The 55,494-nt window shown below is 73.0% G+C and carries 52 protein-coding genes (1 of these 52 only partly in view); 20 read left to right on the plus strand and 32 right to left on the minus strand.

What is annotated here, in order from left to right; genetic code table 11:
* Positions 1 to 378 precede the first annotated feature (378 nt).
* Positions 379 to 2,115 (plus strand): carbohydrate-binding module family 20 domain-containing protein, encoded by a 1,737-nt coding sequence (locus ABTY56_RS13390; protein ID WP_502893098.1) that lies wholly within the window; start codon positions 379 to 381, stop codon positions 2,113 to 2,115.
* A gap of 128 nt (positions 2,116 to 2,243) precedes the next feature.
* On the opposite strand, the gene ABTY56_RS13395 is transcribed toward ABTY56_RS13390, so the two are convergent.
* A complete protein-coding gene (locus ABTY56_RS13395; RefSeq protein ID WP_350628892.1) occupies positions 2,244 to 2,987 on the minus strand; it encodes an SDR family oxidoreductase in 744 nt (247 codons plus the stop codon).
* A gap of 428 nt (positions 2,988 to 3,415) precedes the next feature.
* On the opposite strand from ABTY56_RS13395, the gene ABTY56_RS13400 reads away from it, so the two are divergent.
* Positions 3,416 to 4,468 carry an alpha/beta hydrolase gene (locus ABTY56_RS13400; RefSeq protein WP_350628893.1) on the plus strand — a complete coding sequence of 351 codons (1,053 nt, stop codon included), beginning with the start codon at positions 3,416 to 3,418 and terminating at the stop codon, positions 4,466 to 4,468.
* A gap of 59 nt (positions 4,469 to 4,527) precedes the next feature.
* On the opposite strand, the gene ABTY56_RS13405 is transcribed toward ABTY56_RS13400, so the two are convergent.
* Together ABTY56_RS13405 and ABTY56_RS13410 are read right to left on the minus strand one after the other, a co-directional pair.
* Positions 4,528 to 5,547, minus strand: coding sequence for a hypothetical protein (locus ABTY56_RS13405; RefSeq protein WP_350628894.1), 1,020 nt, complete (start codon positions 5,545 to 5,547; stop codon positions 4,528 to 4,530).
* A 124-nt stretch (positions 5,548 to 5,671) separates the two neighbouring features.
* Positions 5,672 to 6,193: a SigE family RNA polymerase sigma factor gene (locus ABTY56_RS13410; RefSeq protein ID WP_350628895.1), complete on the minus strand. Its 522-nt coding sequence runs from the start codon at positions 6,191 to 6,193 to the stop codon at positions 5,672 to 5,674.
* A gap of 222 nt (positions 6,194 to 6,415) precedes the next feature.
* On the opposite strand from ABTY56_RS13410, the gene ABTY56_RS13415 reads away from it, so the two are divergent.
* From ABTY56_RS13415 to ABTY56_RS13425, 3 genes are all read left to right on the plus strand, one after another.
* Positions 6,416 to 7,207, plus strand: coding sequence for a hemerythrin domain-containing protein (locus tag ABTY56_RS13415; protein ID WP_350628896.1), 792 nt, complete (start codon positions 6,416 to 6,418; stop codon positions 7,205 to 7,207).
* 226 nt (positions 7,208 to 7,433) lie between these two features.
* Positions 7,434 to 7,835, plus strand: a complete 402-nt coding sequence (locus tag ABTY56_RS13420) for a hypothetical protein (protein ID WP_350628897.1) — start codon at positions 7,434 to 7,436, stop codon at positions 7,833 to 7,835.
* 133 nt (positions 7,836 to 7,968) lie between these two features.
* Complete coding sequence (locus ABTY56_RS13425) at positions 7,969 to 8,931, plus strand: DUF1152 domain-containing protein (RefSeq protein ID WP_350628898.1); 963 nt, start codon at positions 7,969 to 7,971, stop codon at positions 8,929 to 8,931.
* 30 nt (positions 8,932 to 8,961) lie between these two features.
* Here ABTY56_RS13425 and ABTY56_RS13430 read toward each other — a convergent pair whose 3' ends face one another.
* Positions 8,962 to 9,507 (minus strand): FHA domain-containing protein, encoded by a 546-nt coding sequence (locus ABTY56_RS13430; protein ID WP_350628899.1) that lies wholly within the window; start codon positions 9,505 to 9,507, stop codon positions 8,962 to 8,964.
* 136 nt (positions 9,508 to 9,643) lie between these two features.
* Positions 9,644 to 10,204, minus strand: a complete 561-nt coding sequence (locus ABTY56_RS13435; protein ID WP_350628900.1) for a DUF1697 domain-containing protein — start codon at positions 10,202 to 10,204, stop codon at positions 9,644 to 9,646.
* Positions 10,205 to 10,370: 166 nt separating this feature from the next.
* On the opposite strand from ABTY56_RS13435, the gene ABTY56_RS13440 reads away from it, so the two are divergent.
* A complete protein-coding gene (locus ABTY56_RS13440) occupies positions 10,371 to 10,841 on the plus strand; it encodes a pyridoxamine 5'-phosphate oxidase family protein (RefSeq protein ID WP_350628901.1) in 471 nt (156 codons plus the stop codon).
* 24 nt (positions 10,842 to 10,865) lie between these two features.
* Here ABTY56_RS13440 and ABTY56_RS13445 read toward each other — a convergent pair whose 3' ends face one another.
* Entirely contained in the window at positions 10,866 to 11,222 is a 357-nt protein-coding gene (locus ABTY56_RS13445; RefSeq protein WP_350628902.1) for an arsenate reductase family protein, read from the minus strand.
* A 150-nt stretch (positions 11,223 to 11,372) separates the two neighbouring features.
* Here ABTY56_RS13445 and ABTY56_RS13450 point away from each other — a divergent pair, with 150 nt between their 5' ends.
* Together ABTY56_RS13450 and ABTY56_RS13455 are read left to right on the plus strand one after the other, a co-directional pair.
* Entirely contained in the window at positions 11,373 to 12,287 is a 915-nt protein-coding gene (locus tag ABTY56_RS13450) for a cytochrome P450 (protein WP_350628903.1), read from the plus strand.
* Between the two features lie 233 nt (positions 12,288 to 12,520).
* The gene (locus ABTY56_RS13455) at positions 12,521 to 13,618 is read left to right on the plus strand and encodes a PP2C family protein-serine/threonine phosphatase (RefSeq protein WP_350628904.1); all 1,098 of its coding nucleotides are present in this window, start codon (positions 12,521 to 12,523) and stop codon (positions 13,616 to 13,618) included.
* A gap of 310 nt (positions 13,619 to 13,928) precedes the next feature.
* Here the strand turns inward: ABTY56_RS13455 and ABTY56_RS13460 are convergent, their stop codons facing one another.
* From ABTY56_RS13460 to glnA, 3 genes are all read right to left on the minus strand, one after another.
* Entirely contained in the window at positions 13,929 to 15,311 is a 1,383-nt protein-coding gene (locus tag ABTY56_RS13460) for a DUF11 domain-containing protein (protein WP_350628905.1), read from the minus strand.
* Between the two features lie 543 nt (positions 15,312 to 15,854).
* Positions 15,855 to 16,205, minus strand: coding sequence for a hypothetical protein (locus tag ABTY56_RS13465; RefSeq protein ID WP_350628906.1), 351 nt, complete (start codon positions 16,203 to 16,205; stop codon positions 15,855 to 15,857).
* 431 nt (positions 16,206 to 16,636) lie between these two features.
* Positions 16,637 to 18,049, minus strand: a complete 1,413-nt coding sequence (glnA, locus tag ABTY56_RS13470) for a type I glutamate--ammonia ligase (RefSeq protein ID WP_350628907.1) — start codon at positions 18,047 to 18,049, stop codon at positions 16,637 to 16,639.
* Between the two features lie 287 nt (positions 18,050 to 18,336).
* On the opposite strand from glnA, the gene ABTY56_RS13475 reads away from it, so the two are divergent.
* Positions 18,337 to 18,804, plus strand: a complete 468-nt coding sequence (locus tag ABTY56_RS13475) for an RDD family protein (protein WP_350628908.1) — start codon at positions 18,337 to 18,339, stop codon at positions 18,802 to 18,804.
* A 170-nt stretch (positions 18,805 to 18,974) separates the two neighbouring features.
* Here ABTY56_RS13475 and ABTY56_RS13480 read toward each other — a convergent pair whose 3' ends face one another.
* From ABTY56_RS13480 to ABTY56_RS13510, 7 genes are all read right to left on the minus strand, one after another.
* Positions 18,975 to 19,673: a DUF4191 domain-containing protein gene (locus tag ABTY56_RS13480; RefSeq protein WP_396547717.1), complete on the minus strand. Its 699-nt coding sequence runs from the start codon at positions 19,671 to 19,673 to the stop codon at positions 18,975 to 18,977.
* Positions 19,674 to 19,832: 159 nt separating this feature from the next.
* Positions 19,833 to 20,021, minus strand: coding sequence for a hypothetical protein (locus tag ABTY56_RS13485; protein WP_350628909.1), 189 nt, complete (start codon positions 20,019 to 20,021; stop codon positions 19,833 to 19,835).
* 166 nt (positions 20,022 to 20,187) lie between these two features.
* The gene (gene lipA, locus ABTY56_RS13490; protein WP_329928437.1) at positions 20,188 to 21,141 is read right to left on the minus strand and encodes a lipoyl synthase; all 954 of its coding nucleotides are present in this window, start codon (positions 21,139 to 21,141) and stop codon (positions 20,188 to 20,190) included.
* 198 nt (positions 21,142 to 21,339) lie between these two features.
* Positions 21,340 to 22,110, minus strand: a complete 771-nt coding sequence (lipB, locus tag ABTY56_RS13495; protein WP_502893107.1) for a lipoyl(octanoyl) transferase LipB — start codon at positions 22,108 to 22,110, stop codon at positions 21,340 to 21,342.
* A 253-nt stretch (positions 22,111 to 22,363) separates the two neighbouring features.
* Positions 22,364 to 24,274 carry a helix-turn-helix domain-containing protein gene (locus ABTY56_RS13500; RefSeq protein ID WP_350628911.1) on the minus strand — a complete coding sequence of 637 codons (1,911 nt, stop codon included), beginning with the start codon at positions 24,272 to 24,274 and terminating at the stop codon, positions 22,364 to 22,366.
* Positions 24,275 to 24,340: 66 nt separating this feature from the next.
* Complete coding sequence (locus tag ABTY56_RS13505) at positions 24,341 to 25,720, minus strand: MFS transporter (RefSeq protein ID WP_350628912.1); 1,380 nt, start codon at positions 25,718 to 25,720, stop codon at positions 24,341 to 24,343.
* A 244-nt stretch (positions 25,721 to 25,964) separates the two neighbouring features.
* Positions 25,965 to 26,726 carry a 3-hydroxybutyrate dehydrogenase gene (locus ABTY56_RS13510; protein WP_350628913.1) on the minus strand — a complete coding sequence of 254 codons (762 nt, stop codon included), beginning with the start codon at positions 26,724 to 26,726 and terminating at the stop codon, positions 25,965 to 25,967.
* 309 nt (positions 26,727 to 27,035) lie between these two features.
* Here ABTY56_RS13510 and ABTY56_RS13515 point away from each other — a divergent pair, with 309 nt between their 5' ends.
* Positions 27,036 to 28,907 carry an NsdA family TPR-like regulatory protein gene (locus tag ABTY56_RS13515; RefSeq protein ID WP_350628914.1) on the plus strand — a complete coding sequence of 624 codons (1,872 nt, stop codon included), beginning with the start codon at positions 27,036 to 27,038 and terminating at the stop codon, positions 28,905 to 28,907.
* Between the two features lie 233 nt (positions 28,908 to 29,140).
* On the opposite strand, the gene ABTY56_RS13520 is transcribed toward ABTY56_RS13515, so the two are convergent.
* Together ABTY56_RS13520 and ABTY56_RS13525 are read right to left on the minus strand one after the other, a co-directional pair.
* Positions 29,141 to 30,472, minus strand: a complete 1,332-nt coding sequence (locus ABTY56_RS13520) for an NAD(P)/FAD-dependent oxidoreductase (RefSeq protein ID WP_350628915.1) — start codon at positions 30,470 to 30,472, stop codon at positions 29,141 to 29,143.
* A gap of 356 nt (positions 30,473 to 30,828) precedes the next feature.
* Positions 30,829 to 31,734: a TIGR01777 family oxidoreductase gene (locus ABTY56_RS13525; RefSeq protein ID WP_350628916.1), complete on the minus strand. Its 906-nt coding sequence runs from the start codon at positions 31,732 to 31,734 to the stop codon at positions 30,829 to 30,831.
* 127 nt (positions 31,735 to 31,861) lie between these two features.
* Here ABTY56_RS13525 and ABTY56_RS13530 point away from each other — a divergent pair, with 127 nt between their 5' ends.
* Both ABTY56_RS13530 and ABTY56_RS13535 read left to right on the plus strand, forming a co-directional pair.
* On the plus strand, positions 31,862 to 32,359 hold the full coding sequence (locus ABTY56_RS13530; RefSeq protein WP_350628917.1) for a GNAT family N-acetyltransferase: 498 nt from the start codon (positions 31,862 to 31,864) through the stop codon (positions 32,357 to 32,359).
* A gap of 174 nt (positions 32,360 to 32,533) precedes the next feature.
* Entirely contained in the window at positions 32,534 to 33,637 is a 1,104-nt protein-coding gene (locus ABTY56_RS13535) for a DUF2510 domain-containing protein (protein ID WP_350628918.1), read from the plus strand.
* A 55-nt stretch (positions 33,638 to 33,692) separates the two neighbouring features.
* Here ABTY56_RS13535 and ABTY56_RS13540 read toward each other — a convergent pair whose 3' ends face one another.
* From ABTY56_RS13540 to cobU, 7 genes are all read right to left on the minus strand, one after another.
* Positions 33,693 to 34,208: a DUF4240 domain-containing protein gene (locus ABTY56_RS13540; RefSeq protein WP_350629005.1), complete on the minus strand. Its 516-nt coding sequence runs from the start codon at positions 34,206 to 34,208 to the stop codon at positions 33,693 to 33,695.
* Between the two features lie 175 nt (positions 34,209 to 34,383).
* Entirely contained in the window at positions 34,384 to 36,165 is a 1,782-nt protein-coding gene (sucB, locus tag ABTY56_RS13545; protein ID WP_350628919.1) for a 2-oxoglutarate dehydrogenase, E2 component, dihydrolipoamide succinyltransferase, read from the minus strand.
* Between the two features lie 78 nt (positions 36,166 to 36,243).
* On the minus strand, positions 36,244 to 37,632 hold the full coding sequence (gene lpdA, locus ABTY56_RS13550) for a dihydrolipoyl dehydrogenase (protein WP_502893099.1): 1,389 nt from the start codon (positions 37,630 to 37,632) through the stop codon (positions 36,244 to 36,246).
* A gap of 463 nt (positions 37,633 to 38,095) precedes the next feature.
* Positions 38,096 to 39,598 (minus strand): leucyl aminopeptidase, encoded by a 1,503-nt coding sequence (locus tag ABTY56_RS13555; RefSeq protein WP_350628921.1) that lies wholly within the window; start codon positions 39,596 to 39,598, stop codon positions 38,096 to 38,098.
* Positions 39,599 to 39,856: 258 nt separating this feature from the next.
* Positions 39,857 to 40,648, minus strand: a complete 792-nt coding sequence (locus ABTY56_RS13560; RefSeq protein WP_350628922.1) for an adenosylcobinamide-GDP ribazoletransferase — start codon at positions 40,646 to 40,648, stop codon at positions 39,857 to 39,859.
* A gap of 121 nt (positions 40,649 to 40,769) precedes the next feature.
* Entirely contained in the window at positions 40,770 to 41,894 is a 1,125-nt protein-coding gene (locus ABTY56_RS13565; protein WP_350628923.1) for a nicotinate-nucleotide--dimethylbenzimidazole phosphoribosyltransferase, read from the minus strand.
* Positions 41,895 to 41,922: 28 nt separating this feature from the next.
* Positions 41,923 to 42,495, minus strand: a complete 573-nt coding sequence (gene cobU / locus ABTY56_RS13570) for a bifunctional adenosylcobinamide kinase/adenosylcobinamide-phosphate guanylyltransferase (protein ID WP_350628924.1) — start codon at positions 42,493 to 42,495, stop codon at positions 41,923 to 41,925.
* Positions 42,496 to 42,604: 109 nt separating this feature from the next.
* Between cobU and ABTY56_RS13575 the strand changes: the two genes are divergently transcribed.
* Positions 42,605 to 42,805, plus strand: a complete 201-nt coding sequence (locus tag ABTY56_RS13575) for a hypothetical protein (RefSeq protein ID WP_350628925.1) — start codon at positions 42,605 to 42,607, stop codon at positions 42,803 to 42,805.
* 13 nt (positions 42,806 to 42,818) lie between these two features.
* On the opposite strand, the gene ABTY56_RS13580 is transcribed toward ABTY56_RS13575, so the two are convergent.
* Together ABTY56_RS13580 and ABTY56_RS13585 are read right to left on the minus strand one after the other, a co-directional pair.
* Positions 42,819 to 43,529, minus strand: coding sequence for a methyltransferase domain-containing protein (locus ABTY56_RS13580; RefSeq protein ID WP_350628926.1), 711 nt, complete (start codon positions 43,527 to 43,529; stop codon positions 42,819 to 42,821).
* Between the two features lie 188 nt (positions 43,530 to 43,717).
* Positions 43,718 to 44,317, minus strand: coding sequence for a DUF3043 domain-containing protein (locus ABTY56_RS13585; protein WP_350628927.1), 600 nt, complete (start codon positions 44,315 to 44,317; stop codon positions 43,718 to 43,720).
* Positions 44,318 to 44,618: 301 nt separating this feature from the next.
* On the opposite strand from ABTY56_RS13585, the gene ABTY56_RS13590 reads away from it, so the two are divergent.
* Both ABTY56_RS13590 and pspAA read left to right on the plus strand, forming a co-directional pair.
* A complete protein-coding gene (locus ABTY56_RS13590) occupies positions 44,619 to 45,419 on the plus strand; it encodes a PspA/IM30 family protein (RefSeq protein WP_350628928.1) in 801 nt (266 codons plus the stop codon).
* A 37-nt stretch (positions 45,420 to 45,456) separates the two neighbouring features.
* Positions 45,457 to 45,750, plus strand: coding sequence for a PspA-associated protein PspAA (gene pspAA, locus ABTY56_RS13595; protein ID WP_350628929.1), 294 nt, complete (start codon positions 45,457 to 45,459; stop codon positions 45,748 to 45,750).
* A gap of 106 nt (positions 45,751 to 45,856) precedes the next feature.
* On the opposite strand, the gene nadA is transcribed toward pspAA, so the two are convergent.
* Complete coding sequence (nadA, locus tag ABTY56_RS13600) at positions 45,857 to 47,041, minus strand: quinolinate synthase NadA (RefSeq protein WP_350628930.1); 1,185 nt, start codon at positions 47,039 to 47,041, stop codon at positions 45,857 to 45,859.
* 218 nt (positions 47,042 to 47,259) lie between these two features.
* On the opposite strand from nadA, the gene ABTY56_RS13605 reads away from it, so the two are divergent.
* The 3 genes from ABTY56_RS13605 (at position 47,260) to ABTY56_RS13615 (ending at position 50,350) form a co-directional block, all read left to right on the plus strand.
* Complete coding sequence (locus tag ABTY56_RS13605) at positions 47,260 to 48,183, plus strand: NADP-dependent oxidoreductase (RefSeq protein WP_350628931.1); 924 nt, start codon at positions 47,260 to 47,262, stop codon at positions 48,181 to 48,183.
* A gap of 138 nt (positions 48,184 to 48,321) precedes the next feature.
* Positions 48,322 to 48,786, plus strand: coding sequence for an Lrp/AsnC family transcriptional regulator (locus ABTY56_RS13610; protein ID WP_045692189.1), 465 nt, complete (start codon positions 48,322 to 48,324; stop codon positions 48,784 to 48,786).
* A gap of 196 nt (positions 48,787 to 48,982) precedes the next feature.
* Positions 48,983 to 50,350 (plus strand): pyridoxal phosphate-dependent decarboxylase family protein, encoded by a 1,368-nt coding sequence (locus ABTY56_RS13615; protein ID WP_350628932.1) that lies wholly within the window; start codon positions 48,983 to 48,985, stop codon positions 50,348 to 50,350.
* 70 nt (positions 50,351 to 50,420) lie between these two features.
* Here ABTY56_RS13615 and ABTY56_RS13620 read toward each other — a convergent pair whose 3' ends face one another.
* Positions 50,421 to 51,269: a GNAT family N-acetyltransferase gene (locus ABTY56_RS13620; protein ID WP_350628933.1), complete on the minus strand. Its 849-nt coding sequence runs from the start codon at positions 51,267 to 51,269 to the stop codon at positions 50,421 to 50,423.
* 245 nt (positions 51,270 to 51,514) lie between these two features.
* Between ABTY56_RS13620 and erpA the strand changes: the two genes are divergently transcribed.
* Positions 51,515 to 51,868, plus strand: a complete 354-nt coding sequence (gene erpA, locus ABTY56_RS13625) for an iron-sulfur cluster insertion protein ErpA (RefSeq protein WP_350515887.1) — start codon at positions 51,515 to 51,517, stop codon at positions 51,866 to 51,868.
* 159 nt (positions 51,869 to 52,027) lie between these two features.
* Here the strand turns inward: erpA and ABTY56_RS13630 are convergent, their stop codons facing one another.
* On the minus strand, positions 52,028 to 52,711 hold the full coding sequence (locus ABTY56_RS13630; RefSeq protein WP_350628934.1) for a hypothetical protein: 684 nt from the start codon (positions 52,709 to 52,711) through the stop codon (positions 52,028 to 52,030).
* Positions 52,712 to 52,814: 103 nt separating this feature from the next.
* Entirely contained in the window at positions 52,815 to 53,021 is a 207-nt protein-coding gene (locus tag ABTY56_RS13635; RefSeq protein ID WP_350628935.1) for a hypothetical protein, read from the minus strand.
* A gap of 280 nt (positions 53,022 to 53,301) precedes the next feature.
* Here ABTY56_RS13635 and ABTY56_RS13640 point away from each other — a divergent pair, with 280 nt between their 5' ends.
* Entirely contained in the window at positions 53,302 to 54,279 is a 978-nt protein-coding gene (locus ABTY56_RS13640; protein ID WP_350628936.1) for a carbohydrate kinase family protein, read from the plus strand.
* Here ABTY56_RS13640 and ABTY56_RS13645 read toward each other — a convergent pair.
* Positions 54,272 to 55,494, minus strand: partial view of a cysteine desulfurase/sulfurtransferase TusA family protein gene (locus ABTY56_RS13645; protein WP_350628937.1) — the 3' portion only. It continues 181 nt past the right edge of the window; 1,223 of the gene's 1,404 nt are visible here — the last part of the coding sequence; its start codon lies beyond the right edge, outside the window; it ends in the stop codon at positions 54,272 to 54,274. The genes ABTY56_RS13640 and ABTY56_RS13645 overlap by 8 nt on opposite strands.

Consider the following 55,494-nt stretch of genomic DNA (forward strand, 5'->3'; position numbering starts at 1 on the left):
CCTACGCGGGCCAGACGGTCACCGTGAAGTTCAACGGCGTCGAGGACTCCTCGCTGCAGACGAGCTTCGTGATCGACGACACCTCCGTCCAGACCGGCTGAACCCGGACCGGCTCCTGAGGGGTCGGTGAACCAGGACAGGTGAGGGGCCCGGCGGCTACGGCTGCCGGGCCCTTGTCGTCTGCCGGCGCCGGTCGGGGCCGGTCGGGGCCGGTCGTGACGGGTTCGGCTCCGGCGATGCAGAAACGTATCTTCCAGGGGCCTTGACGGTGTCTCCCGGTGACCCTAGGTTCAGCGCTGCAAGTTTCCGGCAAGTTACAGAAACTTCCTGCAGGCTTCACCTCCGGCTGCCCCACCCCAGCCACCCCCAGGAGACGACGTGGTCACCACCGCCCCCACCCGCAGACCCGCCCGCACGGCCGGCGCGCTCGCCGCCTCGGCGGCGCTCGCGCTCTCGCTGGGCACCGCGCTCGGCGCGCCCGCCGCCCAGGCCTCCCCGCCCGCGAACAACGGCAAGGACGTCACCGCCACCCTCTTCGAGTGGCGCTTCGACTCGGTCGCCCAGGCCTGCACCTCGACCCTCGGCCCGAAGGGCTACGGCTTCGTCGAGGTCTCCCCGCCGCAGGAGCACATCCAGGGCCCGCAGTGGTGGACCTCCTACCAGCCGGTCGGCTACCGGATCGCCGGCCGGCTCGGCGACCGCACCTCCTTCAAGAACATGGTCGACACCTGCCACGCGGCCGGGGTCAAGGTGATCGCCGACGCGGTGGTCAACCACATGTCGGCCGGCTCCGGCACCGGCACCGGCGGCACCGCGTACAGCAAGTACAACTACCCCGGCACCTACCAGGACCAGGACTTCCACTCCTGCCGCCAGGCGATCAGCAACTACCAGGACCGCTCGAACGTGCAGAACTGCGAGCTGGTCGACCTCGCCGACCTGGACACCGGCAGCCCGTACGTCCAGACCACCATCGCGCACTACCTGGACGACCTCGGCTCGCTCGGCGTCGACGGCTACCGGATCGACGCCGCCAAGCACATCGCCGCCGCCGACCTCGCCGCGATCAAGGCCAGGACGGCCAACCCCAAGGCCTACTGGGTGCAGGAGGTCATCTACGGCGCCGGCGAGCCGATCCAGCCCACCGAGTACACCGGCAACGGCGACGTGGACGAGTTCCGGGTCGGCACCGACCTCAAGCGGATGTTCACCGCCGACAAGCTCGCCAACCTCAGCGGCTGGGGCGCCTCCTGGGGCTACCTGCCGAGCGACCAGGCGCGCAGCTTCATCGACAACTGGGACACCGAGCGCAACGGCTCGACCCTCAACTACACCTACGGCAACACCTACACGCTGGCCAACGTCTTCCTGCTGGCCTCCACGTACGGCTCGCCGAACATCTACTCCGGCTACTCCTTCACCAACAAGGACGACGGCCCGCCGAACGGCGGCACCGTCAACGCCTGCTACCAGGACGGCTGGAACTGCACCCACGCCTGGCGCCAGGTCGCCAACATGGTCGGCTTCCGCAACGCCGTGGCGGGCACCGGGGTGACCGACTGGTGGTCCGACGGCAACAACGCGATCGCCTTCGGCCGCGGCAACAAGGGCTACGTCGCGATCAACCACGAGAGCGGCGCGATCACCCGGGCCTTCCAGACCGGGCTGCCGGCCGGCACCTACTGCGACGTCCAGCACGGCGACCCGCAGCCGGGCGGCGGCTGCACCGGCCCGACCTACCAGGTCGGCGCCAACGGGCAGTTCACCGCGACGGTCGGCGCGGGCGACGCGGTCGCGCTGTACGTCCAGCCGGGCGCGACCGTCTCCGGCGCCTCGTTCAACGTCAACGCGACCACCGCGTACGGGCAGAACGTCTACGTGGTCGGCGACGTCGCGGCGCTCGGCGGCTGGGACCCGGCGAAGGCGCTGCCGCTCTCGGCCGCCGGCTACCCGCTCTGGTCGCTCGCGCTCTCGCTGCCGGCCGGCACCTCCTTCCAGTACAAGTACGTCCGCAAGGACGCGAACGGTGCGGTGACCTGGGAGTCCGGCGCCAACCGGACGGCGACCGTGCCCGCGGGCGGGACCGTCACGCTGAACGACACCTGGCGGCCGTAGGCCCGCCCCGCCTCCTCGGGAACCCCGTCAGCGCCGCCTGACGGGGTTCCCGCCGTGTGGGGGCCGGGGCCGTGTGGGGCCGGGACCCGGGGTCGGGACCGGGGCGGCTCCGGGTTCGGGCTCCGGTTTCAGCCGCGCCCGATGTACGGCATCGCGGTCGCCATCACGGTGGCGAACTGCACATTGGCCTCCAGCGGCAGAGCGGCCATGTGCCGTACGGTCCGTGCGACGTCGGCCACGTCCATGGTCGGCTCGGGGGCGATCCGGCCGTCCGCCTGCCGCACACCCGCGCTCATCGCCGCCGTCATGTCGGTCGCCGCGTTGCCGATGTCGATCTGTCCGCAGGCGATCCGGTGGGGGCGGCCGTCCAGGGACAGCGACTTGGTCAGGCCGGTGACCGCGTGCTTGGTCGCGGTGTAGGCGATCGAGTGCGGGCGCGGGACGTGCGCCGAGATCGAGCCGTTGTTGATGATCCGGCCGCCCTGCGGGTCCTGGGCCTTCATCTGCCGGAACGCCGCCCGGGCGCAGAGGAAGGCGCCGGTCAGGTTCAGGTCGACGACCGCCCGCCAGGCCTCGACCTCGAGCTCCTCCACCGGGACGGCCGGGCCGAAGCTGCCGGCGTTGTTGAAGAGCAGGTCCACCCGGCCGTGGCGCTCGGCGGCCGCGGCGAACAGCGCGTCCACGGCGGCCGGGTCGGTGACGTCGGTCGGCACCACGTCGGCCGGGGCGCCGCAGAGCCGGGCGGTCTCCTGCAGCGGTTCGGCCCGTCGGCCGGCCAGCACCGGCAGCCAGCCGGCCGCGGCCAGCTCGACCGCCACGGCCCGGCCGACGCCGCTCCCGGCTCCGGTGACGACGGCGATCTGCTGGGGCATGGCGCCCTCCTCGGTGGTTGTGGTTGTGGTTGTGGTGGCGGTGGCAGGGCCGGGGGCGGTCCCGGTCGGCCCCCGGAGAGATCGTTCCGCCTGCCCCGGGCGGCTGTCACTGGTCGAAAGCACCCAAAAACCGGCGCCGGGTGTGACCTGCGATCGGTGAATCCCGTCGTCCGGCCCCCGCCGTCCGACGGGGGTGCCGAAGGCCTTTACCTGATCGCGAACAAACATTGGATTTCCGGTGGCCGACGCGCAACCGGCCCGCCACGGGCCACGTCATAAGATCGCAGGAAGGCGGGCCCCCGCGAGGGACGGCACGCCATCACCCGGGGGCCGTACCAGCGTGGTGTCCTCGGGTCTGTCCGGCCCCACCGGGGGGCCGCCGCCCGGTCAGACGGACCGGGCGCGACATCGGTCGGAGAGTCCTCACCGTGCTTAGGCAGTCGTCCCGTTCCCGTGCCGTCCTGTCCGGCGCCGCCGTGCTCGCCCTGGCCGCCTCGCTCGCGGCCTGCGGGAGTTCCGGCGGTGGGAAGGGCGACAGTGCCAAGTCGGACGGCACCCCGGCCGCGACCGGCAGCACCACGGGCACCCCGACCGGCGGCGGCACCGGCTCGGGCACCCCGACGCCCGGGGCCGGCAGCGGCAAGGTGCTGATGCCGACCGGCCCGAACGCCAACCTCGCCAAGGCCCGGGACACCGCCGCCGGGCCGATCTTCATGACCACCGTGACCGGCGCGAAGTCCGGTGTCGCCGGCAAGGTCTGGGTCTGGCTGCCGCCCGAGTACAACGACCCCAAGTTCGCCAAGACCGGCTTCCCGGTGCTCACCCTCTTCGCGGGCGGCCAGAGCAACGGCTACAACACCTGGACCGACAACCAGCTGCCGATCCAGGAGGAGAACGAGCGGCTGGTCAAGGCGGGCAAGTCCCACCCGTTCATCATGATCATGCCGGTGCAGAACTTCAACGGCGACGAGAAGAACGCGCTGGACTGCTCCGACATCCCGGGCCAGCCCAAGATGGGCACCTGGATGGCCCAGGACATCCCGGACTTCGTCCGTGCCAACTTCCGCACCGTGCAGGGTCGCGACGGCTGGGGCGTGATGGGCGCCTCCACCGGCGGCTTCTGCAGCGCCAAGCTCGCCCTGCAGTACCCGGACGTCTACAAGGCCGCGGTGCCGATCGACGGCTACTTCGTCCCGGACTCGCTCCTGTGGAAGGGCCACGACACCGAGCGCGCGGCCAACAACCCCGATGTGCTGGTCGCCGAGGGCAAGGCCGACGTGAAGATGCTGGTCACCGCGGGCGGGGCCAACCCGTACGAGACCAAGGTGGTCAAGTCCTGGGTGGCCAAGGCCGCCCCGCCGGTGGGCATCACGTACTACGAGCAGCCCGGGGGCAAGCACCTCACCTCGGACTTCAAGAAGATGATCCCGGACACCCTGGAGTGGCTGACCAAGAACCTGTCGGGGCCGGCGGCCGACTGACGCCGGTCCGTCGCCCACCACGGCGGCCGGTCCCCGTGGCCCCCGGCGACCGTGGGCGGTCAGGGGACCGCGGACGACCGGGAGGTCGTGGACGGCCGGACGGCCGCGGACGGCGACGGGTTCGTGGACGGCCCGGAGGGTTTGGACGGCACGGGGGGCTTGGAACCGAGGGCAGGGTCCGCCCAGCCGTCCCGGACCGCTTCCAGGAACCCCGGTTGCTCGGCCAGTTGCATCAGTCCCAGCAGCGGCACGGTCACGTCGTCGGGCTGCGCCCGCGCCTCGGCCCGGGCGAACAGCAGGATGTACACCAGGCCGTTCGGGGTCACGACCCGGATCTCGGCCTCCTGTCCGCGCGGGACGACCGTCAGCGGGTGCAGCATCCAGACCACCGAGCCGTCCGCCAGCTTCGTGCCGACGCAGTCCCGGCCGTCCGGGCTCATCGGACCCCAGGCGGTGGTGCGGGACTCGCACGGCGAGGTGGTGCCGCCGCGCGGTTCGGAGGGCCCGTCCAGGCTCCGGCTCATCGTGACCGTGCCGCCGTCCTTCCTGGTCAGCACGAAGGCGTCCGCCGTGGTGCCCCTGGCGACCCCGCCGATGTCCTGGGGCGGGTGGTCGCGCACCAGGGCGAGCAGGCGTGCGCTGCCGACCGCGGACGCGCCCGGTGGGGCCGTCCCGCCCGCGGTCGTGACCTCCGAGGGCGCGCCCGGTGCGGCCGCGGTGTCCCCGGCGGCGCCCGGTGCGGTCGTGTCGCGCGTCCCGGTGGCCGCCGGGGGCGGCGCGTCGGGCCGGCTCGGCGTCGCGGACGGCAGGACGGGCCCGCTCGCCGCCGGGGCCAGCCCCCGGCCGACCCCCGCCACCGGGGCCCTCCCGTGCACCGCCCAGCCCGCCGTGGCCAGCAGGCCCACCGCGAGCGCGGTGGCGACCGTCGCCAGCAGGTGGCGCCGGCGGCGCATCCGCGTGCCCGAGCGGCGGACCTCCGGCAGCAGGCCCGGGGGAACCGCCGGCTCCGGCTGGTCCAGGACCTCTCGGAACAGCGCGCCCATGTCGTCGGCGTCGAACGCCGGATCGTCCCGGTTCAAAACCGCTCTCCTCTCGTCTCTCGCTCGTCCCGGGCGGCCCGTTCCGCCCGGGTGACCGGTTCCGGCGGCCCGGCTCGCGCGTTCGGCCGGGTCCGCCCCGCCCGGCCCGCGGGCCGGGCCGCGCTCAGCTCGCCGCGATCTCCAGCAGCGAGTCGCCGAGGATCAGCCGCAGTTGGGCCAGTCCCCGGCTGGTGTTGGACTTCACGGTGCCGGTGCTCTGCCGCAGGGCCTCCGCCGTCGCCTCGACCGACTGGTCCTCCCAGAACCGAAGTACCAGCGTCGCCCGGTAGGCGGGGGAGACCTGGGCGAGCGCGGCCAGCAGGGCCAGCCGCCGCTCCGGGTCCGCCGGGGCGGCGGCCCGCGGTCCGACCGCCGGCGGTTCCGGCAGCTCCCAGGCGGGCACCTCGTGCGAGCGGCGCAGCCGTCGGAGATCGATGTAGCTGCGGACCAGCGTCGTCCGGGCGTACCCGGCCGCGGCCTCCGGGTCGCGCAGCCGGTTCCAGCGCGAGTACAGCTTCACCAGCGTGGTCTGCGCGAGGTCCTCGGCGAGGTGCCAGTCGCCGCAGAGCAGGTAGCCGGTGCGGCGCAGCGCGGCGTACCGGCTCGCCACGAACTCGTCGAACGACTGCTCCTGCTCCGGTGACATGCGGCCTCGCTGTTCCCCTGGACTCCCCGGCACGCGGTGCGCGCACCCTCTCCCGGGTACACGGGTCGGGCGCCGCGGTGCGTTGCGTCCGCCCCCGTAAACGCGCTGACCTGCGCGTCAATCGGACATTGATTCGCTTCTGATCGACTGCGGGCACCTTGGCTGGGGTGGTCCTCACCGGCCGCCACCACCCGTCCTGCCCCAAGCCGTGAAGAGAGTGCCATGCCGATCCACCTGCTGCCCCAGCCCGCCCCCGCCGTGCCCGCGCAGGGTCAGCCCGGCGCCGATCCCCGGGGCGCGGACGCGCGCGGGCGGACCGCGGACGACGACCCGGCCACCGTGCGGTTCGCCGGCCTGCGCCTGGTGCACGCCGCGCTGCGCCGGGACCTCGCCCGGCTGCCCAACGCACTGCGACTGCTCCAGCCCGACGAGGAGCACAAGGGCGAGGCGCTGCTGCGGCACTGGAACTTCATGACGGCGATGCTGACCTGCCACCACGAGCAGCAGGACACCCGGCTCTGGCCGATCGTGCGCCGCTTCGCGCCGGAGCTGCGGCTGCTGCTCAACTGGCTCGAGGCCGACCACCACAACCTGGACCACTCGTTCACCCGGGTCACCACCCTGGTCCGGATCGCCAGCCGGGACACCGGCAGCGCCTGGCCGGTGGCGTACGCGATGGAGGACCTGGCGGCCCGGCTGGAGACCCATCTGCGGATCGAGGAGCGCCAGTTGCTGCCCCGGATGGAGCGGGTGGTCGCCGACGGTTCCCGGCTCGGCGGGCTGGGCGAACTGCTGGACCTGCTGCGTGCGGCGGACGGTCCGGGCACGGCGGACGCGCTGGCCTGGCTGCTGGAGGGAGTGGAGCCGGCCGCGGTGGAGCGGCTGCTGGCCGAGTGCGACGACGACGTGGCCCGCAACTGGCCGCACTGGCAGGCCACCTACCAGCGCTGCACCGCGCCGCTGTGGGGGCCGGGTGACGGGCCGGAGAGCGGCCTGGGGATCATTGCCGACTGACCACTGGGCCTTTTCGCGGGCCGTCGATCTACGCGCGTGGCATGAGCCGGTGGCATATGCTGACGAAGCGTCGGGAAGTCGGTCCGATGATCAACTCCCTTGACCCCTAGGGGATTCGACCCACCGCCGTCGGGGTTCGGCCGCCCGGCCGATCCGGGCTGCACCAGGGCGGGCCTCCCGCCGACGGCTGATGGCGGGCTGTGTCCGGCCCGCTACCGTCGAGGACATGACCACAGCGAGCAGCACCGTCAAGGCCCACCGCACCAGCCTCCGGACCCGCTTCCGGCTCGGTTCGGCGATCCTCGCCGCGGGCGCCGTCCTGACCCTCGGCGCCGGACTGACCGCCTGTGAGGGCGGCGTGGCGCTCTGCCTGGACGACCACAAGTGCACCGTCGGCATCAAGACCGACGGTGCGGACGCCTCCAAGACCGTGAAGGTCTTCGGCGGCGACAACCCGATGAAGATGACGGTCGGCCACATCACCGACAGCTCGGCCGAGGTGACGATCGGCGACAGCAAGAAGACCGTCGACAAGGACTCCGAGACCACCGTCGGCACCGTCCGGGTCACCATCCGCAAGGCGGACAAGGGTGACCACACCGCCGAGGTCCACATCGAGCGCGACTGACGCCTCCCCGGCGCCCCCCCGCCCGCACCCGACGCCGGCCACCCGGCTCCCTGTCGCCACCGAGACTGCCGAGGCTGCCGGTACCGCCGAAGCCACCGAGGCCACCGAAGTCACCCGGTGCTACCGTCCGCCGGTGACCTCTCTGCTGCAACCCCCGCTGCTCACCCGGCTACTGGCCGCCGAACGGATCCTGATCGCCGGCGCCGGCGGCGGGTTCGACGTGTACGCCGGGCTGCCGATCGCCCTCGCCCTGCGCGCCGCGGGCAAGGAGGTGCACCTGGCCAACCTCTCCTTCACCCATCTCTACGGACTGCCCCTCGACGTCTGGGCGGAGCCCGACGTGGCCCGGATCCGGCCGGACACCCCGGCCCCCGCGGGCTACTTCCCGGAGCGCACGCTGGCCCGCTGGCTGAACCTCCACGGCATGCCCGACACCGTGTGGGCCTTCCCGTCGGTGGGCGTGCAGCCGCTGCGTGACGGCTACCGCGCGCTCGTCGCCCTGCTGGGCATCGACGCCGTCCTGCTGGTGGACGGTGGCACCGACATCCTGATGCGCGGCGACGACGTCGGACTCGGCACCCCCGAGGAGGACATGGCCAGCCTGGCGGCGGTCGCCGGGCTCCGGGAGGTGCCCGAGCGGCTGGTCGCCTGCCTGGGCTTCGGCATCGACGCCCACCACGGCGTCAACCACACGCTGGTGCTGGAGAACCTCGCCGCGCTGGACCGGGCCGGAGGCTACCTCGGCGCCTTCTCCATCCCGCGCGACAGCCGGGAGGCGGTGCTCTACCTGGACGCCGTCGAGCACGCCCGGGCGGCCTTCCCCGAGCACCCCAGCATCGTCAACGGCTCGGTGGCGGCGGCCCTGCGCGGCGAGTTCGGCGACGTCCGGTTCACCGAGCGGACCAAGGGCAGCGAGCTGTTCGTCAATCCGCTGATGGCGATGTACTTCGGCGTCACGGTCGAGGCGCTGGCCGCGGAGAACCGCTACCTGGACCGGCTGGAGCGCACCGTGGTGATGCGTCAGATAGCCACGATCATCGCGGAGTTCCAGGACGAGCTGCCGCGGCAGCGGCCGCCCCGGCAGTTCCCGCACTGAGCGGCTCGCCGGCCGCTCCGGGCGGGTGTCTCAGAGCGCGGCGAGCCGGAACTCCAGGTTCCCGAACCGCACCTGGTCGCCCGGCTGGACCCGGACACCACCCGCGATCCGGCGCCCGTTGACGTGCGTGCCGTTGGTCGAGCCCAGGTCGTACAGCACCCAGCCGCCGCCCTCGTGCCGGAGTTCGGCGTGGTGCCGGGAGACCGAGGCGTCGTGCAGCCGCAGCCCCGAGCCGGGGATCCGGCCGATGGTCAGCAGCCCGGCGCCGGCCTGCGGCAGGCTCAGTCCGGGCAGCCGCTCGGTGCGCCAGGCCCGGTTGATCCGCCCGCCGAAGCCGGAGACCCGGCCGACCGTGCGCAGCACGAGGCGTTCGACCGGCCCGCCGGTCGGCAGTCCGTCCACCGCCGCGTCCAACTCGCTGCGGCTGGTGGCCTGCAGGACGATGTCCATCCGGCCGAGGAAGGTGTCGTGCGAGAGCCGCCCGCTGCCCGCGCCGTCCTTCAGTGCCCCGAGCGCCAGCTCCCGTTCGGCGTCGGAGGGCCGGATCCGGCCGGTGGGGAGGTCAGGAGGCGTCATGGCCAAATTGTCGGCTCGGCCGGCTCGGGCTGTCCAGATCACGCCCTGCACGGGCACGTGGTTCGTACGTCACGGCAGTCCAGACGCCTCGCCAGGCCACGCGGTTCCGCGCCGTCCCCGCAGGCCGTACGGGCCGTCAGCCCTTGCGGGCGGCCCCCAGGATCTTCTCGGTGGTGTGCAGGAACCGGGAGGTGACCGAACCCCGGTACCCCTTGCCGAACATGTCCTTGGTGACCCACTTGCCGTTCTGCAGGTGGATCACGACGTAGGCGGCCCCCGGATCGGCCCCGAGCACCTCGAAGTCGCCCTTCGGCGAGCGGTGCGGACGGGCGAGTTCGGCGGGCAGCGGCTCGGAGAGGAAGGCGACCACCAGCCGGACGTCCGGTGTCGCCTCGACGCCCCGGAACGGCTCGGCGGCGAGCAGTTCGGCGACCTCCTCCACCGTCCGCAGCATCACCGGCACCGGGTAGCCGAGCGAACGCTCCAGGTGCTCCTCGATCCGCCCGGTCAGCGCGGCGCGGTCGGACCGGCCGGCGGACCCTTCGGTGGTGAAGAAGACGTTGCCGCTCTGGATGTACGAGCGGACGTTCTCCAGGCCCAGCTCGGCGAAGAGCGTCCGCAGCCGCTCCATCGTCACCGTCCGGCCGCCGACGTTGATGGCCCGCAGGAACGCGATGTACGTGGTCGTGGTGGTCACCCCGCCAGTGTGGCACCGGCCTGTGACAGTGGCCCGTGACCCCGGCCTGTGACCCCGGCCCGTGACAGGGCTCGTGACCCCGGCTCGTGGCGGTGTCCGGAGGCGCCCCCACCGGGCCGGTGCCGCGCGGACGGCGGTTGTCAGTGCCGGGTGCCAGACTGGCGGCATGGCTACCTGGCAGGATTTCGAGGAGCAGGCCCCGGATCTGGCGCCCCTGGTGAGGGCCCGCTTCGAGGCCAACAAGCACCACGTCATGGCGACGCTGCGCAAGGACGGTTCGCCCCGGGTCAGCGGGACGGAGGTCGCCTTCGTCGGCGACGACCTGTGGATCGGGTCGATGTACGGGGCGGTCAAGGCGCGCGACCTCCAGCGCGACGCCCGCTTCGCGCTGCACGCGCACCCGGGGGACGAGACCATGGCCGGCGGGGACTCCAAGGTCTCCGGCCGGGCGGTCGAGATCACCGACGAGACGGAACTCGCCGCGTTCGCAGCCGATCTGCCCGAGGCGCCGCCCACTCCGTTCCACGCCTTCCGGCTGGAGCTGGACCAGGTGGTGCACACCGCCCTCGAAGGCGAGCACCTGCTGGTCCACAACTGGCACCCCGGCCGGCCGGTGGACACGATCCAGCTCCACTGACCGGCCGGCGTCCGACGGGCCGCCTCAGGGCAGGACGGACTTGAGGGCCTCGGGGGTGCGGACCACCACGGCGTGCCCGTCGTCCGCGGTGATGATCGGGCGCTGGATCAGGATCGGGTGCTCGGCCATCGCCGCGATCCAGCGGGCCCGGTCGCCCGCCTCCCGGGGCCAGTCCTTCATGCCCAGGTCCTTCGCGGCCTGCTCGTCGGTGCGGGTGATGTCCCACGGCTCCAGGCCCAGGCGCTCCAGCACCTGCTCCAGTTCGGCCGCGGTCGGCGGCTCGTCCAGGTAGCGCCGCACCGTGTACTCGACGCCGGCCTCGTCCAGCTCGCCGAGCGCCGTCCGGCACTTGCTGCAGCGCGGGTTGATCCAGATCTCCATGTCGGCCAGCCTACCGAGCCGCCCCGCCCGGCCCGGGGACCGGCCGCGGCACGCACCGCTCGGGAACCGGACCGTCCCGGGCGGGAACTCCCGCGCGCCCACCCGTGGTTCACGGACCAGGACGGGTGATTTCGGAGTCCCTCGGTCCGCTTGCTGATCGCCTCGGTGTTCACCGCCCGCCGGGTCGCCGCGCTGCGCCCGGCGGTGGAGGCCGCGGTGACCCGGCTGCTCGACGGGATGGCCGAGCAGGGCGCCGACGGATCGCCGGTGGACTTCATGGACGCCTTCGCCTTCCGGCTGCCGGTCGGGGTGATCTGCGAGCTGCTCGGCGTCCCCGAGCGGGACCGCTACCGCTTCCGGGCCCTCGCCTCCGACCTCACCGCCGTCCTGGAGATCAGCGGGGACCTCGGCGAACTGACCGAGGCGGACCGGGCCGCGGACGAGCTGTCCGGGTACTTCACCGAGCTGGCCGCCGAGCGGCTGGCCCGCCCGCAGGACGACCTGGTCAGCGACCTGGCCCGGATCGCCGCCGAGGACAGCGTGCGGCTCTCCGCCGAGGAGCTGCCGGCCAACCTGGTCCTGCTGCTGGTGGCGGGCTTCGAGACCACCACCAACCTGCTCGGCAACGGCCTGTCCCTGCTGTTCCGCCACCCCGGTGCGGCCGCCGGGCTGCGCAACGGCGCGGTCACCCCGGCCGGCTTCGCCGACGAGGTGCTGCGCTTCGACTCCCCGGTGCAGGTCACCGAACGGGTCGCGCTGGAGGAGGGCCTGAGCGTCGACGGGCTGCCCACCCCGCTCGGCGGCACGGTGACGCTGCTGATCGGCGCGGCCAACCGGGACCCGGCCCGCTACGAGCGCCCGGAGGTGTTCGACCCGACCCGCACCGACAGCCGGCCGCTCAGCTTCGGCGGCGGTCAGCACTTCTGCCTGGGCTCCCGGCTGGCCCGGCTGGAGGCGGAGGTCGCGGTGCCGGCCCTGCTCGACCGCTTCCCCCGGCTACCCCGGGCGGCGTCGCCACCCGGCGGGACCGCCTGGTCCTGCGGGGCTATGAGACGCTGCCGGTGACCGTGCGCTGATCGGTCGGCGAGTGCCCGGCCCCCGCCCTCCGCTGCCGTCCCGTCCCTTCCCGTCCCTTCCCGTCTCCTCCCGTCTCCTTCCGTCCTCCGCTTCCGTTCGGCTCGGGAGGACGGGACGTTCGGCCGTTCGTGGCTCGGCCGTTCGTGGGAGAGCATGGAGGGACGAAACCGCATATTCCGGACCAGTCGTCCGGGAGCGGCCGTCGGCCTGGAGGTCCCGCCGTGCCCACAGCACCCCGCCCGTCGCGCCGTGCCGCGCTGGAGCCCCGGGTGCCGCGATGGGTCCCGTGGCTCCCGCTCGTCCTGCTGGCGCTGGACCTGACCGCCGAGGCCGTCGTCCCGGACGCCGTCGCCGCCGGCTTCCTGCTGACCGCGCTGCCCGTGGTGGCCGCGTTCAGCTACGGCCCGGTGCTGACCGCCACCGCCACCGTCGGATCCCTGGCGCTCCAGCTGGTCCTGGCCCTGCGCGCGGGCCACATCAACGAGCAGCACCACGTCTGGGTCTACATCGCCACCCTGCTCTCCGGAGTGATGGGCACCGCCCTGTCGTGGCAGCGCACCCGGCAGAACCGCAACCTGCTGCAGGCCCGGACGGTCGCCGAGACCCTGCAGCGCACCGTGCTGCGGCCGGTGCCCGAACGGGCCGGCGGGCTGCGGGTGGCCGGCCTCTACCGCCCGGCCCAGGCCGACGTGCTCGTCGGCGGCGACCTGTACGAGGTGTGCGACACCCGCTTCGGCGTGCGGGTGCTGCTCGGCGACGTCCGCGGCAAGGGCCTCGGCGCGGTCCGGACGGTCGCCGACGTCCTGGGCGCGTTCCGGGCGGCGGCGTACGACACCCCGGGGCTGGTCGAGCTGGCCGACCAGCTGGACCGCGCCGTCCTGCGCGACGCCGCCGACCGCGGTGACGACGAGCTGTTCGCCACGGCCGTCCTGCTGCAGTACCGGCCGGGCTCCGACTGCGTGGAGATCGTCAACCGCGGCCACACCACCCCGCTGCTGCTGACCGGCGGCACCATCTGCCCGGTGCCCTGCGCGGACGAACTCCCGCTGGGCCTCGGCCACCTCGGGCCCGCCGAGGAGCGGGGCAAGCCGACCGCCGTCGCCCTGCCGGCGGGCCACACCGTGCTGCTCTACACCGACGGCGTCAGCGAGGCCCGGGACGCCGACGGCGCCTTCTACCCGCTGGCCCCGCGCCTCGCCGCCCTCGGCACCACCGCGCCCGACCGGCTGGTCTCCTTCCTGGCCGAGGACGTCCACCGGTACGCCGGCCTGCTCGCCGACGACCTCGCCGTCCTCGCCCTCACCCCGGACGACCCGTAGCCCCGGCACCCACGCGCAGATCCGGGGAGGAGCCGACGTTCAGCTCCTCCCCGGATGCCGTCCGGCCTGCGCGTCCGCGCAGGTCAGAGGGGCCCTACAGGTCGTAGTGCAGCTCGAACATGCCTCTGACCTGCGCTTATGTAGCCTCCGGGAGGGGCGCTGCACAACCGGTGCACACGGGCCCCGCTCGGGTGAGGCGGCCAGTGGCAGGCAGCTGTAGCCCTCGCTTGAGTCAAGCCATCGTTGGCGCCCCACCGTCATCGGCTGGGCCGATGACGCTGGGGCGGCCGAGGAGGTGCCGATGCTCCCGCTAAGTCACCGTGACCGTCGCCGTCGCCGAGTTGTTGGCGGTGTTCGGGTCCGGGAGCTCCGACTGGACGCTCGCCGCGTCCGTGTACGAGCCGGTGTTCGCGTAGCTGAATTCGGCCGTCACCGTCGTGGACGCACCTGAGGCCAACGCACCCACGTCGCACGTGTACTGCCGCGGGACCGAGTTCCATGAGCACCCGGTCGGTGTGCCGGGGCCGAAGTCCACGAACGTCGCGCCCACCGGCAGGGTGTCCGTGACCACCGGGTGCGCGACCGGATCCGGGCCGTTGTTCTTGACCGTGAACGAGTACGTCACCGTTCCGTTCACCGGCACCGTGGACGGGCTCGCCGACTCGGTCAGCGCCACGTCCCCGGAGAGTGCGCGGACCGTGACCGTCGCCGTCGCCGAGTTGTTGGCGGTGTTCGGGTCCGGGAGCTCCGACTGGACGCTCGCCGCGTCCGTGTACGAGCCGGTGTTCGCGTAGCTGAATTCGGCCGTCACCGTCGTGGACGCACCCGAGGCCAACGCACCCACGTCGCACGTGTACTGCCGCGGGACCGAGTTCCATGAGCACCCGGTCGGTGTGCCGGGGCCGAAGTCCACGAACGTCGCGCCCACCGGCAGGGTGTCCGTCACCACCGGGTGCGCCACCGGATCCGGGCCGTTGTTCTTGACCGTGAACGAGTACGTCACCGTTCCGTTCACCGGCACCGTGGACGGGCTCGCCGACTCCGTCAGCGCCACATCCCCGGACGGCGGGCAGGTCACGGTGATCGAGGAGGTCCCGGAGCTCACCGGGCGTGGTGCGGTGGCGGCGCGCGCCGAGGCTGAGTTCGAGACCGTGCCGCACGTGGCTCTCGTGGTAGGTGAGGTGATGTGCACCCGCACCTGAGAACCGCCGGCCAGCCGGAGGAAGCCGCAGCTGAGCCTGCCGGTCGAGATCCTGCAGCCGAGCACCGGCGGACTCATCGTCCAGCTGGTGCCGGCGGTGGTCGGCAGCTGGTCGGTAAGGGCGATCGAGTACATGGCGGTGCGAGCGGTGTTGGTCAACGTCAGCGTGTAGCCGATCTGGCCAGGTGCCGCTACGGACGCCGCGTCAGGAGTCTTGGTCAGCTGAAGCGGTGAGGTCTGCGCGAACGCAGGGAGGGCTGACCCGAAGATCGCAAGGATGGCCGCCGAAGCGGCCACCACGATCCGCAGCGCGGGTCTCGACTGCCATGGACGTGGACTCGCCCCGCCGCCGGGGCGATGCCGGATTCCCCACATCAGAACCTCCATCGATGACAGGCCGGGGAAGGCCGAGCACGATACGAAGCCGGCGGGTGCCGCTCCGTCCCCGCACAAACTAGATGTCGGCTCTCCAGCGAAGATCGCGCCAGGCACGCCACCCCGAGTGATCTCATCCGTTCGGCAGCATGCCGCGATCACGCTGCTGCTTCGGTGCAGCCCCCGGCCGTGACGGACGGGGGACTCTTCCCCCCGACGATGAAGGATCTGACACCCGACAGGGCAGCGAACTGCGACTGGCGGCCCCGCCCAGTTCCAGGGCAGGGCTATCCATGCGACTGGCGACATGGGGTGATGCCCTGAGTAGAGGGGATGACGTAATCGGGGTCTGTCACCCTCTGTAAGGAGAGAGACAGACCCCGATGCCGAGCCGAGGAGGTGTCATCGCGTGTCAGAGTGTGGTGACCTGGACGACGAACACCCGCTCGAGCCGCGGGGCGATGAAGTAGTGGAACATCCCGCCAGGAACGTCCACCGCCTCCATGCTCGGCCCGGCTCACTCGAACGTCGTTCCGTCCAGGTGGAGAGCTTCGGCCATTCTCACCAGTTCATCGGCTCGCTTCGCCACCTCGGCCAGGAATTCGGCGGGAGCGCCGGCGGCCACGTAGTCGGCATCTGGGTGCTACTCCCAGGACCAGCTCATCCTCGGACTGCCTGCGTCGCGGCGCGGAGGATCTCGCTCGAGACCGTCAGGTGGTCGCGGGCTTCCTCCGGAGTGTCCGCTTGTTGTGCCAGGTACAGACTCCGGTGGTACTTCCGCGCCGTCTCAGGGAAGCGCTCGATCTCGACCATCGCGGACCGGTGCATCAGGAAGGCGTGGACAGGGGTGAGGCTGTCCAACTCGGCGGCTCGGTTGAAGGCTTTCTCCAGGTCTGCCTGAATCCTCGGCAGGAGGTTCGGTGCCACGACCGCCAAGGCGGCCTTCAGGGCCGTCGGCGTCTTCGTAGGCCTCGGGATGAGTTCCTCGGCATGGTGCGCTGCTGTGCTCAACGTGTCCTCCACCGGGTGCCTCGGCCACGGTACGGCAGCCGACCCCGTTCGGTGGCCAGAACCAGCCGCGCCAGCGCTTCCGGCGGCGCTCACGATGGAGCTTGGCAGGTGGCGGTCTCCGAAGATCTCAGCGTTCCCGGGCCCTTGGTGATCCGGCCAGGGCCTGCTGGTCCAGTCGTCCCCGTCCGGGCCACCATCTGAGGAAGTAACTATCCGCAATCGAGGGTTCGACGTAAACCCAGCGCGATTCCTGGCAGCGATGTTGCATGAGGTCGACAGGCGAGTTCGATCTGGCTGCACATCCGGTGCCCACCACGGAGAAGCCAGGTATCGGCTGCATCCCGTCGGCCGGCGTTTCCGCAGGTCAGCGAGGTGCTGACCTGCGGAAACGATGAGAGACCGACCTGCATTTTCCGCAGGTCAGAGGTGTCCTACAGGTCGTAGTACAGCTCGAACTCGTGCGGGTGCGGCCGCAGTGCGATCGGGGCGATCTCGTTGGTGCGCTTGAAGTCGATCCAGGTCTCGATCAGGTCCGGGGTGAAGACGTTGCCCGCGAGCAGGTACTCGTGGTCGGCCTCCAGGGCCTCCAGGACGGCCGGGAGGGAGGAGGGCACCTGCGGGACGTTGGCGTGCTCCTCGGGGGCCAGCTCGTAGAGGTCCTTGTCGACCGGCTCCAGCGGCTCGATCTTGTTGCGGATGCCGTCGAGGCCGGCCATCAGCATGGCGGAGAAGGCCAGGTACGGGTTGGAGGACGGGTCCGGTGCGCGGAACTCGATGCGCTTGGCCTTGGCGTTGGAGCCGGTGATCGGGATGCGGATCGCGGCCGAGCGGTTGCGCTGGGAGTAGACCAGGTTGACCGGGGCCTCGAAGCCCGGCACCAGGCGGTGGTAGGAGTTCACCGAGGGGTTGGTGAACGCCAGCAGCGAGGGGGCGTGCCGGAGCAGGCCGCCGATGTAGTAGCGGGCGGTGTCGGAGAGCCCGGCGTAGCCCTGCTCGTCGTAGAAGAGCGGCGTCCCGTCGCTCCACAGCGACTGGTGGACGTGCATGCCCGAGCCGTTGTCGCCGAAGATCGGCTTCGGCATGAAGGTGGCGGTCTTGCCGTTCCGCCAGGCGACGTTCTTGATGATGTACTTGAACAGCATCAGGTCGTCGGCGGCGTGCAGCAGGGTGTTGAACTTGTAGTTGATCTCCGCCTGGCCGGCCGTGCCGACCTCGTGGTGCTGGCGCTCGACCTCGAGTCCGGCCTTGGCCAGTTCCAGCGACATCTCGGCGCGCAGGTCGGCGAAGTGGTCGACCGGCGGGACGGGGAAGTAGCCGCCCTTGTACTTGACCTTGTAGCCGCGCGCGTCGCCCTCGGCGGCGCCGCTGTTCCAGGCGCCGGCCTCCGAGTCGATGTGGTAGAAGGACGCGTTGGCGCTGGTCTCGAAGCGGACCGAGTCGAACACGTAGAACTCGGCCTCGGGCCCGAAGAACGCGGTGTCGGCGATGCCGGAGGAGGCGAGGTAGGCCTCCGCCTTCTTGGCGACGTTGCGCGGGTCGCGGCTGTAGGCCTCGCCGGTGACCGGGTCCTGGATGAAGAAGTTGATGTTGAGGTGCTTCTCGGCCCGGAAGGGGTCGAGCCGGGCTGTGGCGAGGTCCGGGACCAGGGCCATGTCGGACTCGTGGATGGCCTGGAAGCCGCGGATCGACGAGCCGTCGAACATCAGGATCTCGGACGGATCGAAGGTCGCCGCAGGTACGGAGAAGTGCTGCAAGACGCCCGGCAGGTCGCAGAATCGGACATCGACGAACTTCACATCGTTGTCCTGGATGAACTGCTTCACTTCGGCGGCGTTGTTGAACATCCATCCTCCTCGGCGTGCGAATTGGGCTCACCCTAGGAATGGGTCGTTTCCAGTCGGTGACCCGCTCGTTTCCTCGATGTTAACCACACCCCCCGGACGGGTGGCAAAGACGTACGGGACGGGGCAAATCACCCCGCCGACCTGGGCGCCTCTCCGCAAGTGGTCTGGACCACTGGGAAGTCCGTCCGGAAACGCCCTGCGAGTCGGATTCACCCGGTCGGGGGCAGCTCCCCGCCCGGAGGGGTGCCGGTGACGGTGCGCGCCGTCAGCCCGGTTAGTGTGGATTCGTGGACACCAGAGAAGCGTTGGGATCGTGGATCGACGGCCCCAAGGCGGTCGCCGAGAAGATGGGCGCCGACTTCGGCTACCGCGGCGAACGCCTCGGGCTGCCCGAGGAGGGCTCCGGCTCGCTCGCCGGCCCCGGTCGCCGGATCGGCGCCCTGCTCGTGGACGGCTGGCTGGTCGCCCTGATCTCGTACGGCCTGATCGCCCGCGGCGACGTGACCGAGGCCAACCTGTGGACCAGCCCGCTGTACTTCGTCGTCGTGGCCCTGCTGCTGTCCACCACCGGTACGACGGTCGGCAAGCGACTGTTCGGTCTCCGGGTGGTCCGCCTGGACGGCGGCCGCGCGACCATCCCGCAGGTCCTGCTGCGCACCCTGCTGCTCTGCCTGGTGGTGCCCCCGCTGGTCTGGGACCGCGACACCCGGGGCCTGCACGACAAGGCGGTCGGCACGGTCGAGGTCCGGATCTAGCTCGATCCGGCTCCGCTCCGAAGTCACGACGCGGCGAAGTCGCGAAGTCGCGAAGGAGACCGAGTCGCGACGCCCGAAGCCTCGAACGTCGAAACGTCGAAACGTCGAAACGGCCCCGCCGCGGAGTTCCGCGGCGGGGCCGTTCTCGTGTCGTCAGGGGCGGGGAGGGGTCAGCGGGCCTGGCCGCCCTTGGGCATCCGGGCACCCTTGGGCATCGGGCCCTTGGGGATCGGCGCCTTGGAGAGCAGGTCGCCCAGCGCGCGCAGGCGGTCGTTGGTCTCGGTGACCTGGGCGGCGGTGATCGCGCGGGGCAGGCGCATGAGGTGGACCTGCAGCTTCTTCAGCGGGATCTCACCCTCGCCGTTGCCCACCACGATGTCGTGCACCGGCACGTCGCCGACCACACGGGCCATCTTCTTCTTCTCGGAGGCCAGCAGCTGGCGCACCCGGTTCGGGTTGCCCTCACCGATCAGCGCGATGCCGGCCCGGCCCACGGCGCGGTAGACCGCGTCCTGGTTACGGGTGACCGCGACCGGGGTGGTGCTGGAGCTCCAGCCGCGCCGGATGTTGTTCAGCACCGCAGCGACGGCGCCCGGCTGCCCCTCCATCTGTCCGAACGCGGCGCGCTCGGCCCGGCGCCCGAAGACGATCGCCATGGCCAGCACGGCCACGATGAAGCCCAGGATGCCCAGGTAGACGGGGTGGTCGATTGCGAAGCCGATGGCGAGGAACACGCCGAAGGTCAGCAGGCCGACGCCGGCGATGATCAGGCCGATCTTGGTGTCGACCTTCTTGGTCATGGTGTACGCCAGGCGGATCTGCTTCAGTCGCCCGGGGTTCTCGGATGTTTCCCTCGCCATAACGCTCATGGTACGTGGCACTGGTGCGGGATATCCAAGCCCGGGTACCCGTTCGCCCGAACCGTGACCCGAGTGCCCTTACACCGTCGCGCACAGCGACGCCCGGGGCCCCGTCGACGCGGGACGTCACGGCCGGCGGCCGCACCGTCGTGGGAGGCGCCGCCGGGCTCACCGCCGGACGGCTCGGGCCCCCGTCGTTTCCACCGTGACGGCGTCGTGGCGGCGGTCCGCCGCGTACCGGCGGTTCTCGCACACCGCCGCCCACGCGTTGCGTCGCGCGTGCCGCTGGCCGGGCGCCAGCAGGACGCTCTCGGCGAACCGCAGCGCCGCCCCCACCGACCGGATCCGCATCTCCATGTCGAACAGCTCCTCTCGTGGCTGAGAAGAATCGAACGCTCACTGGGCGTCCATCGTCCCCACCCCGTGTTACCAGCCCGTGACCAGGCAGTCAAAGCGTGGTGAAACCCGGAGGGGCGGAGCCGCAGCTCCGCCCCTCCAATGGCTCAAACCCGCCGGGGATCCGTCAGACCGCGGCCTGTTCGCGCCGCTCCAGCGCCTGGCGGTACAGCCGGCCGGCCCGGTACGACGACCGGACCAGCGGACCCGACATGACGCCGGCGAAGCCCAGCTCCTCGGCCTCCTGCTGGAGCTCGACGAACTCGTGCGGCTTCACCCAGCGCTCCACCGGGTGGTGGCGCAGCGAGGGGCGCAGGTACTGGGTGATGGTGATGAGCTCGCAGCCGGCGCCGACCAGGTCGGCGAGCGCCTGGCTGACCTCCTCGCGGGTCTCGCCCATGCCCAGGATCAGGTTGGACTTGGTCACCAGTCCGGCCGCGCGGGCCTGGGTGATGACGTCCAGCGAGCGCTCGTAGCGGAACGCCGGGCGGATCCGCTTGAAGATCCGCGGCACCGTCTCGACGTTGTGCGCGAGCACCTCGGGGCGGGAGGAGAAGACCTCGGCCAGCTGCTCGGGCACCGCGTTGAAGTCGGGGATGAGCAGCTCGACGCCGGTGCGGCCGGCCTCGCGGTCGGCGGTCATCGCGTGCACCTGGCGCACGGTCTCGGCGTACAGCCAGGCGCCGCCGTCCTCCAGGTCGTCGCGGGCGACGCCGGTGATGGTGGCGTAGTTGAGGTCCATGGTGACGATGGACTCGGCGACCCGGCGCGGCTCGTCGCGGTCGAACTCGGCGGGCTTGCCGGTGTCGATCTGGCAGAAGTCGCAGCGGCGGGTGCACTGGTCACCGCCGATGAGGAAGGTCGCCTCGCGGTCCTCCCAGCACTCGAAGATGTTGGGGCAGCCGGCCTCCTGGCAGACCGTGTGCAGCCCCTCCTTCTTCACCAGCGACTGCAGGGCGTTGTACTCCGGGCCCATCTTCGCGCGGGTCTTGATCCACTCGGGCTTCCGCTCGATGGGGGTCTCGCTGTTGCGGACCTCCAGGCGGAGAAGCTTCCTGCCGTCGGGCGCGACAGCGGACACGTGCGACTCCTAGAACTAGACGGGGTACCCCCAGGGTACGCCTGTGGTTGTACGGCCTTCGCCGGGCCTGGCGCCCTGCAATCGCAGGGCAACACGGCTACCGGTGAGTAGATTCCCAGTGCTCGACGGCTTTTCGGCCGCCGGGCGTGGGCGGAAACCGGGCGGGCCGGGTCGGCGGCCGAGCGCCGGCTCCGGGACTCAGCGGCTGAGCGCCGGCTCCGGCAGCTCGGCGAAGAGCTCCGCGAGGTGCCGCTCGACCGTCGGCGCCGCCTCGGCGACGGTGAGGTCGCGCTTCAGCTCGCCGGTGAGCGAGGCCACACCCGCGTCGCGGATGCCGCACGGCACGATCTTGTCGAACCAGGTCATGTCCGGGTCGCAGTTGAGTGCGAAGCCGTGCATCGTCACCCCGCGGGCGACCCGCACGCCGATGGCGGCGAGCTTGCGGTCGTCACCGCGCTGCCCGGCGTTGGAGGGCGCGTACTCGGGGCCGGCCAGGCGCGGGTCGATGCCCAGCGGCAGGCCCATCCGCAGGGTCAGCTTGCCGAGGTCCACCACCTGGGCCGGGTCGACCACGGCGTCCGGGAGGGACTCGCCCAGCACCCAGACCCCGCTGCGGCCCTCGACCCGGGTGGTCCCGACGCCGAAGTCGGCGGCGGCGCGGATCAGCGCCTCCTCCAGCCGGCGGACGTAGGCGATGACGTCGATCGGGTCCGGCAGCTTGACGATCGGGTAGCCGACCAGCTGGCCGGGGCCGTGCCAGGTGATCTCGCCGCCCCGGTTGACCTCGACTACCGGGGTGCCGTCGAGCGGCAGGTCGGCGGGGTTGGTGCGCTTGCCCATGGTGTACACGGACTGGTGCTCCAGGAGCAGGACGGTGTCGGGGATCTCGTCCGCGACCCGCAGGGCGTGCAGCCGCTGCTGCTCCTGCCACGCTTCCTGGTAGGGCACGGTGCGCTCACCTATGCCCATGTGAACAAAACGCACGTTCTCGCTCACCGCTGCCGCTCCTTGCCAGGCGTTCGAGACCAACCTCGCCACTGTACGCCCAGCCCGATCGGGTTCGACCAGCCGCCTTGTCCCCGCTCGCGCCCCGCCCGGCACCCCGCCCGGCGTCGGCCACGCCCCGCCCCGGCCCTGCTCCGCCGCCCGCTCGGGCCCCTGCCCAGGCCCCTGCTCCGCCGCCCGCTCGGGCCCCTGCCCAGGCCCCTGCTCAGGCCCCTGCTCAGGCCCCCGCGAGCAGCTGCAGGCGCAGTGCGAGCTGGAGCTCCAGCGACCGCTCTGGGTGGTTCCAGTCCCGCCCGAGCAGTGCCTCGACCCGGTCCAGCCGCTGGACCACCGTGTTGACGTGGACGTGCAGCTCGTCCTTGGCCCGGGTGAGGCTGCCGCCGCAGTCGAAGTAGGCGCGCAGGGTGCGGACCAGCTCGGTGCCGCGCCGGGAGTCGTACGCGAGCAGCGGGCCGAGGGTCGCGCCGACGAAGCCGTCCACGTCGTGGCCGTCGCCGAGCAGCACCCCGAGGAAGCCGAGCGTGCGGGCCGAGGCGCCCTCCCCGGCGCGGCCGAGCACCCGCAGTGCCCGTACGCAGCGCAGGCCCTCGGTGTACGCGGCGGCCAGTGCGGCCGGACCGGCGGCCGGGCGGCCCGCGCCGACGGTGACCGGGAAGCCGGCCAGCCGGGCCAGCCGTTCGGCGGCCTGCCGGGCGGTGTCCTCGGGGTCCTCGCCGGTGCCGGCCTCGACGGGCGCCAGCAGTACCACCGCCTCGCCGTGCTCGGCGCTGACGCCCCGGGAGCCGAACAGGTAGCGCCGGGCCGCGCCCGCCAGCCGTCCGCGGTCGGTGCCGGTCGGCTCGGCCGGTTCCGCCACCAGCACCAGGTGCGGCCGGGCGAGGTCCACGCCGAGCCGACGGCCGCGCGCGGTGAGTCCGGCCGGGTCGCGTTCGGGGGCGGTGAGCAGGTCGGTGAGCAGTTCGCCGCGGACCCGGTTCTCGGTCTCGGCCACCGAGCGGCGCAGCAGCAGGAGCAGCGCGGTCACCACGCTGGCCCGTTCGAAGAGGCGCCGGTCGGCGTCGTCGAGGTCGGGCCGTCCGCGCAGCACCATGGTGCCGAGCGCGTCGTGCCCGGCCAGCACCGCGCAGACCCACTGCTCGCCGTGCCGCACGGACCGCCCCTCGGCGCGGGAGGCGCCGACCGCTGCGGTCAGCTCGGCGGCGGGGGCGGACCGTCCGGCCAGCGGCTCGCCCTCGGCGTCGAGGACCGCTATCTCCCCGCCCAGCAGGGCCGCGACGGCGGCGGCGACGTCCGGCACCTCGGCGCCGCGCAGCACCAGGTCGGTGAGCCGGTCGTGCGCCTGCTCGGCGCGCTGGACGGCGGCGGAGTGGGCCCGGACCAGCTCGTTGGCGGCGTTCAGCTCGGCGAGCGCGGCCCGGGTGTCGGCCAGCGACTTGGCGGTGTCCAGGGCGATCGCGGCGTGCGCGGCGAGCGTGCAGAGCAGCGCGACCTCGTCGGGGGAGAAGGCGCGGGGCGAGCGGTCGGCGGCGAACAGCACCCCGATGACCTGACCGCCGAGCAGCAGCGGCACCCCGATGATCGCCACCAGGCCCTCGTCCAGGACGCCCGCGTCGATCGTGCCGGTGTGGTGGAAGCGTTCGTCGGTCCGGTAGTCGGGGGTCGCGTACGGGCGGGCGGTCTGCGCGACCAGCCCGCCCAGGCCGTCGCCGAGGCTGAGCCGCAGCGTCTGGAACAGGACGGAGACGGAGCCGTCGGTGACCCTCATGTAGGTGTCGCCCGCGGCCTCGTCCGGCAGGGTCAGGTACGCGGTGTCGGTGCCGAGCAGCATCCGGGCCCGGCGGACGATGGCCTGGAGCACGGTGTCCAGCTCCCGGGAGGCGGCGAGGTCCCCGGCGGTGTCGAACAGTGCGGTCAACTCTGCTTCGCGGCGCCGGTGTTGACGCAGGGTGCGGTGGACCCGCAGGGCCTGCCAGGTGGCGTCGTCGATCGCGGCGAGGGTGTCGGCCGACGCCCCGCGGCGGCGGGCGTCGGCCAACACGTCGGCGAAGTCCTCGGTGGCGGCGCCCGAGGCGAGCAGGTCGAGCAGTCGCCGCAGCGCGGGTGCGGCGCTTTCGTGAGGGTGGTTCATGGTGCGTGCCGCCAATCGGCGTCGGTTCGTCGATCCCGGGAAGTCGCGATGGTAGCGGCTCGGTCCTCAGGCCACGGCGGGCTTTCCGACCGTATCGGCGTCCGCCGACTGGGCCTCCTGGCCCGCCTGTTCGTCGATCTCGGCGAGGTCCCGTCCCCTGGTCTCCCGTCCGCAGAGCACCGCCAGTACGGTGACCGCCGCCGCGATGGCGACGTACACCGAGATCGGGGTCGAGCTGCCGTAGTCCTTCAGCAGCGCGGTGGCGATCAGCGGCGCCGGGGCGCCGGCCGCCACGGAGGCGAACTGGGCCCCGATCGAGGCGCCCGAGTAGCGCATCCGGGTGGCGAACAGCTCGGAGAAGAAGGCCGCCTGGGGCGCGTACATCGCGCTGTGGAAGACCAGGCCGACGGTCACCGCGAGCACCAGCGAACCAAACGACCGGGTGTCCACCATCCCGAAGAACACGAACGCCCAGATGCCGACCCCGACCGCGCCCACCAGGTACACCGGCTTGCGCCCGACCCGGTCGGACAGTGCGCCGAACAGCGGGATCAGTGCGAACTGGACCGCGGAGGCGATCAGTACGGCGTTCAGCGCGCTCTGCTTGCCGAAGTGCGCGTGGGTGACCGCGTAGGTCAGCACGAACGTCGTCATCACGTAGTACGAGATGTTCTCCGCCATCCGCGCCCCCATGGCCACCAGCACCTCCCGCCAGTGGTGCTTCAACACGCTGACCAGCGGCGGCTGTTCGACGGTCGCCCGGTTCCGCTGCGCCGCCAGCGCGGCCTTGAACAGCGGCGACTCGTCCACCGCGAGCCGGATCCACATCCCGACCCCGACCAGCACCGCCGACAGCAGGAATGGCACCCGCCAGCCCCACGACAGGAACGCCGCGTCGGACTGCAGCGAGGTCATCAGCGACAGCACCCCCGCCGCCAGCAGGTTCCCGGCCGGCGCCCCGCCCTGTGGCCAGGACGCCCAGAAGCCGCGCCGCCGTTGGTCCCCGTGCTCCGACACCAGCAGCACGGCCCCGCCCCACTCACCGCCGAGCGCGAACCCCTGCACCAGCCGCAGTGCCGTCAGCAGCACCGGCGCCGTGACCCCGACCGAGTCGTACGTCGGCAGCAGCCCGATCGCCGTCGTCGACCCGCCCATCAACAGCAGGCTCACCACCAGCAGCCGCTTGCGCCCCACCCGGTCCCCGAAGTGCCCGAACACCAGGGCGCCGACCGGCCGCGCCGCGAACCCGATCGCGTAGGTGAGGAACGACAGCAGCGTCCCCGTCAGCGGATCGCTGTGCGGGAAGAACACCTTCCCGAACACCAGCGCCGCAGCTGTTCCGTACAAGAAATAGTCGTACCACTCGATGGTCGTGCCGATCAGGCTGGCCGCCACCACTCTCGGGAGTGAACTGCGTGCAGCCGTACCGCTTGCAGAGCCGTTCATGTGCCACCACTTCCAGGGCCGGGGGAGACGATGTCGCCACAAGGTAGGAACCGCCGGCCCTCGGGACTATGTGGCCGACCCACATAGTCCCGAGGGTGGATATGACCGCCACCCCCATAACCCTCACCCCTCGTCCGGCCTCGATCGGTCCACTCGTGGACCTCATGACGTCGGCCCGTGCCCCGGCCGCGCCGGGGCACGGGCCGACGGGTGCACCACCTGCGGGGAGTCGGGGGGACCGACGTCAGTGCGCCGTCCAGCCGCCGTCGACGGGGAGGCTGGCGCCGGTGATGTAGGAGGCGGTGGGAGAGCAGAGCCACAGGGCGAGTTGGGCGACCTCGTCGGGTTCGATGAGGCGCTTCACGGCGGTGCGGTCGAGCATGATCCGCTCGACGACCTCGTCCTCGCGGATGCCGTGCGCGAGGGCCTGGGCGGCGATCTGCTTCTCCACCAGGGGAGTCCGGACGTAACCGGGGTTGATGCAGTTGCTGGTGACGCCGTGCGGGGCGCCCTCCAGGGCGACCGTCTTGCTCAGGCCTTCCAGGGCGTGCTTCGCGGTGACGTACGCGGACTTGAAGGCGCTGGCGCGCAGGCCGTGGACGGAGGAGATGTTGACGATCCGTCCCCACTCGCGCTCGTACATGTGCGGCAGGGTCCGGCGCAGGATGCGGAACGGGGCCTCGACCATCACCCGCTGGATGAGCGTGAAGCGGTCGGGTGGGAACTCGTGCACCGGCGCGACGTGCTGGAGCCCGGCGTTGTTGACCACGATGTCGGCGTCGTCCGGCAGGGCGTCCACGGCCTCGGGGTCGGCGAGGTCGGTGACGATCGCTTGCCCGCCGATCCGCTCGGCGAGCTCCTCGGCCGGACCGGCCGCGAGATCGACGACGTAGACCCGGGCGCCGGCCCCGGCGAAGGCCTCGGCGCAGGCCCGGCCGATGCCCGAGGCGGCCCCGGTGACCAGGGCCGTACGGCCGTCGAGCGGGCGGGCTGTAGTGGTGTCCATGGCCGAGAACGGTAGGAATCGGTTGCCCCGGCTCCCATGTGGCGGGTCACCACAGCAGCCTGCCGCGCTGTGGCGGCAACCACTACGACCCTCGATCGACGGTTCGACCCCGGAAAGCCAAACCCATGGTGACCGCGCTTCCCCACAATGGGCGCGGTTGCTTCACCCGTTCGGAGGATTGCTCGGTCAGATCCACCCATAGCGCCCGAATGCTCGCTACATTCACGCCGATTCCCGACAGGGGGCGCCGCCCCAGGCCGCCGAAGTGCTGGTAGAGCCCGGTGCGACGTCCGAGAGGTGTTGACAGACATGCCCCAACGGCCTGCAACCGACAGCCCGGCGTACGGACCGCTCGACCCGCTCGGCCACCACCGAGGGCCGGTCGGTCGGAGCCTTCCGGACGCCCCCGACGCCCTGGCCCCGAACGCCCTCACGGGCGACACGCTGACCGCCGACGCCTCGACCGCCGACGAGCTGCGGCTGCCCGCGCAGGCCACACCCGACCGGCACGAGACCCCCGGTGCTCCCGCGCGGGGCTCCGGCCACTCCGGCCCGGCCCCGCAGAACGGCCAGCTCGCCGCGTTGATCGAGGAGGCCGGCTTCTCGCACGCCGGGCTGGCCCGCCGGGTCGACCAGCTCGGCCTGGAGCACGGCCTCGACCTGCGCTACGACAAGACCTCGGTCACCCGCTGGCTGCGCGGGCAGCAACCCCGCGGCGCCACCCCGGCCCTGATCGCCGAGGTCTTCACCCGCCGCCTGGGCCGTCGCCTCACCGCCCAGGACCTGGGACTGGACGCCTGCGCCCCGGTCTACGCCGGCCTGGAGTTCGCCGAGACCCCGCAGGAGGCGGTGGACATCGTGGCGAGCATGTGGCGCAAGGACAACGGCCCGCAGTCCGAGCTGCGCCGGATCGCCTTCACCCCGGCCGGCCTGGTCGTGCCCAGCCGGGACTGGCTGATCGGCCGCACCGACGAGCGCGTCGCCCGGGACGGCTCCACGCTGGCCCGCCCGGACACCGCCACCGGACCACCGGCCGCCGGTACCGCCTCCGCCGCCATCAACGGCGCCCCCGCGCAGGGCGCACCCGGCGCGTCCCCGGTGAGCCCGGCACGCGGCCCCGCCGCCGGGCTCACCGGCGCGCCCACCGCGCGCAGCACGGCCGGCACGACCGGTACCGCCCCCACCATCGGCCGGGTGCCCACCCAGAGCCGCCGCCCGCCGGTCGCCGTCGAGCCGCCGTACACCGACCCGGCGCGCGAGTCCCGCCCCGCCCTGCGGGTCGGCCGCGGCGACATCGCCGCCATCCGCGCCGTCGGCGACCTCTTCCGCGCGCTCGACCACGCCTACGGCGGCGGGCACGCCCGCCAGGCGCTGGTCCGCTACCTGGAGAGCGAGGCCGAGCCGATGCTGCGCGGCCGCTACGGCGAGCAGATCGGCCGGGCCCTGTTCGGTGCCGTCGCCGACCTCACCCGGCTGGCCGGCTGGACGTCCTTCGACATCGCCGCACACGGCCTCGCCCAGCGCTACTTCGTCCAGGCACTGCGGCTGTCCCAGGCCGCGGGGGACCGCGCGCTCGGCGGCTACGTGCTGGTGACGATGAGCCAGCAGGCCGTCCACCTCGGCCACGGCCGGGAGGCGGTCCAGCTCGCCCGGGTCGCCCAGCAGGGCGTGGGCACCGCCGTCCCGCCGGTGGTGCAGTCGCTGATGCACGCCGCCGAGGCGCGCGGGCACGGCCTTCTGGGTGACGTCCGCTCCTGCACCACCGCGCTGGTCCGTGCCGAGCGGTCCCTGGCGGCGGCCCGTACCGGTGACGAACTACCCGCCTGGGCGCGGTACTTCGACGAGGCGCAGCTCTCCGACGAGTTCGCCCACTGCTACCGCGACCTGCAGCAGTGGCGCACCGCCGCGCAGCACGCCGAGAAGTCCCTGCGGCTGCGCTCGCCCGCCTACGCGCGCAGCCGGATCTTCTGCCGGCTGGTGCTGGCCACCGCCCGGCTCGGCATGGGGGACCTCGACGAGGCCTGCACCATGGCGACCGACGCGCTACGGGCGGCGGGGGAGATGCGCTCGGCCCGCTCGCTGGAGTACGTCCGGGACTTCCACCGCCGGCTCACCCCGTACCGCGGCAGCCCGGTCGCCCGCGCCTTCGAGGAGACGGCCCGCCAATCGGGGGTGATCTGACCGTCCGGGGGCGAGCAGAGGCCCGGGCCGAGCCGACGTCGGGGCCCGGCCGGGCCGTCACCAGCCCTCGGCCCGGGCCCTCGGCTTCCCGGCACGCCGCCGCTCCGGCGCCCCGGCAGGCCGCCGGCGTGTCCGTCCACCCCCGGGCACCCGAGGACCGCCGAGGAACCCGAGGAACCCGAGGGCCGCCGAGGACCGTCGTGGACGCTCGACTCCGGAATCGGACGGGCTCCTCAGGCCGCCGCCTCCGCCTCCCGCACGTCGGCCGGGACACCGAGGTCGCGCAGCACCGCCTGTGCCGCCCGCCGCCCGGAGACCAGCGCGCCCTGCACGGTGCTGGTGTCCCGGTGGTCCCCCGCGACGTACAGCCCGGCCAGCAGGCGCACCGGGCGCCGGGTGTTGTGCGGCGGCGGCATCGCGGGCAGCGCGTCCGGGACGTGCCGCACGCTGAGGAACTGCCAGCCCGTCGTGGAGGTGCCGTACAGCTCGGCGAGCCGGGCCCGGACGGCCGGTTCCAGCCCGGCCGGGCCGCCCGCGTCGAAGGCGCGCCGCCCGAGCACGGTGGTGGCGACCAGCGCCTGGCCGGCCGGGGCGTAGGACGGGTGCAGCTCGCTGAGCACCAGCGAGTGCGAGACCAGCGGCGGGTGTCCGTTCGGCCGGTCACCGTCGAGCAGCAGCACGGCCTCGCCCACCGGGGCGCGGTCGGCCGCGTGGTAGAAGGTCGTGACGGGGTGGAAGGCCGGCAGCCGCAGGCCGGGCAGCAGTTCGGCGGCGGAGCGGGCGTCGGTGGCGACGACGACGGCCTGGGCGCCGATCCGGCCGTGGCCGACGGTCTCCACGCCGTCCGCGGTGATCGAGGTGACCTCGACCCCGGTGCGGACGGTGCCGGCGGGCAGGGCTGCGGCCAGCTGAGCCGGTACCGCCGCGATCCCGGCGGCGGGCAGACAGAGCCGCCCGCGCGCGTACGAGCGCAGCACCAGGTCGGCGACCCGGCTGCTGGTGCCGAGCGCCGGATCGCTGAGCAGGGCGCTGAGCAGCGGGCGCAGGAAGCCGTCGACGGTGCGCGGCGCGAGTCCGTGGCCGGCCAGCGCGCGGGCGGCGGTGGTCTCCGGTCGGGCCTGCAGCCGGCTGATCGGGGTGGTGGCGAGCCGGCCGAGCCAGCTGCCCAGCCGGGCCTTGTCCAGCGGGCTGCCGAGCGGGGCCCGGGTGGCGGCCTGACGGGCGGCGGTGAGCTGCGGGTCCCCGGCGCGGTACCGGCGGCCGCCACTGTGCACGAGTACGCCGGGCGCGAGCGGGCGCAGGTCGAGGCGGTCGAGGTCGAGCGTGCGGCGCAGCTCGGGGAAGGCCGTGTTCAGCAGGTGACTGCCGTCGTCGAGCCGGAATCCGTCCAGCTCGCGGGTGGCCATCCGGCCGCCGATCCGGTCGCTGCTCTCCAGGAGCCGAACGGTGAGGCCGCGGCCGGTGAGCTCGCGGGCGGCGGCCAGGCCCGCGAGGCCGGCGCCGATCACGACGACGTCCGGGTCGGACGGCCGACGGGCGCGGCGAGTGAAGTCGTACGTGGGCACTGGCGTGCTCCCTCCCTGGTCCCGGGGCTCCGGCCGACGCAGGCAGCGGGGTGCCGGGACACGGTCCGAGGAGGGTGATGCCCAGTCAGTGTGAGCATCAGACAAGCGCATCGAGCCGGATTCGAGGGTGGGTCGGGGTTGTGCGGCGCCGGGCAGGGGCGCGGTCACGGACAGTGCGCCGTGGCGGCGGGTTCGGGGGTCGGCGGGCGCGTACGGTCACCGGGGGCGTGCGACGCGCCCGCCGTGTGCTCCCGTGCGCCCCCTCCCGGAGCCCCGTCCGACCCCCGCTCGGCATATGCCCCTGGCCAGGGTGGATGCCGTAGTCGGGGGTACGCACGGGGCCCGGCGCGCGTACGTCACAGCGCCGCGAGGACCGCCGAGTAGACGTCCGGGTGCGTGAAGCGGAAGCCCGCGTCCGACAGTCGTCGCGGCACCACGCGGTGGCTGCCGACCACCTCGACCGCCAGCTCGCCCAGCACCACCTTGAGCACCGCCTCCGGCACCGGGAACGGCGTCGGTCGCCGCAGCGCCCGCCCGAGCGCGGTGGTCAGTTCGGCGTTGGTCGCCGGGTTCGGCGCCGTCAGGTTGAAGGCGCCGGAGAGGTCGTCGTGGTCGATCAGGAAACGCAGCGCGGCCACCTCGTCGTGCAGCGAGATGAAGCTCCAGTACTGCTGCCCGTTGCCGAGCCGCCCGCCCAGGCCCAGCTTGAACAGGGGGAAGAGCCGCCCGCCCGCCCCGCCGGTCGTGGAGAGCACCATCCCGGTGCGCGGGTGGACGACCCGGATCCCGGCGCGCTCGGCGGGCCTGGCGGCGGCCTCCCACTCCAGGCAGACCTCGGCGAGGAAGTCGTCGCCGGCGGGGGAGTCCTCGTCGATCACCCGGTCGCCGGTCTGCCCGTACCAGCCGACCGCGGAGGCGCTCACGAAGACCCGGGGCGGCTCCTTCATCTCGGCCAGCGCGGCGGCCAGCGTCTCGGTGCCGTAGACGCGGCTCTCCCGGATCTCCCGCTTGTACGCGTCCGTCCAGCGGTGGTCGCCGACCCCGGCACCGGCCAGGTGCACCACCGCCTGGACGCCGTCCAGCCCGTCCCGCTGGACCTCGCCGAGCAGCGGGTTCCAGCCGATGGCCGTGCTGCCGTCGGGCTGCGGGCCCGTCCTGGACCGGTGCCGGACCAGCCGGACCACCTCGTGGCCGTCCGCCAGCAGGGAGCGGACGAGCGCCGAACCGATCAATCCCGTGGAGCCTGTGACAGCGATGCGCATGCGCCCATCCTCGCAGTTCCCGAGCACCCCGACCGCCCGGGCCGCCCCGAAGGCCCCGGCCATCCGGGGCGCCCCGACCGTCCCGAACGCCTGTCAGGTTCGCACGCGCCTCACTAGCATGACGCGCATGCACGACGACGATCTGATCATCCGTCCGGCGCAGCCCGAGGACGAGCGTGAACTCGCCGTTCTCAACCGCGGCGCCTGGTCCACCCTGTCCGACGTCTCGCCGGAACCGCCCGCCACGGACGGGCTCTTCGACGAGCGCCGCACCCCCGAGCAGTTCCTGCTGGCCGTCCTGGACGGCCGGATCGTCGGGTACGTCCGCCAGGTCCCGTCGACCCCGCTGGCCAGCAACCGCCACGTCCGCCAGATCCAGGGCCTGGGTGTCGACGGCACGGCCCGCGGCCGGGGCATCGGCCGCCGCCTGGTCGAGGCGGCCTGCGACGCGGCGCGGGCCGGGGGCGCCCGGAAGATGACCCTGCGGGTGCTCGGCTGGAACGCCCCGGCCCGCCGCCTCTACGAGAGCTGCGGCTTCGTCGTCGAGGGCTCGCTGGCCGAGGAGTTCCTGATCGACGGCACCTACGTGGACGACATCTGGATGGCCCGCCGACTGGCCGGCTGAGCCCGGAATCCCGGCGATCGGCGGCGGCCCGACCGGCGATCGGCAGGGCCCGACCGGCGATCTGCAGGGCCCGACCGGCGTGCGGAAGCGGCGCGCGAGCAGTGCGGGGCGCGGTGCAGAGTCGTGACACTCCCACCCTGTCTGGACCGCCGCCACGCCGGGTACCGTACGCCCGTGAGCAACTCGACGCCTCCCGGGTGGTACCCGGTCCCGGGTGCGGACGGCACCCCCGGTCACGAGCGCTGGTGGGACGGCAACGCCTGGACCAGTGAGGTCAGGCCGCTCCAGGGCGGCGCCGGACAGCTCGCCGACGCCCCGACGCAGACCTGGCCGCCCTCCGACCGGAAGCCCGGCTACGGCTACCCGGACGGCGCCCAGGCCCCGTCCTACGGCTACCCGGGCCAGGACGGTGCCCCGACGCCCGGTTACGGCTACCCGGGCCAGGGCGCCCACGGGGGCCAGGGTGCCTACCCGGGTCAGGGTGCCTACCCGGGCCAGGCCGGCTACCCCGCCGCCCAGGGCGCGGGCTACGGCTACCCAGGGCCGGGCTACCCGCCGCCGCCCGTCAAGAACAAGTCCGGCATGATCATCGGCGTCTCCCTCGCCGTGCTGGTCGTGGGCGGGATCGTCGCCGGGATCATGCTCAGCGGCGGCGGCAACCCCAACGCGGACCCGACCCCGAATCCCACCGTCACCGTCACCCAGAGCGACAGCCCCTCGCCGAGCCCCACACCGACGCGGCCCACCACCAGCCCGACGGCACCCAAGCCCGCGCCGGCCCTCAAGACCACCGTCCCGGACCCGCAGCACGCGATCACGGTCCCGGTGTTCGACGGCTGGGACGCGGGGACGAACTCCACGCACTCGACGGTCTTCCTCGGCAGCGGCCGCTACACCTGCCCGGACGGCAACTCCTGCATCCGCGGTCAGTTCTCGATCGAGAAGGACACCGTCCAGGGCGCGACCCCCAAGGCCGCCGCCGATGCCACGATGCCCACCTACGCCGGGCAGATCTTCACCGGGATCACCTCGCACACCGACGCCGGCTCCGGCTACGTCAGCGTGGCCGGCGTGCTCGGCTACGCCACGCGCTGGCACGTCCGCACCTCGGACGGCACCCAGGGCTACGTCCTGCTGGCCGCCGTCCCGGCCAAGGGCGGCGGCTACGTGGTCTTCGAGGGCGGCGTGGACGATGCCCCGGCCGCGCCGGACGCCTCGGTGCTGGACCAGATCCTCAACGGCGTCAAGCAGGACAGCTCGTCCGGCAGCTCCACCTGAGCACCGGGCCGGCCCCGCGCAGCGTGCGCCGGGCCGGCCCCCCATACAGGCCGGCTCAATCCCCGTACCGCTCCCACAACTTGGGGAAGCGCTTCGCCATGACGTCCGGGTCGTCGAAGTCCAGCGCCGCACCGGACGGGCGTCCGGGCTGCCGTCCGCCCACCTCGGGGAGCGGCAGCCCGGTCAGCCGCTCGTACGCCTCGTCGGCGGCGTAGCCGATGTCCTCGGCCTCGCCGTCCTCCTCCTCGTCGAACTCGGGCAGTAGGTCCGCCAGGTCGTCCGGCTCGGCCAGCCCGCCCTCGAAGACGTCCCGGCCCTGGGCGATCAGCCAGCAGCGGAAGAAGTCGAAGGTGTCCTCGGAGGCGCCGTCCAGCAGCAGGTAGGCGGCGCCCCACACGTCGTAGTGGTAGGCGCGCTGGAACCGGGCCTCGAAGAGCCGGGCGAAGTCGATCACGTCGTCCGGGGTCAGCCGGACGAGCCGCTCCACCAGCCGGTCGGCCTGCTCGTCGGGATCGCCGTCGGCGTCGTCCCGGGTCTCGTCGATGATCTGCCAGAAGTCCGTCTCGTCCATCACCGCTCAAGCATCCCCGTTCGCCCGCGTCCGCGCATGCCATGACCCGGCCCGGCGCGGCTCGGGTCGAACCGGGAACGGCGGATCGGGGCCGGGGACGGCGGATCGGCGCCGGGAGCGGCGGAACCCCGCGCCGTCCGGGGACGACGCGGGGTTCCGCAGGGACCGTGGAGGGTCAGAGGCCGAGCTCGACCTCGAACTCGCCGGCCTCCAGGATCTCCTTGACCGCGACCAGGTAGCGGGCGGCGTCGGCGCCGTCCACCAGGCGGTGGTCGTAGGAGAGCGACAGGTAGGTCATGTCGCGGATGCCGATGGCGGTGCCGCCGTCGGCCTCGATGACCACCGGGCGCTTGACGGTCGCGCCGATGCCCAGGATGGCGGCCTGGTTCGGCGGCACGATCACGGTGTCGAACAGCGCACCGCGCGAGCCGGTGTTGCTGATGGTGAAGGTGGCGCCGGACAGCTCGTCCGGGGTGATCTTGCTGTCGCGGACCTTGCCGGCCAGCTCGGCGGTCTTCTTCGAGATGCCGGCGATGTTGAGGTCGCCCGCACCCTTGATGACCGGGGTCATCAGACCCTTCTCGGAGTCCACCGCGATACCGATGTTCTCGGTGTCGAAGTAGGTGATGGTGCCCTCGGCGTCGTTGATCCGGGCGTTGATGACCGCGTGGGCCTTCAGCGCCTGGGCGGCGGCCTTGACGAAGAACGGCATCGGGGACAGCTTCACGCCCTCGCGGGCGAGGAAGGAGTCCTTGGCCTTGCCGCGCAGCGACATGATCTTGGTGACGTCCACCTCGACCACGCTGGTCAGCTGCGCCTGCTCGTGCAGGGCCTTCATCATGTTGTCGCCGATGACCTTGCGCATGCGGGTCATCTTGACCGTCTGGCCGCGCAGGGCGGACGGCGCGGCGGCGGCCTTCGGCGCGGCGGCCGGGGCGGCAGCGGCGACGGGGGCCGGAGCGGCCTTGGCGGCCTCCGCGGCGGCGATGACGTCCTGCTTGCGGATGCGGCCACCGACGCCGGTACCGGCGACGGAGGACAGCGCGACGCCGTGCTCGGCGGCGAGCTTGCGCACCAGCGGGGTGACGTAGGCGTCACCGCTGTCGGCAACCGGGGCAGCCGGGGCAGCCGGGGCCGGAGCGGCAACCGGAGCCGGGGCCGGCGCGGCCGGGGCGACCGGGGCCGGAGCGGCAACCGGAGCCGGAGCCGGGGCAGCCGGGGCGACCGGAGCCGGGGCGGCAACCGGAGCCGGGGCGGCAACCGGAGCCGGAGCCGGAGCGGCCGGGGCGACCGGGGCCGGAGCGGCAACCGGAGCCGGAGCGGCGGCGACGGCACCCGCGGCGCCGATCAGCGCGAGCTGGGCGCCGACCTCGGCGGTCTCGTCCTCGCCGACCAGGATCTTCACCAGGGTGCCGGCGACCGGCGACGGGATCTCGGTGTCGACCTTGTCGGTGGAGACCTCGAGCAGCGGCTCGTCGACCTCGACCGTCTCACCCTCGGCCTTCAGCCAACGGGTGACGGTGCCCTCGGTGACGGACTCGCCCAGCGCGGGCAGCAGCACCGGGGTGGCGTCGGCAGCCGGAGCAGCCGGAGCAGCCGGAGCAGCGGCGGGGGCCTCGGCGACCGGGGCCGGGGCGGCGACCGGAGCCTCGGCCACCGGGGCCGGAGCAGCGGGGGCGGCCGCGGCGGCCGGGGCCGGAGCGGCAGCCGGGGCGCCGGAGCCGTCGTCGATGATCGCCAGCTCGGCGCCGACCTCGACGGTCTCGTCCTCGCCGACCTTGATCGAGGAGAGGATGCCGGAAGCCGGGGCCGGGATCTCGGTGTCGACCTTGTCGGTGGAGACTTCGAGCAGCGGCTCGTCGACCTCGACACGCTCACCCTCGGCCTTCAGCCAACGGGTGACGGTGCCCTCGGAAACGCTCTCGCCCAGCGCGGGCAGTGTTACTGAGACCGCCATGGTTTCAGCGACTCCTATCAAGTCTTGCGTGCGGGAAGTACTTGCGGGCAAGTACCGGAAAAGGGGGGTGGGGCGCGATCAGTCGTGCGCGTGCAGCGCCTTGCCGGCCAGCGCCAGGTGCGCCTCGCCCAGGGCCTCGGACTGGGTCGGGTGCGCGTGGATGAGCTGCGCGACCTCGGCCGGCAGGGCCTCCCAGTTGTAGATCAGCTGGGCTTCGCCGACCTGCTCGCCCATGCGGGCGCCGACCATGTGGACGCCGACCACGGCGCCGTCCTTGACCTGGACGAGCTTGATCTCGCCGGCGGTCTTCAGGATCTTGCTCTTGCCGTTGCCGGCCAGGTTGTACTTGAGGGTGACGACCTTCTCCTTGCCGTACAGCTCGACGGCCTTGGCCTCGGAGATGCCGACGGAGGCCACCTCGGGGTTGGAGTAGGTCACGCGCGGGACGCCGTCGTAGTCGATCGGCACCGGCTTGAGGCCGGCCAGGCGCTCGGCGACCAGGATGCCCTCGGCGAAGCCGACGTGGGCCAGCTGCAGGGTCGGGGCGAGGTCGCCGACGGCGGAGATGGTGGGCACGTTGGTGCGCATGTACTCGTCGACCAGGACGTAGCCGCGGTCCATCGCGACGCCGTTCTCCTCGTAGCCGAGGCCGGCCGAGACCGGGCCGCGGCCGATGGCGACGAGCAGCAGGTCGGCGTCGATCTGCTTGCCGTTCTCGGTGGAGACGCGGACACCGGTCTCGGTGTACTCGACGCCCGAGAAGCGGGCCTTCAGCTCGAACTTGATGCCGCGCTTGCGGAACGCGCGCTCCAGCAGCTTGGAGGAGTTCTCGTCCTCCAGCGGGACGAGGTGCGGCAGCGCCTCGACGATGGTGACCTCGACGCCGAAGGACTTCCAGACCGAGGCGAACTCGACGCCGATCACGCCGCCGCCGAGGATGACGGCCGACTTCGGGATGCGGTCGAGCTTGAGGGCGTGGTCCGAGGAGATCACGCGGTTGCCGTCGATCTCCAGGCCCGGGATCGAGCGCGGCACGGAACCGGTGGCCAGGACGATGTGGCGGCCTTCGATGCGCTGGCCGTTGACGTCAACCGAGGTCTGCGAGGAGAGCTTGCCCTCGCCCTGGATGAAGGTGACCTTGCGGGACGCCACCAGGCCCTGCAGACCCTTGTACAGGCCGGCGATGACGTCGTCCTTGTACTTGTGGACGCCGTTGATGTCGATGCCCTGGAAGGTGGCCAGCACGCCGAACTCGGCGGCCTCCTTCGTCTCGTCCGCGATCTCCGCGGCGTGCAGCAGCGCCTTGGTCGGGATGCAGCCGCGGTGCAGGCAGGTGCCGCCCAGCTCACCCTTCTCGACCAGGGCAACGCTCAGGCCCAGCTGAGCGGCGCGGAGCGCCGCGGCGTAACCGCCGCTTCCGCCTCCGAGAATGACTACGTCGAAAACGGTGCTGGCGTCGTTCGCCACGTCACGTCCTCCATGCAATGGGGTGGGTCGCCGGGCCGGTACGGTCCGGTGGGTCGGAAGCCTTTGTGGGGCGCCCAGTCGTGCCGGAAATACATCTTCGCACTTGTTCGCGGTGGCTGATGTCCGGGTCCGCCCCAGGGGTGTCCCACAGAGTGGTCACCGGGGCGGGAATACCCCCCACGGATGGGCATCATTGCAGCTCAGCGCGGTACTGACAGCCGCCGGACGGGCGCCTTCCGCGGTGTTCGCCGCAGTCTCTTCCGCACTGTGGAACAAAGTTTCGCCCGCAGCGAACAGGCGTGCGCCGTGCCGTTCCGGCCTACTCGCAGGTAACCCGGCAGCGGCGCCGACAGGCCCGGCCGGAACGCCGACGGGGCCCGACGCGAACGCACGCGGAGCCCGACGGGAAACGCCGACGGGGCCCGGCGCACACGCGCCGGGCCCCGTCGCAGCGGGTGCCTGATCAGGCCTTGCCGTTCGCCGTCCGCTCGGCGAAGCGGACCAGGGTGCGCACCGCGCTGGCGGTGCCGCCCTTCGGGGTGTAGCCGAACGGAGCGCCCTCGTGGAACGCCGGGCCGGCGATGTCCAGGTGCGCCCAGTCGATGCCCTCGGCCACGAACTCCTTCAGGAACAGGCCGGCCACCAGGCCGCCGCCCATCCGCTCGCCCATGTTGGCCAGGTCGGCGATGGTCGACTCGGTCATGCCCTTGCGCAGGTCGGCGGGCAGCGGCATCGGCCAGGACTGCTCGCCCACCTCGCCCGCGAGGGCGTGCAGGTCGTCGCGCAGCTCGTCGTTGTTGGACATCACGCCGAAGGTGCGGTTGCCCAGGGCCAGCACCATGGCGCCGGTCAGGGTGGCCACGTCGACGATGACGTCCGGGTTCTCCTCGCCGGCCCGCACGATGGCGTCGGCCAGCACCAGGCGGCCCTCGGCGTCCGTGTTCAGCACCTCGACGGTCTTGCCGCCGTACATCCGCAGCACGTCGCCGGGGCGGGTGGCGGAGCCGGACGGCATGTTCTCGGCCAGCGCCAGCCAGGCGGTCACGTTGACGACCAGGCCCAGGCGCTTGGCGGCCACCACGGCGGCGAACACGGCGGCGGCGCCGGCCATGTCGCACTTCATGGTCTCGTTGTGGCCGGCCGGCTTCAGCGAGATGCCGCCCGAGTCGTAGGTGATGCCCTTGCCGACGAACGCCAGGGTCGCCTTGGCCTTCGGGTGGGTGTAGGCCACCTTCACCAGGCGGGGCGGGTTCGCCGAGCCGTTGCCGACGCCCAGCAGACCGCCGAAGCCGCCCTTGGTCAGCGCCTTCTCGTCCAGCACCTCGACCTTGAGGCCGTGCTCCTTGCCGGCGGCCTGGGCGATCGCGGCGAAGCTCTTCGGGTTCAGGTCGTTCGGCGCGGTGTTGACCAGGTCGCGGGCGCGGTTCATCTCCTCGCCGATCGCGGCGGCCCGCTCCACGGCGGCCTTGGCGTCCTTGCTGCCCTTGCGGGCGGCCAGCACGACCAGCTCGCCGACCGGCTCCTTGCCGTTGCCGTTGCCCTTGTACGTGCCGAAGGCGTACGAGCCGAGCAGGCCGCCCAGCGCGACCGCCTCGACCTCCGCGGCGGACTCGGCCGGCAGGGCCAGCGCGACCTTCTTGGCACCGGCCAGGGTGCGGGCGGCGACACCGGCGGCGCGGCGCAGCGCCTCCGGCTCGTAGCCCTCCTCGACGGCCTCGCCGAGGCCGACCGCGAGCACGAGCGCGGCCTTCAGGCCGGCGGGGGAGGGGACCTTCACGGCCTCGCCCTCGGCGCCGGTCGCGCCCAGGGTGGTGAGGACCTCGGCCAGCTTGCCCTCGAACGCCTCGTTCACGGCCTCGGCACCGGGGGCCGGCACGATGCCCTTCGGGCCCTTGGCGACACCGACCACCAGGGCGTCCGCGCGCAGCGAGGCGGCGGAGGAGGTGCTCACAGACAATGCAGTCACGTAATGCGTCCTGTTCTTTCGCGGTCCACGGCCGGTCACGGCGAGACTGCCGCACCGGCGCAGCCCGCCGTCGCAGGCCGTCCGCCGACGGGGCCTGCGGGTCCGGGCCCCCTGGCTGCGCGCACCCGCCGGAGCGGACGCGCACACCAGAGGCCCCGGCTCCTCGGTACGCGCCGGGCGGGCAGGACCTGCCACGGTGCAGGGCTGCGGTGCTCCACGCATGGTAGTCCGCATGGTGGGATCACGCGCCGTCCGGTGTCAGCCGAGCAACGCCAGGGCGAACAGCGTGCCCGTCGCGGCGGTCTCCGCCATCGCCCCGAGCACGTCCCCGGTGATCCCGCCGAACCGCCGCACGCACCGCCCCAGCAGCAGTCGGGCGCAGCCCACCCCGAACACAAGGGCCAGCGGGAGGCGGAGGGTTGACCATCCGTCGAACAGTCCGAGCGCGGACAGTACGAGCGCCGCACCGGCCGTCCCGGCGACCGCAGCGGCGGGCGTCACGGTGCTCGCCACCATCGCGCCCAGCCCACCCGGCCGGGCGGCCGGCACCGACCGCAGGCAGCCCCAGGCGAGCGCGCACCGGGCGGCCGTCGCCGAGGCGAGCACCGCGAGGGCGCCGCGCAGGGTCGAGTGCCCGAACTCTCCGGCCAGTGCGGCGACCTGGGCCAGCAGCACCAGGACGAGGGTCAGCACGCCGAACGGGCCGATGTCGGACTGCTTCATGATGCGCAGCGCGTCCTCGGCCGGCTTGCCGCTGCCCAGCCCGTCGGCGACGTCCGCGAGACCGTCCAGGTGAAGCCCCCGGGTCAGGGCGGCGAGCGCCCCCACCGCCGTGACCGCGCCGAGCGGCCCGCCCGCCCGCCAGGCCACCAGCGCCCCGGCCCCGGCCGCCAGGAGCCCCAGCACCAGGCCCACCACCGGGGCCGTCACCATCGCCCGCGCGCCCGCCGCCCGGTCCCACCGCTCCACCCGCACCCGTAGTACGGACAGGGTCCCGAACCCGAACCGCAGCCCGTCCCCCCACGTGGCCCGACCACCGGGGTCCGTCATCGCCCCTCCTTGAACGTGAGAAAGCCTCCGCGCCCCCGTGAAGGGGCGCGGAGGACGGTGCGAAGCGGATGGGCAGCGCCGCCACCCGTGCGTGGACGGCCGGTCGCACGTGCTCCCGCGTCTAGAGCCGTCGCAGCAGGTCCGCCGCCGAGGGCAGCTTCGGAGGCTCCTGGGGCTCCTTCGGCGCCGCCGGAACGTACGGCTTCGGCGCCTCGTCCGCGAGCGCGTCCCCCGCCGCCTGCAGCAGCGGCAGCGCGAGCAGCGCGCCGACGCCTTCGCCCATGGTGATCCCCTGGTCCTGCAGCGGCGTGAGGGTCAGTCGGTCGTAGGCCTTCGCCTGCGCGGGCTCGCCGCTGGACTGCCCGGCCCGCCACCACTCGGGCGCCCGGAAGGCGATCCGCTGCGCGACCAGTGCGCAGGCCGCCGTCACCACACCGTCCAGCACCACCGGCAGCCGCCGCACGGCCGCCTGCAGCAGGAAGCCGGTGATCGCCGCGAAGTCGGCCCCGCCGGTGGCGCCGAGCAGCGCCAGCTGGTCACCGAGGACCGGCCGGGCCCGCCGCAGCGAGTCCCGGATGGTGGCGCACTTGACCATCCACACCCGGTCGTCGATCCCCGAGCCGCGCCCGGTCACCGCCGCCGCGTCCGTCCCGCACAGTGCGCCGACCAGGACGCCGGCCACCGTGGTGGAGCCGACGCCGAGGTCGCCGAGCAGCACCAGGTCGGTGCCGGCGTCGGCCTCCTCGTCGGCCACGGCCATACCGGCCCGGAAGGCCCGGGCGGTCTCCTCCGGGGTGAGCGCGTCCTCGACGTCGATCCGTCCGGAGCCGCGCCGGATCCGGTGGGCGACCACCTCGTCCGGGAAGTCGGCCGGGTCGGTGTCCACCGCGACGTCGACGACCCGCACCCCGGCGCCGTAGCGCGCGGCCAGCCTGGCGACCGGCGCGGTGCCGTCCAGGACGGCGCGCACCCGGGCCGCGGTGCCGCCCTCGGCGGGCATCCGGGAGACTCCGAGCGCCGCCACTCCGTGGTCGGCGGCGAACAGCAGCACCTTGGGCGCCGTGACCGGCCGTACCGGGGAGCGTCCCTGTACGGAGGCGAGCCAGCTGCCCAGCTCCTCCAGCTTGCCGAGCCCGCCGCGCGGGCGGTCGGCCGCCTGCCAGCGCTCGTCTGCGGCCCGCCGGGCGCTCTCGTCGGGGCGCTCGACGAGCGAGGAGAACGTATCGAGATCCACGGTCGTGTCCATCGTCCGGAAGGCTACACGCCGCGGATGTTCAGCCCGCGGCTGGCTTGACCGTCAGCACCTGCCCGGCCACGACCAGCAGGACCCGCTCCGAGGCGTCGGCCACGGCCATGTTGAGCCGGCCCAGGGTGTCGCGGAAGCGCCGGCCGGCGGCGGTGGCCGGGACGACACCCATGCCGACCTCGTTGCTCACCGCGACGACCGTGCGCCCGGTGGCCGCCCAGGCCTGCGCCAGGGTCTCGCAGCGCCGCTGCACCGCGGCCTCGCCCCGGTCCGCCCAGGCCTCGTCGTCCCAGGCGTCGCACTCGTCCATCACGGACGTCAGCCACAGCGCCAGGCAGTCGATCAGCACCGGCGCCGGGTCGGCGGTGTCGGCGAGTACGGCCTCCAGGTCGCAGGTTTCGGCGGTGCGCCAGCTCGCCGGCCGGCGCTCGCGGTGCAGCGCGACCCGCTGGGCCCACTCGCCGTCGCCGTCCCGGGTGCCGCCGGTGGCCACGTACAGGACGTCCGGGCGGTCGGCGAGCAGCTGCTCGGCGCGGGTGGACTTGCCGGAGCGGGCGCCGCCGAGCAGCAGGGTGCGGGGGAGCGGGGGGAGGGTCGCCATGCCGCCCATCCTGCCGGACGAGGCATACGGAAGATCGGGCCGGGCAGGCTAAGGTGCGCAGCAACACAGCAGTCAGCACGGGCAGTGTCGTCAGTGGGAGGAGCCGGACATGGCGTGGACGTGGCGGTACGAGAAGGCGGACGGCAGCGCGGTGACGCCCGGCGGGAGCCAGGAGGAGTTCGCCGGCCAGGGGGACGCGGAGACCTGGATCGGGGAGTCCTGGAAGCAGCTGGCGGAGGACGGCGTCGACACCGCGGTGCTCCTGGAGGACGACCGGGTCGTCTACGCGATGAGCCTGCACGAGGGGTGAGCCCCGCGGGGCGCTACTTCGCCCCGATCACGTGCAGCAGCGCGGCGACCTGCCGGTAGGGGTCGGTGCGGCCGGCCCGGTCCTCGGCTTCCAGCAGCTGGGCCAGCTGCCGCCCGTCCACCGGCGGGGCCGCGTCGTCCGGGGCGTTGTCGGTGAAGACCCGCACGCCGTACCAGTGCCGGACCGGCACCGACACCTCGGAGAGGGTGACGGAGAGGTCGGCGAGCCGGTCGGCGCGGGCGGCCAGCCCGAGCCGGTTGTAGTACCGGTCGCTCTCGAAGGCGTGCAGTGCGGCCCGCCAGTCGCCGGCGGCGGCGGGCCGCAGGGCGAGCGCGTCGCGGTTGCGGACCAGCAGCGAGAGCAGTCCGCCGGGCGCGAGCAGCCGGGCCAGCGAGGCGATCATCGGGTCCGGGTCGGGCAGGTACATCAGGACGCCGTGGCAGAGCACGACGTCGAAGCTGCGCGGGCCGAACCAGCGCCCGCACTGGTGGCCGTCGCCGCCGAGCAGCTGCATCCGGCCGCGGACCTCGGCGGGCTCCTCGGCGAGCGCCCCCTGGGCGACACCGAGCGCGACCGGGTCCGAGTCGATCCCGGTGACGTAGTGGCCGGCCCGGGCCAGCCGCAGGGCCTGGGTGCCCTGGCCGCAGCCGATGTCCAGGACGCGCTGCTCGCTGCGGCCGGTCAGCTGCTCGGCGAGCTGGCGGGAGACGAGCTCCTGACGCACGTAGTTGCGCAGTCCGCCGAGCCGTTCCAGCCAGGCGGCGGTGCCGCCGGCGAAGGACCCGCTGCGCGAGGGCAGCCGTCGCTCCTGGGCCAGCCGGTCGTGGCCGCCGTGGCCCTGCCCCGGAAGCGCGTACAGGCCGGGCCCCTCCCAGGAGGGCGGGGCCCAGCCCGAGTCGACCGGCTCGGCGGTCAGGGCTTCTCCCCGCGCCGCACCTGCGGCTTGGGCAGTCGCAGACGGCGCATCTGCAGGGTGCGCATGATGCCGTAGGTGACGGCGCCGCGGGTGCTCTCGTTCGGGAAGCGCTCGGCGAGCTGCTTGCGCAGGCCGAAGCCGAGGCGGACGAAGTCCAGGATCACGAAGACGAAGAACAGCAGGAACAGCAGCGTGGAGAGCAGCTGGATCTGCGAGACCTTGATGATGCTGAGCACCAGGATGACGACGGCGGCCGGGAGGAAGAACTCGGCGAGCGACCAGCGGGCGTCGACGTAGTCGCGGGCGAACTTGCGCCCGGGGAGCTTGTCACGCTGCGGCAGGTGCCGCTCGTCGCCGTTCATCAGCGCCTGGCGCTGCTTCTCGCGCTCGGTCCGCATGCGGTCGCGGGCCTGGCGGCTGGCCTCCTTGCGGTCCTTGGGCACCGTCACCCGGGTGCGCCGGTGGGCCTCGGCCTCGTTGCGCTTGGGGGTGGGGCGGCCCTTCTTCGCCTCGGGGTGGCGGGCCTGGGTCGTCTCGTCCTGCTTCTCCAGCACGGTGGCGGAGGCGGCGGCATCATCTGAACGGCGTCGGAACACACCACCAGCGTACGGGGTGCGGAGCCGGTTCCACGGGTGCCCTCGGAACCGAACGCATATCGATACCGCGAGGCAGCGGCCCGAACCGGGTTTCCCGGGGACTTCCCGTAGGGGATCAGTCGGATGGACTATGGGGGGGATGAGAGGCGGATCCACCCGGGGGAGGAGGAAACGTCACTGGTGGCTGTAGCAGTCTTGTTGCAGGCAGGTGCACTGCGGCGACGGGCTCGCTGCACATACACTCGTCGTGTCTGGTAACGAGATAGAGACCGCAGGCCGGAGAAGGGGGCACCCGAGGCCCATGAGCGACGGAATCATGAAGCGTATGGGGCTGATCTTCCGCTCCAAGGCGAACAAGGCCTTGGATCGGGCGGAGGATCCGCGTGAGACGCTCGATTACTCGTACCAGAAGCAGCTCGAATTGCTGCAGAAGGTACGTCGTGGTGTCGCGGACGTCGCGACCTCGCGCAAGCGCCTCGAACTCCAGCTGACCCAGCTCCAGCAGCAGTCGGCCAAGTACGAGGACCAGGGCCGCAAGGCGCTGTCCCTCGGCCGTGAGGACCTTGCCCGCGAGGCGCTGACCCGCAAGGCCAACATGCAGTCCCAGATCACCGATCTGGAGACGCAGTACCAGCAGCTCCAGGCCGAGGAGGAGAAGCTCACCCTCGCCTCCCAGCGGCTGCAGGCCAAGGTGGACGCCTTCCGCACCAAGAAGGAGACCATCAAGGCGACCTACACCGCCGCCCAGGCGCAGACCCGCATCGCCGAGTCCTTCTCCGGGATCTCGGAGGAGATGGGTGATGTCGGCCTGGCCATCCAGCGGGCCGAGGACAAGACCGCCCAGATGCAGGCCCGGGCCGGTGCGATCGACGAACTGCTCGCTTCCGGCGCGCTCGACGACGCCAGCGGTCTCGGCCGCAAGGACGACATCGAGGCCGAGCTGGAGCGCGTCGCCGGCGGGTCCGACGTCGAGCTGGAGCTGGCCCGGATGAAGGCCGAGCTGACCGGCGGTCCCGCCGCGGGCCCGGCCGCGATCGAGCAGGGCAAGCCGGAGGCCCAGCCGCAGCAGCAGGACACCCCGCGCATCAACTACAACAAGTGATCTGAGCTCGACCCCACGAACCAGGGAGACGCACGGCATGATCATGAGGGTCATGGGTGAAGGGCAGTTCGAGGTGGGCGAGGCTCACCTGAACCTGCTCAACGAGTTCGACGCCGAGCTCGTCACCGCAGTGGACTCGGGGGACGAGGAGCTCTTCCGCCGGGCTTACGGCAAGCTGCTGGACGCGGTGAAGCAGTACGGCACCCCGGTGCCGCTGGATTCGCTGGAGCCGTCCGAGCTGATCCTGCCGAGTGCCGACGCGACGATCAACGAGGTCCGCGATCTGCTGATGGCCGACGGCGAAGGTGTGATCCCGGGCTTCCCCGAGTAACCCTGCGGCTGCTGCCAGACAGAAGGGCGGGCCCCCTCCGGTGGGAGGGGGCCCGCCCTTCTGCCGTCCGCCCGTCCCCGCCCGGGGGCGGGGACGGGCGGCCCGGCTACGGCAGGGCCAGCATCCGGTCCAGCGCCGCCTTGGCGTGCTTCTCGGTCTCCGGGTCGACGGTGATCACGTTCGGCACCCGGCCCTCGACCAGCGACTCCAGCGCCCAGACCAGGTGCGGCAGGTCGATCCGGTTCATGGTCGAGCAGAAGCAGACCGTGCGGTCCAGGAAGGTGATCTCCTTGTCCGGGTGCGCCTTGGCCAGGCGGCGGACCAGGTTCAGCTCGGTGCCGATGGCCCACTTGGAGCCCGGCTCGGCGGCGTCCAGCGCCTTGATGATGTACTCGGTCGAGCCCACCATGTCGGCGGCCGCGACGACCTCGTGCTTGCACTCGGGGTGCACCAGGACGGTCACGCCGGGGATCCGCTCGCGGACGTCGTTCACCGAGTCCAGGCTGAACCGGCCGTGCACCGAGCAGTGGCCGCGCCAGAGGATCATCTTCGCGTTCCGCAGCTCCTCGGCGGTCAGGCCGCCGTTCGGCTTGTGCGGGTTGTACAGGACGCAGTCGTCCAGCGAGAAGCCCATGTCGCGCACCGCGGTGTTGCGGCCGAGGTGCTGGTCGGGCAGGAAGAGCACCTTCTGGCCCTGCTCGAACGCCCACTCCAGCGCGCGCTTGGCGTTGGAGGAGGTGCAGATGGTGCCGCCGTGCTTGCCGGTGAAGGCCTTGATGTCGGCGGAGGAGTTCATGTACGAGACCGGGACGGTCACGTCGGCTATGCCGGCGTCGGTCAGCACGTCCCAGCACTCGGCGACCTGCTCGGCGGTGGCCATGTCGGCCATCGAGCAGCCGGCCGCGAGGTCCGGCAGGACGACCTGCTGGGCCTCGGTGGTGAGGATGTCCGCGGACTCGGCCATGAAGTGCACACCGCAGAACACGATGTACTCGGCCTCGGGACGGGCCGCCGCGTCGCGGGCGAGCTTGAAGGAGTCGCCGGTGACGTCGGCGAACTCGATCACCTCGTCGCGCTGGTAGTGGTGGCCGAGGATGAACACGCGGTCGCCGAGCGTGGCCTTGGCCGCCCGGGCGCGCTCGACGAGGTTCGGGTCCGAGGCCGGGGGGAGGTCACCGGGGCACTCGACGCCGCGCTCGCTGTTCGGGTCGGCCTCGCGGCCGAGCAGCAGCAGAGCGAGCGGCGTCGGAGTGGGGTCGACGCCGGAGGTCTCGGTGATGGTGGTGGTCACGGGCGAGTGCCCTTCTGTGCGGCCGATCGAGCGGTGAAGCCTTTTCGTCTAACTGACGCTATCTATGATAACCGGTTCGTGTCAGAGTGACGATGGCCATCCTGTCGATGTGACGAGAACCGCTCGCCGAATCGGCCCCTGGCGAGGTGGGTTGACCGTTTTGGGGGGTCCTGGCGTAGCCGAATCGATATTTCGAAGCCCCCGGGTATGGCTGAGCCATGAAAGCAATCGCGATCCATCGCTACGGCGGCCCCGAGGTGGTCGAGTACACCGACCTGCCCGACCCCAAGGTCGGCCCGGACTCGGTCCTGGTGGAGGTCCGGGCGGCCGGGGTGAACCCGGTGGACTGGAAGGTCCGGGACGGCGCCCTGGACGGCCTGCTCGACGCGCACTTCCCGCTGGTCATGGGCTGGGACGCGGCCGGCGTGGTCCGCGCGGTCGGCGGCGGCGTCACCGAGTTCGCCCCGGGCGACGAGGTGTACGGCTACGTCCGCAAGGACACCGTCGAGCACGGCACCTACGCCGAGCTGGTCTCCGCCCCGGTCCGTACCCTCGCCCGCAAGCCGGCCGCGCTGGACTGGGCGCAGGCCGGCGGACTGCCGCTGGCCGGGCTCACCGCGCTGCAGAGCCTCAGGGCGCTGCGCCTCGCCGAGGGGGAGACCGTCCTGGTGCACGCCGCGGCGGGCGGGGTCGGCCACCTCGCGGTGCAGCTGGCCCGGGCCGCCGGCGCCCGGGTGATCGGCACCGCGGCCGAGCGCAACCACGACTACCTGCGCGGCCTCGGCGCCGAGCCGGTCGACTACGGCGAGGGGCTGGCCGACCGGGTGCGCGCGCTGGCCCCCGACGGCGTGGACGCGGCCCTCGACCTGGTCGGCCGCGGCGCCGTCCAGCTCTCCGCGGGCCTGGTCGCCGACCCGGGCCGGATCGCCTCGATCGCCGACTTCGGGGTCAAGGCCCTCGGCGGCCGGTACGTCTGGGTCCGCCCGGACGCCGACGGCCTCGCCGAGCTGGCCGCGCTCGCCGACGACGGCCGGCTCACCGTGACCGTCGCCTCCACCTTCCCGCTGGCCCAGGCCGCCTCCGCCCAGGCGCTCAGTGCCGAGGGCCGCACCCGGGGCAAGATCGTCCTCCTGGTGGACTGACGGCCTGCGGCCCGTCCTCCGTCGGCGGTGAACTCGTACGGGTCATCCGCCAGAATGGGTGGCGAACCGTTTCGGCAATGTCAGCCGCCGCCGCGACGGGCAGCCGAACCCTCGCACGACCCGTGGAGCCCCGCACCGATGACCAGCAGCCGAGCGCACGAGGTGGTCGGGGCCGACCTGGACGAGACCGACCGGCTCCTGCTCGCCCGGCTCGGCAGCGACGGTCGCGCCTCGTACGCCGAGATCGGCCTGCAGGTGAACCTCTCCGCCACCGCCGTGCGCCGCCGGATCGACCGGCTGCGGGCGCGCGGCGTGGTGCGGGGCTTCACCGTGGTGCTCGACCCCGCCGTCCTCGGGTGGCAGACCGAGGCCTTCGTCGAGGTCTACTGCCGCGAACGCACCGCCCCCGAGGAGATCCTCGCCAGCCTCCGCCAGTTCCCCGAGGTCGTCGCCGCCTGGACGGTCACCGGCGACCCGGACGCCCTGGTGCACCTGCGGGCGGCCGACATGCGCCATCTGGAAGCCGTCATCGAGCGGATCCGGCGCGAGCCCGGAGTCCAGCGCAGCCGCTCCTCGGTGGTCCTCTCCCAGCTGATCGGCTGACGCCCCGGGCGGTACGCAGGAATCCTGCGCGGACCGGCCCGAAGACGCTCGAAACCTGCCTGACCAGCCGCGTTCCGACGCGCGGCGAAGCACTCCGGCTGCCTACGCTGATCACGTCCGGTCGTCGCGGTGAAGCCCCCCGCCGACCGGCCCGGATCCTCACCCCCCGACACCCCACAGCCGAGAGGGACCCGCCGTGTCCGCAGCCCCCGACCGCATGCACCGGCCCGACAACGAACTGGTCGACCTGGTTTTCGACTACATGCGGGAGCGGCTGCAGTACGACCCCGTCCCGCTCGACCACCCCGGCGACGGCGAGCACCTGCGCGCCCAGCTGTCCGGCCTGCTGAACCAGGACGGCAACAACCCGGCCGACGTGCTCAAGCTGTACGACCACGAGCTGTCCCGCGCGGTCATCTCCGCGGACAGCCCGCGCTACCTGTCCTTCATCCCGTGCGCCCCGACCAAGGCCGCGCTGCTGTTCGACATGGTGGTCTCCTGCGCCTCGCTGCAGGGCATCTCCTGGCTGGAGGCGGCCGGCGCGATCGCCGCCGAGAACCAGGTGCTGCGCCTGATCGCCGACCGCGCGGGCATGCCCGGCACGGCCGGCGGCACCTTCGTCTCCGGCGGCTCGGCGGGCAACCTCTCCGCCCTCGTGGTCGCCCGCGACACCGCCCGCCGCCGCCTCGGCGTCGGCCCGGAGGCGCGGCTGCGGATAGCCGTCGCCGACCAGGTGCACTCCTCGGTCAAGAACACCTTCAACATCATCGGCGTCGAGGCCTTCAAGGTCCCGACCGTGAACCGGCAGTTCACCGGCGAGGCGCTGCGCGCCGCGCTGGCCGCCGACCCGAACCCGGAGACGGTGATCGCGGTCGTCGGCACCGGCGGCACCACCAACGAGGGCATCATCGACGACCTGGCCGGCCTGTCCGAGGTCGCCCGCGAGCGCGAGATGTGGTTCCACGTCGACGGCGCCTACGGCGGCGCCGGCCTCTTCGCCCCGTCGGTGCGCGAGCGCTACAACGGCATCGAGCACGCCGACTCCTTCGTGGTCGACCCGCACAAGTGGCTCTTCGCCCCGTTCGACTGCGCCGCGCTGATCTACCGCAACCCGCAGCTCGCCCGCGCCGTGCACACCCAGGACGCCTCGTACCTGGACGTCCTGCACACCGAGGGCGACGAGTGGAACCCCACCGACTACGCCTACCACCTGACCCGGCGCGCCCGCGGCCTGCCGCTCTGGTTCTCGCTGGCCGTGCACGGCGTCCAGGCCTACACCGACGCCATCGAGGCCGGCCTCACGCTCGCCCGGGAGACCGCGCAGCTGATCCGCGAGACCGACCACCTGGAGCTGCTGTTCGACCCGCAGCTCTCGGCGGTCTGCTTCAAGCGCAAGGGCTGGACCAACGACGACTACTACCGCTGGTCGCAGCAGCTGCTCGCGGACCAGGTCGGCTTCGTCACCCCCACCGGCTGGGACGGCGAGACGGTCGCCCGCTTCGCCTTCCTGCACCCGGGCACCACCATGGAGATGGTCCGGGAGATCCTGGACACCATGGCCTGATCGAGGCTCCCGTCGTACGGCCCCACCGGCTCCCGGTGGGGCCGTCCGCCGTCCCGGCGCGGGACGGCGCCTACAGGAACGCCCCGCTCGGCAGGTACGGCATCGGCGGCCGCATCCCGCGCACCCCGACGAACCCGCCGGCCCGCGGGGTCAGCCCGACCTCCAGCCCGACGTCCAGCGCCCACTCCTGCTCCGCGGTCAGGTACTCCACCCGCGCCTCGACCCCGTCCGGCACCCGGGCCAGCGCCTCGCGCAGCAGCCGGGCGGCGATCCGCTTGCTGGTGGCGGCCAGCAGCCGCACCGCGCCGCCGTCCCGGTAGCAGTAGCCGCTGCCGGCCAGCGCGTCGGCGATCAGCAGCTCCTCGAAGTGGCCCAGCATCAGCTCGTGGTCGGGCCCGTGCGCGGACCCGCGCAGCCGTCGGTCCACCGAGTCCAGCAGGTGCAGGTGGGTGGCGTTGCCGGGGTGCACCGGGATGTCCCCGGGGTCGATCAGCCCGTTCCGGTCCACCCGCCCGGCCAGCCGCATCGCCGGGTGCAGGGTGAACCCGGCCAGCCGGTAGCGGCGCGCCGCCGCGGGGGAGTCCGGGGCGCAGACCATCCCGCGCAGGCAGCCCCGCGCGTGCGTCGCCGCACGCTCCAGCAGCAGCCGCCCGACGCCCTTGCCCTGCGCGGACGGCCGCACCGCGTACAGGGAGGGCGTCCACAGGCCCTCCCGGCGCGTCGACAGCACCACCCCGACCGGCTCCCCGCCGATCGACGCCAGCCAGCAGCCGCCGGGATCGGTGCGCGCCAGGTGCCTCGCCGTGGCCGCCCGCAGCGGCGCGGGCCCGGCCGTGGCGGGGTCGTCGAACGCGGCGGCGGCCAGCTCCTGGACGGCCTCCGCGTCCGCGGCGGTGTCCTTGACCGGGCGAAGGATCATGGCACCATCCTGGCGTCCGGCGGTCCGCCGCGGGGCCGGTTCACCCGGATCCGGAGGCTCGGGCGGTGCCCGGTCCTCCCGGGTTGTGCGAGCATGGGGAGCGTAGGGGACGCGGGTGGTACACCCGGCCCACGGAAACCAGCCGCACATCAGGCCGAAGAAATCCTTCGCCGCCCGGGAAATGAAACCGGACGGCCGTTGGTTGGCACTGGCGGCAGACCGTCGTCAAGACCGGGAGAAAGCAGATGACCGTCCAGGACGAGACCACCGTCGAGAGTGGCATCCTCCTTACCGATGCCGCCGCGGCCAAGGTCAAGGCCCTGCTGGAGCAGGAAGGCCGCGAGGACCTCGCGCTGCGCGTCGCCGTCCAGCCCGGTGGCTGCTCCGGCCTGCGTTACCAGCTGTTCTTCGACGAGCGCTCGCTCGACGGCGACGTGCTCAAGGACTTCAACGGCGTCAAGGTCGTCACCGACCGGATGAGCGCCCCGTACCTGGGCGGCGCCACCGTCGACTTCGTCGACACCATCGAGAAGCAGGGCTTCACGATCGACAACCCGAACGCCACGGGCTCCTGCGCCTGCGGCGACTCGTTCAGCTAAGCCTGCTGCGAAAGGCGGCCCCGGGTGCTCCCGGGGCCGCCTTTTTCGTTCCCGCGTTCCCGCGTTCCCGCGTTCCCGCGTTCCCGCGTTCCCGCGTTCCCGCGTTCGCCGAGCGCGGCCGGGGAACCGCGGGGATCCCGGCGGCCGGCCCATCGGCTGCTACTGGCCGGCGACGTCCGGGGTCACCGGGTCCGGCCCGGCGTGCGGGTCGGCATCCAGCGGCACCTCCTGGCCGCTGGTCTTGTCGACCACCGTCCGCCCGGCCAGCGGCGAGCGCAGATCGGCCGACACCGACTGCCGCTTGGCCAACGCGTTGCAGACCTGCCCGGGGCCCACGGTGGGCGGGCCCGTCACGACCAGGACGTCCACCCGGCCCGGCTGCGACTCGTCCGCCTTCAGCGCGTACTTCGTGCAGACCCCGCCGAAGAAGTAGACGGTCAGCTTGGTGGTGCCGTCCACCCGGTAGGCCACCGGCGGACGCGCGGGCGAGCCCGAGCCGTTCGGGTTCGGCTCGCCAGGCGCGATCCCGTTGACCGGGGGAGTGCCCGGCGTCGGCTGCCCCGGAGCGGGCGAGGCCAGGGTGGGGGAGAAGTCGGTCGGCGGCTGCGCCGGCTTGCCGGCGTCCGAGGGGCTCCCCGTCGGAGCGGCGGACGCGCCGCCGGAGGGCGTCGGGGCCTGCGGGGAGGCGCTCGCCGAGGCCGAGCCGCCGGCCGAGGCACTCGCCGAGTCCGAGGCGGGCTTGCCGTCCCCGTTGCACCCGGCCACCGTCACCACCGCCGCCAGCGCCAGGGCCGCCAGGGCCGCCGTCCGCCGACCCCGCCGCGGCATCGTCTCCAGAACCATCTGCACATCCTCCCGAGAGCTCAGCGGTGCCGCCTCCTCGGCCGCTCCGCGCGGATGTGACGTGCCCCGGGCGGATCCGGTTCCGTGTCGGTCCGGGAGCGGCTCAGACGCCGTACTCGGCCATCCCGGCGACCACCCGCTGCGCCCCGGACGGGACCCGGAAGCCGACGGGGGCGGGGGCGGTGGTCTGCGGGCCGGGCGTCAGCAGCGGCCAGAACCGGCGCAGCCGCCGGGAGGAGTCCACCAGGGCGTCGAGGGTCTCGCCGTCCTCGGCCCGCAGGCCGGGCAACGGGGAGTGGTCGGTCTTCATCGGGCATCGCTCCGATCCAGTGCCGTGGCCGCACCGCCACGGTCGACATCGGGGCCCACCCGCACGGCGGGCCTCCTGAGGCCGACCCTAGGCCGGGCCTCGTCCCGCCCACCAGTGCTACCCGGAGGTAGTACACGTTCGACGGCAACGGGTGCCACCATGGCCGTGAGGGGCGGCAACTTGCGGGACTCTTGCCGGTTCCCGTCCCCGGGCCCGGTACCGTGGGTGGGTTCGTCCGCGCCTGTCCGCTGGCCCTGAAGCCACCCTGAGGAGACCTTCCGTGCGTATCGCCGTCGCCGGCTCGATCGCCACCGACCACCTGATGACGTTCCCCGGCCGGTTCGCCGACCAGCTCGTCGCCGAGCAGCTGCACACGGTGTCGCTGTCCTTCCTGGTCGACACCCTGGACATCCGCCGCGGCGGGGTCGCCCCGAACATCGCCTTCGGCATGGGTGTGCTCGGGCTGCGCCCGATCCTGGTCGGCGCCGCCGGCGCGGACTTCGCCGAGTACCGCAGCTGGCTGGAGCGCAACAACGTGGACTGCGACTCCGTCCACATCTCCGAGACCCGGCACACGGCCCGCTTCATGTGCACCACGGACCAGGACCACAACCAGATCGCGTCCTTCTACACCGGCGCCATGGCCGAGGCCCGCAACATCGAGCTGAAGCCGATCGCCGACCGCGTCGGCGGCCTGGACCTCGTCCTGATCGGCGCCGACGACCCGCAGGGCATGGTCCGCCACACCCAGGAGTGCCGCACCCGCGGTTACGCCTTCGCCGCCGACCCCTCCCAGCAGCTGGCCCGCCTGGAGGGCGACGACATCCGCGAGATCGTGGACGGCGCCGCGTACCTCTTCACCAACGAGTACGAGGCCGCGCTGATCGAGACCAAGACCGGCTGGGACTCCGAGGAGCTGCTCACCCGCGTCGGCACCCGGGTCACCACCCTCGGCAGCAAGGGCGTCCGGATCGAGCGCAAGGGCGAGGCCCCGATCGTGGTCGGCTGCGCCCAGGAGGAGGCCAAGGTCGACCCGACCGGTGTCGGCGACGCCTTCCGGGCCGGCTTCCTCACCGGCCTGTCCTGGGACCTCGACCTGGAGCGCTCCGCCCAGCTCGGCTGCATGCTCGCCACCCTGGTCATCGAGACCGTCGGCACCCAGGAGTACGAGCTGCGCCCGGCCGCCTTCCTGAAGCGCTTCGAGGACACCTACGGCGCCGAGGCGGCCGCCGAGGTCCGCGCGCACCTGGTCAAGTAGTCCGCCGGATCACGAGGTAGGCCGAGCCCCGGTCGCCGCCGTAGTCGGCGGCCGGGGCCTCGCCCGCGTACTCGTGCCCGCGCATCTCGCACCAGGCCGGGATGTCCAGCCGGGCCGCCTCGTCGTCGGCCAGTACGGCGACCGTGCCGCCCTGCGGCACCTCGCCGATCCGCTTCGCCAGCTCGATCACCGGCAGCGGGCACCGCTTGCCCAGGGCGTCGACGACGAGCAGGGCGGAACCCTCCTCCGTGGCCGCCGCCGGCGCCGGGAGGTCCAGCCCGAGCGGCGCCCGGACGCCGGCCACCAGATCCGGCAGCACCGCGAGGAAGCGCTCCACGTCCGCCTCGGCCGTCCCGTACGGCAGCGAGACCCGGACGTTCCCCTCGGTGAGCACCCCCATCGCCGCCAGCACATGGCTGGGCGTCAGCGTGGAAGAGGTGCAGGAGGAGCCGGAGGAGACCGCGAAGCCCGCCCGGTCGAGCTCGGTGAGCAGCACCTCGCCGTCCACGTACAGGCAGGAGAAGGTGACGATGTGCGGCAGCCGCCGCACCGGGTCGCCGACCACCTCCACCTCGGGCACCAACTGCGGCACCCGGGCCCGGATCCGCTCCACCAGCGCGTGCAGCCGGGCGTTCTCCTGCTCGGCCCCGGCCCGTACGGCGCGCAGCGAGGCGGCCGCGGCCACGATCGCCGGGACGTTGACGTAACCGGGCACCCGGCCGCCCTCGCGCTCGTCGGCCGGCAGCGGTGAGGAGTACCGCACGCCCTTGCGCACCGCCAGCACCCCGACCCCGGGCGGGCCGCCCCACTTGTGCGCGCTCGCGGTCAGCAGCGACCAGCCCGCCGGGACGTCCACCCGCCCGGCGCTCTGCGCGGCGTCGACCAGCAGCGGGACGCCGGCCGCGGCGCACAGCTCGGCGACCTCGCCGACCGGCTGGACCGTCCCCACCTCGTGGTTGGCGCTCTGCAGCGCGGCCAGCGCGGTGTCCGGGCGCAGCAGCGCACCGAAGGCCGCCGGGTCGACCCGGCCGCCCCGGTCCACCGGTACGACCGAGACCTCGCCCCCGCCCGCCGAGTGGCGCTCGGCGACGTGCAGCACGCTGGAGTGCTCCACCGCGGAGTGCACCAGCCGGCCGCCGCGTCGCCGGTTCCCGGCGAGGGCGCCGAGCAGGCCGAGCTGGACGGCCTGCGTCCCGCTCGCGGTGAAGGCGATCT

Origin of the sequence: Kitasatospora sp. NPDC097691, from assembly GCF_040302665.1 — a bacterium.
Lineage (GTDB): Bacteria > Actinomycetota > Actinomycetes > Streptomycetales > Streptomycetaceae > Kitasatospora.

What these genes read in the sequence shown, in the direction of transcription:
- cobU (WP_350628924.1), bottom strand. Translation starts at nt 42,495, where the DNA reads ATGGCGACCCTCCCCCCGCTCCCCCGCACCCTGCTGCTCGGCGGCGCC.
- ABTY56_RS13510 (WP_350628913.1), bottom strand. Translation starts at nt 26,726, where the DNA reads ATGGACACCACTACAGCCCGCCCGCTCGACGGCCGTACGGCCCTGGTC.
- ABTY56_RS13505 (WP_350628912.1), bottom strand. Translation starts at nt 25,720, where the DNA reads ATGAACGGCTCTGCAAGCGGTACGGCTGCACGCAGTTCACTCCCGAGA.
- ABTY56_RS13480 (WP_396547717.1), bottom strand. Translation starts at nt 19,673, where the DNA reads ATGAGCGTTATGGCGAGGGAAACATCCGAGAACCCCGGGCGACTGAAG.
- ABTY56_RS13430 (WP_350628899.1), bottom strand. Translation starts at nt 9,507, where the DNA reads ATGACGCCTCCTGACCTCCCCACCGGCCGGATCCGGCCCTCCGACGCC.
- sucB (WP_350628919.1), bottom strand. Translation starts at nt 36,165, where the DNA reads ATGGCGGTCTCAGTAACACTGCCCGCGCTGGGCGAGAGCGTTTCCGAG.
- ABTY56_RS13410 (WP_350628895.1), bottom strand. Translation starts at nt 6,193, where the DNA reads ATGTCACCGGAGCAGGAGCAGTCGTTCGACGAGTTCGTGGCGAGCCGG.
- ABTY56_RS13515 (WP_350628914.1), top strand. Translation starts at nt 27,036, where the DNA reads ATGCCCCAACGGCCTGCAACCGACAGCCCGGCGTACGGACCGCTCGAC.
- erpA (WP_350515887.1), top strand. Translation starts at nt 51,515, where the DNA reads ATGACCGTCCAGGACGAGACCACCGTCGAGAGTGGCATCCTCCTTACC.
- ABTY56_RS13395 (WP_350628892.1), bottom strand. Translation starts at nt 2,987, where the DNA reads ATGCCCCAGCAGATCGCCGTCGTCACCGGAGCCGGGAGCGGCGTCGGC.
- lipB (WP_502893107.1), bottom strand. Translation starts at nt 22,110, where the DNA reads ATGGGCATAGGTGAGCGCACCGTGCCCTACCAGGAAGCGTGGCAGGAG.
- ABTY56_RS13620 (WP_350628933.1), bottom strand. Translation starts at nt 51,269, where the DNA reads ATGATCCTTCGCCCGGTCAAGGACACCGCCGCGGACGCGGAGGCCGTC.
- ABTY56_RS13635 (WP_350628935.1), bottom strand. Translation starts at nt 53,021, where the DNA reads ATGAAGACCGACCACTCCCCGTTGCCCGGCCTGCGGGCCGAGGACGGC.
- ABTY56_RS13415 (WP_350628896.1), top strand. Translation starts at nt 6,416, where the DNA reads ATGCCGATCCACCTGCTGCCCCAGCCCGCCCCCGCCGTGCCCGCGCAG.
- ABTY56_RS13525 (WP_350628916.1), bottom strand. Translation starts at nt 31,734, where the DNA reads ATGCGCATCGCTGTCACAGGCTCCACGGGATTGATCGGTTCGGCGCTC.
- pspAA (WP_350628929.1), top strand. Translation starts at nt 45,457, where the DNA reads ATGATCATGAGGGTCATGGGTGAAGGGCAGTTCGAGGTGGGCGAGGCT.
- ABTY56_RS13610 (WP_045692189.1), top strand. Translation starts at nt 48,322, where the DNA reads ATGACCAGCAGCCGAGCGCACGAGGTGGTCGGGGCCGACCTGGACGAG.
- ABTY56_RS13420 (WP_350628897.1), top strand. Translation starts at nt 7,434, where the DNA reads ATGACCACAGCGAGCAGCACCGTCAAGGCCCACCGCACCAGCCTCCGG.
- ABTY56_RS13440 (WP_350628901.1), top strand. Translation starts at nt 10,371, where the DNA reads ATGGCTACCTGGCAGGATTTCGAGGAGCAGGCCCCGGATCTGGCGCCC.
- ABTY56_RS13590 (WP_350628928.1), top strand. Translation starts at nt 44,619, where the DNA reads ATGAGCGACGGAATCATGAAGCGTATGGGGCTGATCTTCCGCTCCAAG.
- ABTY56_RS13540 (WP_350629005.1), bottom strand. Translation starts at nt 34,208, where the DNA reads ATGGACGAGACGGACTTCTGGCAGATCATCGACGAGACCCGGGACGAC.
- glnA (WP_350628907.1), bottom strand. Translation starts at nt 18,049, where the DNA reads ATGTTCAACAACGCCGCCGAAGTGAAGCAGTTCATCCAGGACAACGAT.
- ABTY56_RS13605 (WP_350628931.1), top strand. Translation starts at nt 47,260, where the DNA reads ATGAAAGCAATCGCGATCCATCGCTACGGCGGCCCCGAGGTGGTCGAG.
- ABTY56_RS13575 (WP_350628925.1), top strand. Translation starts at nt 42,605, where the DNA reads ATGGCGTGGACGTGGCGGTACGAGAAGGCGGACGGCAGCGCGGTGACG.
- ABTY56_RS13565 (WP_350628923.1), bottom strand. Translation starts at nt 41,894, where the DNA reads ATGGACACGACCGTGGATCTCGATACGTTCTCCTCGCTCGTCGAGCGC.
- ABTY56_RS13485 (WP_350628909.1), bottom strand. Translation starts at nt 20,021, where the DNA reads ATGGAGATGCGGATCCGGTCGGTGGGGGCGGCGCTGCGGTTCGCCGAG.
- ABTY56_RS13445 (WP_350628902.1), bottom strand. Translation starts at nt 11,222, where the DNA reads ATGGAGATCTGGATCAACCCGCGCTGCAGCAAGTGCCGGACGGCGCTC.
- ABTY56_RS13530 (WP_350628917.1), top strand. Translation starts at nt 31,862, where the DNA reads ATGCACGACGACGATCTGATCATCCGTCCGGCGCAGCCCGAGGACGAG.
- ABTY56_RS13500 (WP_350628911.1), bottom strand. Translation starts at nt 24,274, where the DNA reads ATGAACCACCCTCACGAAAGCGCCGCACCCGCGCTGCGGCGACTGCTC.
- ABTY56_RS13630 (WP_350628934.1), bottom strand. Translation starts at nt 52,711, where the DNA reads ATGGTTCTGGAGACGATGCCGCGGCGGGGTCGGCGGACGGCGGCCCTG.
- ABTY56_RS13560 (WP_350628922.1), bottom strand. Translation starts at nt 40,648, where the DNA reads ATGACGGACCCCGGTGGTCGGGCCACGTGGGGGGACGGGCTGCGGTTC.